This is a genomic window from Cytobacillus sp. SAFR-174 (assembly GCF_051964675.1).
Lineage (GTDB): Bacteria > Bacillota > Bacilli > Bacillales > Cytobacillaceae > Cytobacillus.
In genome coordinates this window covers 386448-444040 of sequence record NZ_JBQCMZ010000001.1, presented here as the reverse complement: position 1 = coordinate 444040, position 57593 = coordinate 386448, and the positions used below count along the sequence as shown (strand labels likewise).

Annotated in this window: 55 protein-coding genes, 1 tRNA gene and 2 pseudogenes (1 of these 58 only partly in view); 14 read left to right on the top strand and 44 right to left on the bottom strand. The window is 40.4% G+C overall.

The window, feature by feature from the left end; genetic code table 11:
- Positions 1-134: 134 nt before the first annotated feature.
- From ACTHRG_RS02190 to ACTHRG_RS02175, 4 genes are all read right to left on the bottom strand, one after another.
- Complete coding sequence (locus tag ACTHRG_RS02190) at positions 135-368, bottom strand: hypothetical protein (RefSeq protein WP_440230472.1); 234 nt, start codon at positions 366-368, stop codon at positions 135-137.
- Positions 369-654: 286 nt separating this feature from the next.
- Positions 655-1548, bottom strand: a complete 894-nt coding sequence (locus ACTHRG_RS02185; protein ID WP_440230471.1) for a hypothetical protein — start codon at positions 1546-1548, stop codon at positions 655-657.
- 359 nt (positions 1549-1907) lie between these two features.
- Complete coding sequence (locus ACTHRG_RS02180) at positions 1908-2150, bottom strand: hypothetical protein (RefSeq protein ID WP_440230470.1); 243 nt, start codon at positions 2148-2150, stop codon at positions 1908-1910.
- Between the two features lie 28 nt (positions 2151-2178).
- Positions 2179-3489, bottom strand: a complete 1311-nt coding sequence (locus ACTHRG_RS02175; protein ID WP_440230469.1) for a hypothetical protein — start codon at positions 3487-3489, stop codon at positions 2179-2181.
- A 158-nt stretch (positions 3490-3647) separates the two neighbouring features.
- Between ACTHRG_RS02175 and ACTHRG_RS02170 the strand changes: the two genes are divergently transcribed.
- Positions 3648-3896, top strand: a complete 249-nt coding sequence (locus ACTHRG_RS02170) for a hypothetical protein (RefSeq protein WP_440230468.1) — start codon at positions 3648-3650, stop codon at positions 3894-3896.
- Positions 3893-4294, top strand: coding sequence for a hypothetical protein (locus tag ACTHRG_RS02165; protein ID WP_440230467.1), 402 nt, complete (start codon positions 3893-3895; stop codon positions 4292-4294). The genes ACTHRG_RS02170 and ACTHRG_RS02165 overlap by 4 nt, the downstream gene beginning before the upstream one ends.
- A 285-nt stretch (positions 4295-4579) precedes the next feature.
- Here ACTHRG_RS02165 and ACTHRG_RS02160 read toward each other — a convergent pair whose 3' ends face one another.
- A complete protein-coding gene (locus tag ACTHRG_RS02160; protein ID WP_440230466.1) occupies positions 4580-6526 on the bottom strand; it encodes a DEAD/DEAH box helicase in 1947 nt (648 codons plus the stop codon).
- 301 nt (positions 6527-6827) lie between these two features.
- Between ACTHRG_RS02160 and ACTHRG_RS02155 the strand changes: the two genes are divergently transcribed.
- Both ACTHRG_RS02155 and ACTHRG_RS02150 read left to right on the top strand, forming a co-directional pair.
- Complete coding sequence (locus ACTHRG_RS02155; RefSeq protein ID WP_342026095.1) at positions 6828-7739, top strand: HamA C-terminal domain-containing protein; 912 nt, start codon at positions 6828-6830, stop codon at positions 7737-7739.
- Positions 7729-10302 (top strand): DEAD/DEAH box helicase, encoded by a 2574-nt coding sequence (locus ACTHRG_RS02150; RefSeq protein WP_440230465.1) that lies wholly within the window; start codon positions 7729-7731, stop codon positions 10300-10302. Before ACTHRG_RS02155 ends, ACTHRG_RS02150 begins: the two co-directional genes overlap by 11 nt.
- 359 nt (positions 10303-10661) lie before the next feature.
- Here the strand turns inward: ACTHRG_RS02150 and ACTHRG_RS02145 are convergent, their stop codons facing one another.
- Together ACTHRG_RS02145 and ACTHRG_RS02140 are read right to left on the bottom strand one after the other, a co-directional pair.
- Entirely contained in the window at positions 10662-11633 is a 972-nt protein-coding gene (locus tag ACTHRG_RS02145) for a tyrosine-type recombinase/integrase (protein ID WP_440230464.1), read from the bottom strand.
- Between the two features lie 142 nt (positions 11634-11775).
- A tRNA-Sec gene (locus tag ACTHRG_RS02140) sits at positions 11776-11872 on the bottom strand.
- 124 nt (positions 11873-11996) lie between these two features.
- Here ACTHRG_RS02140 and ACTHRG_RS02135 point away from each other — a divergent pair.
- Both ACTHRG_RS02135 and ACTHRG_RS02130 read left to right on the top strand, forming a co-directional pair.
- Positions 11997-12422, top strand: coding sequence for a DUF2621 domain-containing protein (locus ACTHRG_RS02135; protein WP_048008916.1), 426 nt, complete (start codon positions 11997-11999; stop codon positions 12420-12422).
- A 112-nt stretch (positions 12423-12534) separates the two neighbouring features.
- Positions 12535-13029: a DinB family protein gene (locus ACTHRG_RS02130; RefSeq protein ID WP_440230463.1), complete on the top strand. Its 495-nt coding sequence runs from the start codon at positions 12535-12537 to the stop codon at positions 13027-13029.
- Positions 13030-13078: 49 nt separating this feature from the next.
- Here the strand turns inward: ACTHRG_RS02130 and ACTHRG_RS02125 are convergent, their stop codons facing one another.
- The 3 genes from ACTHRG_RS02125 to ACTHRG_RS02115 all read right to left on the bottom strand — a co-directional run bounded on the left by ACTHRG_RS02125 (position 13079) and on the right by ACTHRG_RS02115 (position 15065).
- Positions 13079-13567: a CcdC family protein gene (locus ACTHRG_RS02125; RefSeq protein ID WP_076255948.1), complete on the bottom strand. Its 489-nt coding sequence runs from the start codon at positions 13565-13567 to the stop codon at positions 13079-13081.
- Positions 13568-13718: 151 nt separating this feature from the next.
- Positions 13719-14078: a response regulator gene (locus tag ACTHRG_RS02120; protein ID WP_440230462.1), complete on the bottom strand. Its 360-nt coding sequence runs from the start codon at positions 14076-14078 to the stop codon at positions 13719-13721.
- A gap of 279 nt (positions 14079-14357) precedes the next feature.
- Entirely contained in the window at positions 14358-15065 is a 708-nt protein-coding gene (locus tag ACTHRG_RS02115) for a cytochrome c biogenesis CcdA family protein (RefSeq protein WP_076255944.1), read from the bottom strand.
- Positions 15066-15380: 315 nt separating this feature from the next.
- On the opposite strand from ACTHRG_RS02115, the gene ACTHRG_RS02110 reads away from it, so the two are divergent.
- On the top strand, positions 15381-15551 hold the full coding sequence (locus tag ACTHRG_RS02110) for an aspartyl-phosphate phosphatase Spo0E family protein (protein ID WP_076256226.1): 171 nt from the start codon (positions 15381-15383) through the stop codon (positions 15549-15551).
- Positions 15552-15594: 43 nt separating this feature from the next.
- Here ACTHRG_RS02110 and ACTHRG_RS02105 read toward each other — a convergent pair whose 3' ends face one another.
- The 9 genes from ACTHRG_RS02105 to yneA all read right to left on the bottom strand — a co-directional run bounded on the left by ACTHRG_RS02105 (position 15595) and on the right by yneA (position 24452).
- On the bottom strand, positions 15595-17388 hold the full coding sequence (locus ACTHRG_RS02105; RefSeq protein ID WP_440230461.1) for an ABC transporter ATP-binding protein: 1794 nt from the start codon (positions 17386-17388) through the stop codon (positions 15595-15597).
- Positions 17389-17392: 4 nt separating this feature from the next.
- Complete coding sequence (locus ACTHRG_RS02100) at positions 17393-19141, bottom strand: ABC transporter transmembrane domain-containing protein (protein WP_440230460.1); 1749 nt, start codon at positions 19139-19141, stop codon at positions 17393-17395.
- A 100-nt stretch (positions 19142-19241) separates the two neighbouring features.
- Positions 19242-19682 (bottom strand): DUF6376 family protein, encoded by a 441-nt coding sequence (locus ACTHRG_RS02095; RefSeq protein ID WP_440230459.1) that lies wholly within the window; start codon positions 19680-19682, stop codon positions 19242-19244.
- 135 nt (positions 19683-19817) lie between these two features.
- The gene (locus tag ACTHRG_RS02090; RefSeq protein ID WP_009330559.1) at positions 19818-20033 is read right to left on the bottom strand and encodes a YneF family protein; all 216 of its coding nucleotides are present in this window, start codon (positions 20031-20033) and stop codon (positions 19818-19820) included.
- Between the two features lie 86 nt (positions 20034-20119).
- On the bottom strand, positions 20120-20557 hold the full coding sequence (sirA, locus tag ACTHRG_RS02085) for a sporulation inhibitor of replication protein SirA (protein ID WP_048008923.1): 438 nt from the start codon (positions 20555-20557) through the stop codon (positions 20120-20122).
- A 298-nt stretch (positions 20558-20855) separates the two neighbouring features.
- The gene (gene tkt, locus ACTHRG_RS02080; protein ID WP_440230458.1) at positions 20856-22862 is read right to left on the bottom strand and encodes a transketolase; all 2007 of its coding nucleotides are present in this window, start codon (positions 22860-22862) and stop codon (positions 20856-20858) included.
- A 222-nt stretch (positions 22863-23084) separates the two neighbouring features.
- On the bottom strand, positions 23085-23318 hold the full coding sequence (locus ACTHRG_RS02075; protein ID WP_076255932.1) for a DUF896 domain-containing protein: 234 nt from the start codon (positions 23316-23318) through the stop codon (positions 23085-23087).
- Between the two features lie 144 nt (positions 23319-23462).
- Positions 23463-24110, bottom strand: a complete 648-nt coding sequence (locus ACTHRG_RS02070; protein ID WP_440230457.1) for a YneB family resolvase-like protein — start codon at positions 24108-24110, stop codon at positions 23463-23465.
- Positions 24111-24119: 9 nt separating this feature from the next.
- Positions 24120-24452, bottom strand: coding sequence for a cell division suppressor protein YneA (yneA, locus tag ACTHRG_RS02065; RefSeq protein WP_076255928.1), 333 nt, complete (start codon positions 24450-24452; stop codon positions 24120-24122).
- Positions 24453-24608: 156 nt separating this feature from the next.
- Here yneA and lexA point away from each other — a divergent pair, with 156 nt between their 5' ends.
- Both lexA and ACTHRG_RS02055 read left to right on the top strand, forming a co-directional pair.
- Positions 24609-25232, top strand: coding sequence for a transcriptional repressor LexA (lexA, locus tag ACTHRG_RS02060; RefSeq protein ID WP_076255926.1), 624 nt, complete (start codon positions 24609-24611; stop codon positions 25230-25232).
- A gap of 283 nt (positions 25233-25515) precedes the next feature.
- Positions 25516-25800, top strand: coding sequence for a DUF4257 domain-containing protein (locus tag ACTHRG_RS02055; protein ID WP_009330566.1), 285 nt, complete (start codon positions 25516-25518; stop codon positions 25798-25800).
- Positions 25801-25913: 113 nt separating this feature from the next.
- On the opposite strand, the gene glnA is transcribed toward ACTHRG_RS02055, so the two are convergent.
- The 4 genes from glnA to hflX form a co-directional block, all read right to left on the bottom strand.
- A complete protein-coding gene (glnA, locus tag ACTHRG_RS02050; RefSeq protein WP_048008929.1) occupies positions 25914-27248 on the bottom strand; it encodes a type I glutamate--ammonia ligase in 1335 nt (444 codons plus the stop codon).
- A gap of 101 nt (positions 27249-27349) precedes the next feature.
- Positions 27350-27757, bottom strand: a complete 408-nt coding sequence (locus tag ACTHRG_RS02045; protein WP_076255925.1) for a MerR family transcriptional regulator — start codon at positions 27755-27757, stop codon at positions 27350-27352.
- A gap of 187 nt (positions 27758-27944) precedes the next feature.
- Positions 27945-29216, bottom strand: a complete 1272-nt coding sequence (locus ACTHRG_RS02040) for an aminotransferase class I/II-fold pyridoxal phosphate-dependent enzyme (protein ID WP_440230456.1) — start codon at positions 29214-29216, stop codon at positions 27945-27947.
- 13 nt (positions 29217-29229) lie between these two features.
- Positions 29230-30504, bottom strand: a complete 1275-nt coding sequence (gene hflX, locus ACTHRG_RS02035) for a GTPase HflX (RefSeq protein ID WP_440230455.1) — start codon at positions 30502-30504, stop codon at positions 29230-29232.
- Positions 30505-30715: 211 nt separating this feature from the next.
- Between hflX and ACTHRG_RS02030 the strand changes: the two genes are divergently transcribed.
- Positions 30716-31330 (top strand): trimeric intracellular cation channel family protein, encoded by a 615-nt coding sequence (locus ACTHRG_RS02030; RefSeq protein ID WP_440230454.1) that lies wholly within the window; start codon positions 30716-30718, stop codon positions 31328-31330.
- 82 nt (positions 31331-31412) lie between these two features.
- On the opposite strand, the pseudogene ACTHRG_RS02025 reads toward ACTHRG_RS02030, so the two are convergent.
- The 4 genes and pseudogenes from ACTHRG_RS02025 to miaA all read right to left on the bottom strand — a co-directional run bounded on the left by ACTHRG_RS02025 (position 31413) and on the right by miaA (position 34277).
- Positions 31413-31645, bottom strand: a pseudogene (locus ACTHRG_RS02025) (glutaredoxin family protein).
- A gap of 74 nt (positions 31646-31719) precedes the next feature.
- Complete coding sequence (gene spoVK, locus ACTHRG_RS02020; protein WP_440230453.1) at positions 31720-32670, bottom strand: stage V sporulation protein K; 951 nt, start codon at positions 32668-32670, stop codon at positions 31720-31722.
- A 383-nt stretch (positions 32671-33053) separates the two neighbouring features.
- Complete coding sequence (gene hfq, locus ACTHRG_RS02015) at positions 33054-33287, bottom strand: RNA chaperone Hfq (protein ID WP_035330690.1); 234 nt, start codon at positions 33285-33287, stop codon at positions 33054-33056.
- Positions 33288-33314: 27 nt separating this feature from the next.
- Positions 33315-34277, bottom strand: a complete 963-nt coding sequence (gene miaA / locus ACTHRG_RS02010) for a tRNA (adenosine(37)-N6)-dimethylallyltransferase MiaA (RefSeq protein WP_440230452.1) — start codon at positions 34275-34277, stop codon at positions 33315-33317.
- Between the two features lie 274 nt (positions 34278-34551).
- Here miaA and mreBH point away from each other — a divergent pair, with 274 nt between their 5' ends.
- Positions 34552-35559: a rod-share determining protein MreBH gene (mreBH, locus tag ACTHRG_RS02005; protein WP_440230451.1), complete on the top strand. Its 1008-nt coding sequence runs from the start codon at positions 34552-34554 to the stop codon at positions 35557-35559.
- 173 nt (positions 35560-35732) lie between these two features.
- Here mreBH and mutL read toward each other — a convergent pair whose 3' ends face one another.
- The 6 genes and pseudogenes from mutL to ACTHRG_RS01975 all read right to left on the bottom strand — a co-directional run bounded on the left by mutL (position 35733) and on the right by ACTHRG_RS01975 (position 43198).
- Entirely contained in the window at positions 35733-37655 is a 1923-nt protein-coding gene (gene mutL, locus ACTHRG_RS02000; protein ID WP_440230450.1) for a DNA mismatch repair endonuclease MutL, read from the bottom strand.
- An 18-nt stretch (positions 37656-37673) separates the two neighbouring features.
- A complete protein-coding gene (mutS, locus tag ACTHRG_RS01995; RefSeq protein ID WP_440230449.1) occupies positions 37674-40274 on the bottom strand; it encodes a DNA mismatch repair protein MutS in 2601 nt (866 codons plus the stop codon).
- Between the two features lie 440 nt (positions 40275-40714).
- Positions 40715-41332: a PH domain-containing protein gene (locus ACTHRG_RS01990; protein ID WP_440230448.1), complete on the bottom strand. Its 618-nt coding sequence runs from the start codon at positions 41330-41332 to the stop codon at positions 40715-40717.
- 115 nt (positions 41333-41447) lie between these two features.
- Complete coding sequence (locus tag ACTHRG_RS01985; protein ID WP_440230474.1) at positions 41448-41837, bottom strand: VOC family protein; 390 nt, start codon at positions 41835-41837, stop codon at positions 41448-41450.
- Positions 41838-42182: 345 nt separating this feature from the next.
- Positions 42183-42497: pseudogene (locus tag ACTHRG_RS01980) on the bottom strand (VOC family protein); the annotation flags it as partial.
- Positions 42498-42652: 155 nt separating this feature from the next.
- The gene (locus tag ACTHRG_RS01975) at positions 42653-43198 is read right to left on the bottom strand and encodes an outer spore coat protein CotE (RefSeq protein ID WP_048008951.1); all 546 of its coding nucleotides are present in this window, start codon (positions 43196-43198) and stop codon (positions 42653-42655) included.
- Positions 43199-43504: 306 nt separating this feature from the next.
- On the opposite strand from ACTHRG_RS01975, the gene ACTHRG_RS01970 reads away from it, so the two are divergent.
- The 3 genes from ACTHRG_RS01970 to ACTHRG_RS01960 all read left to right on the top strand — a co-directional run bounded on the left by ACTHRG_RS01970 (position 43505) and on the right by ACTHRG_RS01960 (position 44635).
- Entirely contained in the window at positions 43505-43879 is a 375-nt protein-coding gene (locus tag ACTHRG_RS01970; RefSeq protein WP_440230447.1) for a hypothetical protein, read from the top strand.
- A gap of 43 nt (positions 43880-43922) precedes the next feature.
- Positions 43923-44219: a hypothetical protein gene (locus tag ACTHRG_RS01965; protein WP_335691380.1), complete on the top strand. Its 297-nt coding sequence runs from the start codon at positions 43923-43925 to the stop codon at positions 44217-44219.
- A 65-nt stretch (positions 44220-44284) separates the two neighbouring features.
- Positions 44285-44635 (top strand): hypothetical protein, encoded by a 351-nt coding sequence (locus tag ACTHRG_RS01960; RefSeq protein ID WP_076255900.1) that lies wholly within the window; start codon positions 44285-44287, stop codon positions 44633-44635.
- 102 nt (positions 44636-44737) lie between these two features.
- Here the strand turns inward: ACTHRG_RS01960 and ACTHRG_RS01955 are convergent, their stop codons facing one another.
- The 11 genes from ACTHRG_RS01955 to pgsA all read right to left on the bottom strand — a co-directional run.
- A complete protein-coding gene (locus ACTHRG_RS01955; RefSeq protein WP_048008955.1) occupies positions 44738-45163 on the bottom strand; it encodes a RicAFT regulatory complex protein RicA family protein in 426 nt (141 codons plus the stop codon).
- A complete protein-coding gene (gene miaB, locus ACTHRG_RS01950; RefSeq protein ID WP_440230446.1) occupies positions 45163-46713 on the bottom strand; it encodes a tRNA (N6-isopentenyl adenosine(37)-C2)-methylthiotransferase MiaB in 1551 nt (516 codons plus the stop codon). Before miaB ends, ACTHRG_RS01955 begins: the two co-directional genes overlap by 1 nt.
- A 294-nt stretch (positions 46714-47007) precedes the next feature.
- Positions 47008-47874, bottom strand: coding sequence for a 2-oxoacid:ferredoxin oxidoreductase subunit beta (locus ACTHRG_RS01945; protein WP_076255897.1), 867 nt, complete (start codon positions 47872-47874; stop codon positions 47008-47010).
- On the bottom strand, positions 47875-49611 hold the full coding sequence (locus ACTHRG_RS01940; protein WP_076255895.1) for a 2-oxoacid:acceptor oxidoreductase subunit alpha: 1737 nt from the start codon (positions 49609-49611) through the stop codon (positions 47875-47877).
- Positions 49612-49910: 299 nt separating this feature from the next.
- Complete coding sequence (locus ACTHRG_RS01935; protein ID WP_440230445.1) at positions 49911-50861, bottom strand: dipeptidase; 951 nt, start codon at positions 50859-50861, stop codon at positions 49911-49913.
- Positions 50862-50991: 130 nt separating this feature from the next.
- Positions 50992-51252 carry a stage V sporulation protein SpoVS gene (spoVS, locus tag ACTHRG_RS01930; protein ID WP_009330666.1) on the bottom strand — a complete coding sequence of 87 codons (261 nt, stop codon included), beginning with the start codon at positions 51250-51252 and terminating at the stop codon, positions 50992-50994.
- Between the two features lie 331 nt (positions 51253-51583).
- Positions 51584-52381: a TIGR00282 family metallophosphoesterase gene (locus ACTHRG_RS01925; RefSeq protein ID WP_440230444.1), complete on the bottom strand. Its 798-nt coding sequence runs from the start codon at positions 52379-52381 to the stop codon at positions 51584-51586.
- Between the two features lie 129 nt (positions 52382-52510).
- On the bottom strand, positions 52511-54076 hold the full coding sequence (gene rny / locus ACTHRG_RS01920; RefSeq protein WP_386850996.1) for a ribonuclease Y: 1566 nt from the start codon (positions 54074-54076) through the stop codon (positions 52511-52513).
- Between the two features lie 365 nt (positions 54077-54441).
- A complete protein-coding gene (gene recA / locus ACTHRG_RS01915; protein ID WP_076255890.1) occupies positions 54442-55482 on the bottom strand; it encodes a recombinase RecA in 1041 nt (346 codons plus the stop codon).
- A gap of 272 nt (positions 55483-55754) precedes the next feature.
- Positions 55755-57005 (bottom strand): competence/damage-inducible protein A, encoded by a 1251-nt coding sequence (locus ACTHRG_RS01910; protein ID WP_440230443.1) that lies wholly within the window; start codon positions 57003-57005, stop codon positions 55755-55757.
- Between the two features lie 28 nt (positions 57006-57033).
- On the bottom strand, positions 57034-57593 hold the 3' portion of the coding sequence (pgsA, locus tag ACTHRG_RS01905) for a CDP-diacylglycerol--glycerol-3-phosphate 3-phosphatidyltransferase (RefSeq protein WP_076255887.1). The gene runs 19 nt beyond the window's last position; the window shows 560 of its 579 coding nt (coding positions 20-579); its start codon lies beyond the right edge, outside the window; it ends in the stop codon at positions 57034-57036.

The following is a 57593-nucleotide window of genomic DNA, read 5'->3' as shown; positions in this document are numbered from 1 at the left end:
TTAGACATAATAAATACTCCCCCATAAGCAGCCAGATTTTTATTTTTTAATCTGTCTACCTAAAGGGGAGCATATCAGAGGTAGGATGGGTTTTTCTTTTTTTATTAAATTCAAAGGTGTTGCACTAACAGATCTTACAACGAGTCACTAGTACCGTCAATGTTAAATAGCTGTTGAACTTTTCTTATTTTCACCTTATCTGAACAATCTTTTTTTAAAACCTTTTGAACCTGTTGAGTCCAATACTTAGTGCAATCTTCAAAGGCTTCTCCTCTGCTCTTAAAGTAAACCTCCTCCTTAATAAGCTCTATAGCATCTTTTAAATGTTCTACTCCCGAACGAGTATAAAGATAAACATTATTATCCAAGTCACTTATCTCCTTTGCACATTTGATTCTCGGGAATATTCAGGCTATTGTTATGGTTGTTAATCTCTTTCGATTTTTTTCTTTGAAACTCTAAAGCGTGCTGTCTAAGATAAGACTTTACTGCCCCAACATCTTTACATGACCATTTAAATAAAGTTCCATATATGTCTGCTTTCCCATGTATTTTAATCTGTTTATTCTCAATATATTCATATTGCAATTTTAGTTTAAGTTGAAGTGTTCATGGAATTCCTGCCTTAATTAGTGTTTATGCATAATCCACTATCTATGATTTTATTATTTCATTCCTTAGCTTTTTCCAGGCTTCTTCTGGAGTCAAAGGTGGATTAATAGAATAATAAACTTGTTCACATTGATGAATAAAAATCTCCTCTAACTTTTCGTTGTCCAATGGATTCTTCTCTGTTCTTAATATTTTTATACGCTTGATAATCGCAGGAGCAACAAATGAATTTCCTTTATCTTTGGGATTAAAGGGTTTAAAGTTTTCTTTTACTTCGAATTCATACCTTCCGTTGATTTTGCCTGCATTATTAGGACCATTAATATCTATATATAAAACTTCTAGATATGTTCGGAGAGATAAATCAAACTTTTTTAATCTATATAAGTGTTCTGCCATTCTTAAAGTTGTGTTTCTGTATAAACCCCACTGCTGATTGTTATAGTGGTCAATTCTATTGTTCATCATTAGATGCCAATTAACATCACTGTCACTTGGCACTGTCCCCCATGCGTTAAACAGTTGCTGTTTCATCTCTTCAAAACGTTTCTTGTCCTTTATCAACTCTTCATAAGTACCAGCAATTTTCGCCCAAGCTATATCAATCTTTTCAGCCTTCTCCTCTGTTACTAATACTCTTACTTTTTTTGCATCATCAACGTGAGGTAACGTTCTTACGTACATATCATTTTTACAAGAAGGGCAATTCCGCTTTCGAGAAGGAGGCTTTTCTAGTTCATAACCACAATAAGGACACTTACCTTCTTCTAATTTTAATATTCCTTCTTCCATATAGAATCTATTTTGACTTAATACACGTTCTTCTCCCGCAGTAGAACCATTACTCATAGTTGCAAAGCCTTGTTCATCTCTCCTAGTTAACGAGGAATTTTTATCAGATACTAAAAACCCTTTTATTTTTTGAAAAAAGCCCATATAGATATGACTCCTTTAATATTGATATTACTTAACATCTCCATCAACAGGGTGGCTACAAACTTTTCATATCGTTGTTGCTGCAAATGAGCAGATGTGTGCACACATTGGTGTATGGGGAAGCTTGATGTCAGTCAGAAAGCAGGACAGGTGGCAAAACTGAATAAAATTTGAATTCTATCCAGTTTTAACTTTCAAGTGTTAATTAACAGTTGACACTAAAACCCTTGAGAAAGTCCAATCTGTATATTAATGACTGGATTTTCTCAAAGGTTCTATTCATGAGTAATACGTAATATTGAAATGCATTCTTCCTTTAACAACGTACCAAAAGTTGTTTCCATTGTAACTTCTATTTGTTATTGACACTCTAGAGCTTCAAACATATTAACAATTCGATTTAGCTTCATTTCAATTTTAAATTGTTTATCTGCTATAAACTCCACGTCAAATTTTAATAACTGTAACTTATCTTTATTGGAACGTGGATATTGTTTGATTTGGTTAACTTTATTCTCCAATTGTTCTATCTTGCAAATTACTTCCTTGTTTGAATCTTGTATTTCATTCAATAATGACTGCAATGATTCATCAAGTTTCACGCAAACAGCCCCTTTGATAGCTTCTTTATTATTCATCACCAATATAGCGTTTCATTTCCATACAAACCTCTCGAACCCACCCTTGAATTATCTTCCGATTATTACTTGCACTACTGTTTTTCTCTTCCACAATAGCAATATATATCCACCCTCTTTCTTCCGCAATGTTTGCTTTTGTAAAATCTTTCTCCTTACTATGGTAAGGGCCATTATATTCTATTGCAAATTTATACCATTTGTTTTTTCTCCGATTACATATGATTACAGGAATATCAACTTCTTTTTGTAAGAGTAAGCCTACGTTATTCACCCCTACAACAAAATCGTAAACATTACTATCGAAATATTCATAAGAATATTTATCAAGCAATTCCCTTGCATAATTCTCATTAATTGTACTATCCGATAAATGTCTATAGCGACTATTTAAACGTGTAATCTTACCCGTCCTTATTGATTTTTCATAATCCTGATTTCCATTTTCCATCTTTTTTACAATTGCATCTTTAATATTAATATTAAAGCCGAGATTCCTTAATCGTGATTGTATTGTAGAGTAAGGCAAATTGAAAATTACCATGAGTTCTTTGGGAACTAGCTTATCTATGAAAATCAAATGATAAAAAGTTTTTATATAGTCATCTTTTGTTCTAAAACCAAGTTTAATGTAACTGTTTTTTTTAATCTTTACTCTATTTAATGATTCAATTAACATTGGATGTTCGGATTCTTTTAGTTTCAAAGCATTTGTTTTTGCTTTTTTAAATACTGCTTGTAATTTAGACTTTTCTCTTTCATATTCTTTAGTATTTTCATCAAAGTTATTTGAATAATGCCAGCAGAAATTATATAAGTGAATGTGCAATGGATTTACTTGAATACCCATAATATGTGCTATTTCACTTTTCTCAAGTTTTTCTACAAACCTAAAGTAATACAAGACTCCTATAAAATCGTATACTGTCTCGTACCATTTTTCGATTTGATACTTTCTCTTTGGTGATACTTCATTAGATAAACTCTTAATAAATTTTGGTATATTTTCTTTTGGAATGTTAAAATAATCCAAACTCTTCTTAATGATTAGTTGTTGGTCAGAGAAATAAAAATTAATTTGGTCATTAACAATTTCGTAAATTCTACAATCTGGATTCCACTTTGCTTCATATTCCTCAAGCCAGTAAAGAATATCTTCACAAGAAATCCCTTGAAAATAATTAAATAAGTCTTCCTCTTCAATTGCACTTTCAACATTAATAAATTCAAGCATGTCCTTTTCTAATTCTTCATCAATTTCACTAGCTAAAACCTCAAATAAAAGTGCTCTTTTTTGATTCATATTCCATTCCTCCTTTTTTATTAAAAAGGATTACCAGAAAAGAATAACGTTATACTAGCCAAAACTAATATTGTGTCCAAATGCCAAATAAAGTATTCCTTATTTCTTAAAGTTTTTTATAATTTTAGTAGCAATTAATTATTATTAAGGAGGTCAATATGCTTAGATATGGATGGTTAGGTTATATATGCAGTGTCTTCGAAGATATGCTACGTACAATAAGTGAACTACAAGATATCACAGAAAACACTATACAAATTGAAAAGAAAAGCTTTGAAGAATTCTTAGAAAGAGAAGCAGGGAAATTTGATGAGGAAACCAAGCAACAATTCTACGAGCATTACCAAGATGAATACCTTAAATATAGGGACGACTTCCCAACCATTTTAAGGCAGCACAATTTATGACCTGCTTTTTCTCACTTGAAAACTTTTTACATGAATTATGTTTTTACTTTGAAAAAAAAACAGAATATGAGCTTAAAAAAGCTAAAGACAAAGGATTAAAGAAATATACAAACTATCTTAAACAGTTTGTATTAGATAAAAACTTTTTCGGAACAGAACTATGGGAGCGGATAACGTTCTTTAACGACTTGATAAATACATTAGCCCATGCAGATGGTCGATTGGATTTATCATCTAATAAAGACCTGGCTGATAAGTTAGAAAAGAAAGAAAATATTCTTGTTACTGATAGAAATGAAATTAGGCTAACAGAGAACTTCTTAGAAGAAGTAACTTCAACATTACATACTTTTTTATTTCTTCTTTATAAACAACTTGAGTCATATGGAAAAAGATAACAACTATTATTTTTTTATGCACTGAACAAGTTCAGTGCTTGCTGACGCGGACACGCTGCGCTTTGTCCTTGTCCCTTTTCGAAAGCAAGGCTTTCGAAAAGCTGAAGTATAACTGGAAAAAGTGTTAACTTCTTTACCTCTATACAAAAGATATTTATATAAATTCATTCTCTTTGCAAAGGTGGCGATAAAAAGTGTGTTTTTGGGAAAAACACACTTTTTTTGCCACATTATATACTAAGTGGGTAATTTTTTCTCTTATAAAAAGAATTGTTACCCACCTTATTAAATTACTGAGTAGACTTGCCGATGAGTATCTTCAGTGAGACTGAAGGACCTCCAAGCTTTACCATTCTGCTTCTTATCTAATGAAATATCTATTCCGTAACTGTTGAAGATTTCATTAAGCTTTTCACTTTTATAGCCATCGTCCCAATTCTTTTTTATGAAGTTTTTAAAGCTATCCCCTTTGATTATTTGCCCAGCTGTATAAGAATTATTATTAAAATAATCTCCTTGCTTCTCTAAAAAAGAACGTGTTTTCTTAGCAAACTCTTCGCACTTTGATATAAAATTATATTTATCTCCTACGATGTCATATCTTAATGATTCTTTCGGAATGTCTAATGCTTCTTGTAGTTTTGCCCCCCATCCAATTAGATGCGTATATAAAACTACATGGTTTAAAGATGTAGCTTTTATTTTTCTCAAATTTGTTCTATGAATTATCTGCAACATATCAGCTAGTAAATTCTTTTCAAACAATTCTTGTATTTGTACATCTTTAAACCACCCAGTATTATCTTGCTCTTGCCTTTTGTTATTCTGCTCTAGATTACATTCAACACCAAATAATCCGACTGCCATTATTTTGTAAAATTGTGGATTTCTAATCGGAATATTCATGAGAGCAATCGCATTATAATCACTCAGTTCTTCCTTCCCTCTTGTATTTAAAAGGTTGATTGGTAAAGTATCTTCACCAATATTTTGTGATTCATAAAACTCTTGCTGTTCTGGACTAATTACCCCATTATTTATATAGTTTTTAACATCACTTTTACTAGAAAGTGGAAATACTTTTGTATCAAGTTTTTCTTTCAACTCTCTGAAATCACTTGCAATCTTCCCATGTATGTCATAGTCTTTATTTTCTCTTGATTCTTTAGATGTATTTATATCCTTTATGTGGATTTTTATCCTCTGAGAGTAGTTGTAAAAATTAGTAACTTCTTTTATAACATAAGTCTTCTCATAAATTACTTTATTCCACTTTGCTGTCCCATCTAGAATCAATATGTTCCCTCTTTTATGATATTGTATTAACCGAGAACAAATAATACTTACCCCTTTAGAATGTCTATCAATTGCCCCAACCCCATCCCAATTAAGCAATTTTTTAAACCACTTATATTTTCTTGTTGATTCAAAGTCGCTTTCATCAATATTAATTTTGTCCAATATTTGTTCAAAGCGTTCTTGCATCTTAGAATCTTTAATACCTTCTATAAGAGGTTTTGTATAAGTTCTGCTTTCTTCACTATCAAGCATTTCATAAGTCATTAACATCATAATCATTGTACGCCCGAATTGTATTTCTGATGGTGTTAGTTTGCTTGCTTCCGCCATCTTATCAAACCAATCGACACTATTATCCTTGCTCGATATATCAAAGACGCTCTCATCAAAAAGTATAGGCATTTCATCAACAATTACTAGCCTTTCAATGTCTTTATGAAAAGGCTCCGTTCCTTCATGAAATATGCGAAAGTCATTCCAATTCCCATAGCCAAGAGTTAAATCACGAAAACGTTGTTGAGTAATACATACAAATTGAAATTTTGTTAGAGTGTGGACTACTTCATTTATGTTCTCAGTTTGTACATACTCTATAAGATTGTACTTGCGTTTTCCAGCACCATATTTGTGCAAGGAATCGTATATACGTTTCATTAAGCTTTTCTCATTGAAAACTAACAATAATGGTACAGAAGATTTATGGTCTGCTAAATACTTTAACAATACCTCTATAGCTGTCGTTTTCCCGCTCCCCATAACAGCATCACAAACCCACGCTAGTGCTTTTTGACGATCTTTTACTGCTTCAACTCCTTCTGAAACAAAATTAAAAAGAACCTCTAGTACACCATAAAACGCCCCACTATGTATATTTTCAAAATGGTCTTTATCAAGGTAATATTCAATTTTATCCTTTATTTCTATTAATTCCATTACTAATCACCCAGTAATATTCTACCATGAAAATAGGAATATCTTGACTACTTTTTTCATTTGGTAGAAAACACGAAGAATTTAAAAGTGCTTCCCCATAATCGTATAAAGTAGTACAGACCTTTCTATAAGTAACTATTCTCCCCTATTTCCTCTCCCTAAAAGTCACAGATTCTGAAAAAAACATAGTACTGTTAAAAAAACAAATAATATTCTGTTATGGAGTCTTTTTTCCAGAACTGTTAAACAGTATGGTATAATTAACCATATGTGGAAACAAACTAAAAAGGGTGATTATAGATTGCTAGAAACAAATATAGGTGAGAAATTCCTAGGTCTTTTTTATCACGATATAAAAGACCATGAATTAGTAGGGTGTAATTCACGCGTAAATCTCCATGTGTTAAGAATAGCAAATAATAAATTTGATTATTCTAATCTTGTTTACGAACTTTATGACAGTATTATTACTTATTGTTTATCTCCAAGGGAGCTTGAAGAATTGGCAGGAACTCCGGGTGGTAAAAAATTTTTCCTTGCTGTAAATAAGTTAAAAGAGCATGAAAACAACGATGGAGAGCTAGGAGAAATTCTTTTATACTGTTTACTCGAATCTCATTTAAAAGCTCCAAAGATTATGACGAAAATGGAATTAAAGACTTCGTCCTCAGACTATGTTAAAGGTGCGGATGGAATCCATCTCCTGCAATTAAATGATAGTGACTTTCACTTAATTTTTGGTGAATCAAAACTAAATAAGAAGTTCCAAAGAGGTCTTTACGAGGCCTTTAAATCTATTGATGAATATATTAAGAGACCAAAAAACAATATAAACGATGAGGTACTATTAATTAATTCACATCTTATAAAAGAAGCTATAACGGATGAGCAATATAAATATTTAAAAAAAATAATTATCCCCAGTGCACAAGATGATGAACTTAATACAGACCGTGCATTTGGTATTTTTATTGGATTTGACCTTGAGCTAGAGGATGCTGATTGGTTATTGCCTAATAAAACATTTAGACAAAAAGTAAGGAAGTTAATAGTTGAAACGGTGGAGAAAGAATATCAATACATTGAGAACAAGGTTAAAGAGAAAGGTTTACATGGTTATACTTTTTATATTTTTGCTTTACCTTTTTTTGAATTAGATATTACAAGAAAAAAAGTTATAGAGAACTTGAAAGGAGCTTCTAATGATTTTTAATAGATTATCGGAAGATGTATTAGTTGATGAATACTTTATATCCTTATTTAAAAAACTTAGCGAAGGTTATGGGAAGAATTTATTAATAGGCACTGAAGTATTATTTTCTAATAAAGAACTTAAGGACCTATTAAGATTTAGTGATATCCTTTCTAATTCAACAATTACATCTAATAGAAATCTTGCATATAAAATAGTTTCATTACTTCAGTATATGTTTAAGGATAATCCTATTTATCAAAATTATTCCACCGCAATTCTTGCAAAGTTAGGAAACTTTCCAGCTCTAAACCTTTTAAATTTCAAAGTTGAATTGCCTTATGACAGGAGAATAGAAGCAAATACAAAAAAAATTATTCAAAGAGTTGATGGACTAAATGGTCCTATATTTACAGACTCTCAATATGCACTTTTTAAACGCTTAAAAAATTCTAATTATTTTAGCTTTGCTGGCCCAACATCAATGGGAAAATCATTTCTAATAAAAGCTTTTATTAAAAATATTATTAATGAAGAAATGAAACAAAACATTGTAATATTAGTACCTACTCGTGCACTTATCAATCAATTTGTTACAGATTTAAACAAAGAAGTTGGGCAAGAACTAAGAAAAAACAATTATAATATACACTCCAATTTCGACACTTCTTTTCTTAACCCTAGAAATAAATATATATTTGTTTTAACTCCAGAACGCTTATTAGGTTTACTCTCTGAAGTAGAAAAACCTAATCTGGGTATTCTGTTTGTAGATGAAGCACACAAGCTATCAGCTGAAAAAGATTATAGGAGTATCACTTTGTATTTAGCTATTGAAAAGGCAATAAAATACTTCAAGAATTTAAGAGTTTATTTTTCATCTCCTAATGTTTCTAATCCAGAAATTTTCCTGGAGCTATTTAATATAGAAAATAATTCGATTTACAAAACAAATGAAACACCAGTTGGCCAGAACCTTTTCTACATTGACCTATTAAGTAAAAGATGTAAATACTTTTCAGAGCTTGATGTTATTGATATATCAATTGAGAATATTGATTATTTTACCAATAGCCTTCAAACCATTTATAAGTTAGGTTCTGACAATGCAAATATTATATATTGTAACTCAACAGATACTACAGTAAATTTAGCAAGAGACTTTATAGGATTAGTAGATAGAACTTTTATAAATTCTTTGTCTAAAGCCCACCTATCGGAGTTAAATGATGCAATTAATACAATTAGTGAAATAATACATCCTCATTATTTTTTAATAGACTGTTTAAATCATGGCATTGGCTTTCATTTCGGAAGACTTCCGCATATTGTAAGGGTAAAAATTGAAAAGTTATTTAAAAAAGGAATTATTAAGTATTTATTTTGTACATCAACACTCTTAGAAGGAGTAAATCTGCCAGCTAAAAATATTTTTATACTTAAAAATAAGAAGGGTAATTCAAAAATGTCTAAAATAGACTTCTGGAATCTTGCAGGAAGGGCTGGAAGGTTAAACTTTGAGTTAACCGGGAATATTTTTTGTATACGAGACGGGATGAGAGACTGGTCCAACACAGACCTATTTGTTGATAGAGATAGTATTAAGCTTGAAACAAGTATAGATAATAAACTTGATAATAGGTTAAGAAAAATAGAACAAATATTTAATGATAATGGAGTTGATAAGGTTAATAACAAGGAAGACCAGATAATTAACTATTTAGCAAATATAATTTTAATAGATAGAATTGATAGAGAAAAAAGTTATGAAAGCCCACTAATAAAGAAGCTAATAGATAAAGAACAATATGAAATCTTGAGTAAAGCAGACGATTTAAAAGATAAAATTGCAGTGCCAATAGAAATTGTACAACAGAATTATTCTATCATGGTTAGTCAACAAGATACGGTATATAACTTAGTTAGTAATTCTTTTAAAAGGAATAAAAGCCCCCATTTCCCAAATACAGTTAATTACAAGAACTGTTTAGCTGTCTTAAATGTTTTTTATGAAGCTTATGAGTGGGAAAAATATGAAAAATCACTTGAAAATAAAGAAAAGCTAAAGTATATAGCCCAACTTATGAATAATTGGATTAATGGAGCAAGCTTAAAAACTTTAATTGTAAATACGTTAAAATATAAGGATGAAAACAATAAAGATATTTATTATTCTTTTAAAGGAAACAGGATTAAAGAAAAGTTCAATATTAATAATACGTTGCATGTAAACCACGAAATAAATGTGCTATTAGCAGATATTGAAAAGATTCTTCAATTTACGTTAGAGAAATATTTTAGTAGTTACTTTAGTATCCTTGAATTTATTTTTAAAGAGGATGCCGGCCCAAATTGGTCAAGTTTTTTAGAATATGGAACAAAAAATCCAATAATTATATTATTACAAAACATGGGTTTCTCACGACAAACCGCAATGTTTATATACAATGAATGTTCAGAATGCCTAAGTGTAGAAGAGAATAAATTAATTGGACTTGATAAAGGTAAACTTACTAATCTGGTTGGACAAGATTCATTGTACTATGATGAGATATTAACTATCTTAGCTCTAAATGAAAAATAAACAAGAGATATCTTCTTGTTTATTTTTCATTTTCTAATCTCCGCTTATTGACTTAAATTATAAACAATATTACAAATAAATTGTTTTGACCAACCAACCGGGAGAATGGCTCAGCAGTGAGAGTGCAACACTGACAATAGCATTTCACTTATATGATCTTTCCTTCTTATCCTCCACCTTATCGTTTTCAATTGAAAAAACTCAGTAAAACATCAACCTTTTTTTCAATGAATCTGATTCGTATCGTAATAAGTAATACAAGCTTTTCTGTGAGTAACAGTTCTCCCCCAACGCGATTTTTTTAGTTTATATTTACCTGTAAAATAGCCCCCCTTATACAAAAAGGGAGGCTAACATCTTCATTTAAAAACATTATTCAATGGAGAATAAATATTATGTTGCTTTTTAACGTCTGAATTGGTCATCTGAATGTATTTTCTAACCATAGACATATCTGTATGACCAAGTATCTTTTGGAGGCTAAAAGGGTCCCCCCCATTTAAGATATAGAATAACGCACCCGTATGTCTGAAGGTATGCGGTGAAACTCTTTTGTTAATTCTTGCAATTTGACCATACTCAGCTAGATTCTTCCGTACTGTATTGTCTGATAAGTTTGTACCTTCATAGGTTAAAAATAATATTTCAGAGCCAAAGTCCTCAGTAATGGCTAGGTACTCCTTTAGTAACTTAACCGTCTTAGTTGATATTGGGACCACTCTAGCCTTTTTTGATTTTGTATCAAGAGACTCTAATGTTATTAGCCCTGACCTTATATCAACGTTTTTTCTTTTAATGTTTGCCAGCTCTGAACACCTAACTAGTGTATCTAAAAGCACAAAAATAATGACTTTATCACGAAACCCTTTGTATGTTTTATCATCAATCACTGAAATTAACTTTTTAACTTCTTCTGGAGTAAATGACTCCAAAGTGTCCTCAATCGTTTTGACAGGTTTAAATTGCTCATGAATAGCGTCTTTTATATAGTTTTGCATAAAGCAATAGCGTAAAAATGCTCTTATTGTTCTTATCCTAACATTAACAGTCACCGGATTTAATTGCTTTTCATCTAACATGTATGCAATGTAACCTTTAAAAATCGAAGTTTTAAATTGTGTGTTTACTAGCTCAGATTGTAGATAATCCATTAAATAACCAAAGTGAGTGTAATAATCATCTAATGTCCTAGAGGCAAGCCCTTCAATTTTCTTATCTGAAATGAAGTATTCAAATAAAGTTGTAATTGGAATTTCATTTAACTTAACTTTACCTGAGTTATTACCAATATCTTTTTTAAAATACATTCTCTTTACTTGTTTTTTTGACATAAAAAAACCTCCTACGTATTTGTAGAAGGCTATAGACAAATTTATCTAACGGTCTCAACAAACGGTCTACAACGGTCTTATGTAAAAATAGCAATTAAACCGTTGGACTTATAATTTACCTTAGATAATAAAAAACCTTATTTGGCGGGACCGCCTGGGAATCGAACCCAGCTGACCTGGCACGCAGGTCACAAGCGGTTTTGAAGACCGTGGAGGGCACCAGCACCCCAATCAGCCCCGTAAAGACTCTTCCTATTATAAGGCCAAATGGTGCTGCTTTCAAGACTTATGCCTCCTTTCTTGTCGTTTCGCGGGACAAGGCTTATAATAAGGACAGGAAAATATGTGTGTAGGTGAAGGAAAATGCTAGAAGGCTGGTTTATGTATTTTATATTGTTCTGGGTTGTCATTCTGATTTCGTTCTTTGCGATTGGCGGTTTTTTTATGTTCCGCAAGTTTTTAAAGCGCATGCCGAAAGAAGATGGCAAATCAGATTTGGATTGGGAAGAGCATTATGTCAATGAAACGCGGCATCTATGGCAGCAGAGGGAAAAAGATCTGCTGGAGGATCTCGTAAGTCCGGTGCCTGAACTGTTCAGGGATGTAGCAAGAATGAAGATTGCCGGTAAAATTGGGGAGCTTGCTGTAAATGAAAAGGCAGATCAAATTGATCAGGATCTTCTGATTCGAGGCTATATTCTAGCCACGCCGAAACGGGACCACAAATTTCTGCGCAAGAAATTGACAGAAAAACAGATAAGTATCACCCCCTATGAACATTTATTCTAAGCCATTTCGGAACGCCGAAATGGTTTTTTATTTTTTCCGACTTTAAGAAGGATACTCACCACCTTTATTGAATAGGAATGGAGAGTAACTCTATCCATAAAGGAGTAATCCCATGACCACAAAAGAAGTCTTATTAAAACAGCTATCCGCCTGCCTCGACCAGCCCAATTGGTTTGTCCCGTTATCTGCTGCTATCGGAGGATTATCAGCAAAAGAAGCATCCTACAAGTCAGGAACCGGTAATTCCATCTGGCAGATCGTCACCCACCTTACCTTCTGGAATGACCGCTATCTAACCAGATTCAAAGAATTGCCGCTCGCCCAAACCCATATCGCCAATGACGAAACTTTCAGCACCAATGAATCCGTTACTGAAGAGGATTGGCAATCTGCCATAAAAGCTCTTCAAAACGTATTAACTGAGTGGATCAAAGCCCTGGAAGAATGCAGTGAAGAAAAGCTTCTCACCTCCGCCTATAAGGAACCGATCGAATCCTGGTCGTCTGTCATTTCAAACTTAACCATCCACGACGCCTATCACATTGGCCAAATCGTAGAAATCCGGAAAATGTATGGACTATGGGACCCCAAAGATGGAGTCCATTAAATAACAATGCAAAAGCCGCCGAGCGCAATACCCGGCGGCTTTCAATCTATTAAGTTGTTTTGGGATTCCCCGATCCGTTCAGCTCGTGATGAAGCTTCCGATAATTCATATACATGGCAATTCTCCACGGTACAATCATCGAAAATGCGAGAATCCAGAACATGCCGCTCAGCTGACCATAGTCGATTGTTGAGCTAAGAGCTATTTTTCCAATGATGCGGATTATAAGCAACCCTATTAATATAAAAGCAAATGCTTTGGAGCGCTTCAGATAAATTTCGCTGTCCCTGATTTCAAAGGAAGATGTTTTAATTAAAAGGATGGAAAACAGCAATCCAACTGTGGCCGCTTCCAGGATCTCCAATGGAGTAACACGAAAATAAGGAACGGTAAACATAAGAGCACCTGTGCTCATAAAAATCGGCGGCAAGATGATTTTCTTGGCCGAAGCCGGCTTTTTTGCAGCCTTCATGCGGATGAACATCGCGAAGATTGCCATAAATACGGCACCGATTGATGAAATTAATACAAAGTCCATTCGATTTCATCCTCTATTTCATTTGATTACTAACCATATTATATCTTAATAGGCTTGAATGGGGTACTCAGAAGGATAAAGTTCATCAAAAAAAGCCACTCCAGCTGATACCCGGACACATCCGTATGTCCAGGGTACCACGAGTCAGCTCTTAACTTAATACCCGATTTACCGCTTCTAATACACGGCCTTCATCAAATGGTTTTATAATAAAATCCTTCGCGCCTGCTTCAATGGATTCAACCACTACCTTCTGCTGGCCCATAGCTGAACACATGATAACTTTTGCATTAGGGTTGTCCCTCTTAATTTCCCGGACAGCCTCGAGCCCGCTCATTTCAGGCATCGTGATATCCATCATCACCAGATCTGGCTTCAGATTTACGAATAGGTCCACGGCTTCCTTTCCGTTTTCCCCTTCTCCCACAATGTCATGGTCGGCTTTTTTCAGAATGCTGCTCAGCGTAACTCTCATAAACTTCGCATCATCAACTATTAAAATTCTCGCCACCGCTGTTTCCCCCTTGTAGTGCATTGGAAGCTATATCTCTATTATACTACATATATAGTAAAAAATACCCATAATAACAATTATTAAACATCTGGCAGAAAAAAATCATTCCTTTAGAGAGATACATTAATCCACTCCGAAAGAACACATATTTCAATATATCGAACTATCAGATAAATTTCAATTGAAAGATTATGACAAATTTCGACCACCAGTCATAGCCCTTTTTCCTTATAACATAAAAAGGGGCACATTCCCAAAATGAATGTGCCCTTGTTTTTAGAAACCTGTAAATCCGCCAAATAACGGTGAAAGGAAAATAATGATTTTTGTCATCCAGTCAAAGAATAAAACTACGCCCATGATCATCATCAATACACCGCCGATTTTCATAATCTTGGCGCTGTTTCGCCTGATCCATTGCATTTTCCCGATGAAGAAGGAAAGAACAAAGAATGGAATAGCAAAGCCAAGAATATAGGCAATCATGTAAACCATTGCGGAATTAGGATTTGTGACTGCTAATGACCAGACCGCCCCTAGTATTGGACCTGTACATGGGGTCCAGCCTGCAGCAAATGCCATTCCGATCAGAACAGATCCCAGAAGGCCTGATGGACGATTCTTAAATTCAAACCGCCTTTCTTTCATAAGAAATTCAGGCTTAATAATGCCTACAATTAATAATCCAAAGATAAATACAAAGATGGCGCCAATTTGCCTGATTAAATCCTGGTACTGCTGAAAGAATTGGCCAAGCAAGGTTGTTCCAAACCCAATGGCGATAAAAATGGCCGAAAATCCGATCAGGAAAAATAGTGTATGAACCATGCTCCTTCTCTGCATCATCGCATTTTCTTCTTTAATTTCCCCTACAGACATTCCGGTGATATACGATAAAAAAGCCGGATATAATGGCAGGCAGCAAGGTGAAACAAAGCTTAAAAACCCTGCCCCTAATGCAATAAATACATTCAAATCTGTCATATTCACAACTCCTGATACTCATTCTTTCCATTTCATTCTAACAAATCCCATCTTGAAAAGATAATGGATAGTATGTGAACATTTTGTGTCACCAGCTGCTACTAAAATTCATATTAGTTTTCAACCTGAAACATGTAATTTTAATGTAAATGTTACTAAAGTTTAAAACAAGTTTCTTTTGAATTTATTACCATAATTCGATATACTAGTATAGATCTTAACAAATTCTGTTATTATCTTTCAGCTTTTGACATGGATTCAAATTGGCAGAGTATAGCCTACATATAAGAAATGATCAGAGAGGAATTATTGGCCGTGTGTAAACAGGAACTGCTTACATTAATCGAACAAAAAAGAACAGAGTTAATTCAAGTGGCCATGAAAAGCGGCTTAAGCTCTGCCGCAGCAATCCGATACAGCCAGGAATTGGATGCCCTATTAAATGAATATAACCGAAGCTTCATAAAAAAAGTGCGGACACATTAAAAAACAGCCATGCAGCAAATGCAGGCTGTTTTTTGTTACTCCATTAACCTGCTGCATCCTCCACTTTTTCAGCAGATCCATTCTGCAACAGGTACATTTTATGATACAATCCCCGCTTTGCCAGCAATTCCTGATGAGTTCCTCTTTCTACTATTTCCCCCTGATGAAGAACAAGAATCAATTCTGCATCCTGTATCGTAGACAATCGATGTGCAATCGCGATCGTCGTGCGGCCCTTTCTCATTTTTTCCAGTGCTGTCTGAATGGCTTCCTCTGTTTCAGTATCTATATTAGCTGTTGCTTCATCCAGCACAAGAATTTTAGGATTGGCAGCAATCGTTCTTGCAAAAGCAATGAGCTGTCTTTGCCCGCTTGAAAACGTCGATCCCCGCTCAACTACCGGATGATCATAACCGTATTCCAGCTTGTCTATGAATGTATGAGCCTGAACAAACTGAGCCGCAGCTTCAATCTCGGCATCTGTCATACTTTCATTATGCAGCCTGATGTTATCCTTAATTGTCCCGTAAAAAAGGAAAGGATCCTGAAGGACGAGCCCCATCTTCTTGCGCAATTCTTCCGCTGGATAAGACTTAATGCTTTTTCCGTCAATGAAAATATCGCCGCGCTCATATTCATAGAAACGCATCATTAAATTAATGATTGAGCTCTTGCCGCTGCCGGTATGGCCAACAAGAGCAACGGTTTCTCCCGGCTTGGCTGTAAAAGAAATATTTTTCAATACATCCCGCTTGCCGTCATAGGAGAAGCTGATGTTCCTGAATTCAATCTCTCCCTCCTGGATTCCATCAGACAGTTTATCCTCCTGTGCAGGAGCAAGTTCCTTTTCGTCCAGCAATGCAAACGCTCTAGAAGCGGCAATGATTGCCTGCTGATACATGGAAAGCCTCATCATGATCTGATTCACGGGCTCAAAAAAGCGGTCCAGATAGCTGATAAAGGCATACAGCACACCGATTTCGATGGGACTGTTAAAAGAAGAAATCCCAAAGAAGCTCAATATAATAATAAGTGCCAGAACATACACGAGGTCAATGGCCGGCCTTAACAGCAGCCCATCCATTTTAATATTGCGGATACCTGCCTTATAATGCTGCTCATTGATATCGCCAAATTCCTTACGCAGCCTTTTTTCCTGTCTGAATACCTGGATGATCGACATTCCCTGCAGTGATTCACTCAGTTTTGCATTCAGCTCACTAAGCCTTTCCCTTAGGTCCTTATAGAAAACAGAGCTGTATTTTCGGTAAGTCCGGATAATCATAAAGAGAATCGGGAGAATTACCAGACAAAACAGGGCAAGCTTCACATTCAGGATAAACATCGCCACAAAGATCCCTGTCAGAAGGAAGGCACCCTGAATAAAGGTAACCAGGACACTGACAAACATATCTTTAATTGCCTCTGTATCATTGGTAACCCGGGAAACAATACTTCCCGCCGGCGTTTTATCAAAGTATTTCAAGCCCAGTGACTGTACCTTTGAAAAGACATCCACACGCAGCTGCTGAATGATTTTCAAAGCGATTTCCTGAAATTTCAGCAGCTGAAAATAGGATACCAGCACATTCATGATCTGAATGCCCAAATAGGCTGCACCAAGGGCAAATAACGGCTCGAAAACCAGGTTCCTTGGTGTTAAATAATCATCGATAAAAATTTTGACAAGAATCGGACCCAGTATGTCTCCAATCGTTGTTAACAGAAGCAGACTGAAGGCAAGTGTAATTGTTTTCTTATGCGGTTTTGTATAGGAAAGCAGCCGGAAAAGGACCTTTCGCTGCTCTTTTTCCTTCATAATCGGTGTCTTTTCCATTGACTTATCCCCCATGCTCTACAAGCTCTTCCAGCTGCTGCCGCAGATACATATTCTTATACCAGCCGTCTTCAGCCATTAGTTCATCATGTGTTCCCCTCTGAACAATTCTTCCTTCATCCAGCACCAATATGAGATTCGCATGCTGAATGGCACTCAGCCGGTGAGCAGTAATAATCGTTGTCTTGCCAGCCCGCTCGGCCCGCAATGAAGTAAGAATCGCTTCCTCGGTTTTGGCATCAACAGCAGAAAGGGAGTCATCCAACATCAATACTTCCGGATTCATCATAAGTGCTCGTGCAATGGAAATACGCTGCTTTTGCCCTCCGGAAAGGGAGACCCCTCTCTCGCCTGCAACAGTCTTATAACCTTCCGTAAATTCAAGAATATCTTCATGGATATTGGCCAGTTTCGCAGCCGCATAAATATCTTCAAGGTCTGCATCCGGCCTCGTGAAAGCTATATTTTCAGCAACTGTTGCCGAGAACAGGAAGTGCTCCTGCGGGACATAGCCGATCGCTTCCCTAAGCTTTCCGACTTTATAGCGGCTGATAGGATGTCCTGCAAAAAGAATTTCCCCTTTATAGCCTTCAAACTCCCTGAACAATAGCTTCAGCAGTGTGGTTTTGCCCGCACCCGTTTTACCTGCTATGCCGAGAGTCTCTCCTCTTTCCAGCCTAAAATGAATATCCTTAAGCAGCATTTCCTGTTCACCCGCATAGGCGAACTCCTCAATCCTGTACTCAATATCGCCGCTTGGAACTTCATTGATGCCAGTCTCATCATCTTTTATATCGATTTCTTCTGCAAGAAGAGCTGAAATCCGATCGTAAGAGGCGCGGCCTCTCTCGACAATGTTAAACAGCCAGCCAAATGCCAGCATTGGCCAAATCAGGAGACCCAGGTAAGTTGTAAATGATACCAGCTGCCCGATTGTCAGTTCTCCTGCGATAACATATCTTGATCCAAATGCAATAGACAGGAAGAAAGAAATACCTACAATAATGCTGATCGTCGGATCAAACAAAGAATCAACCTTTGCAACAGAGATGTTCTTTTGCACTACATCTTCAGACTGCCTCCGGAAATCTTCTATATCTTCTTTTTCCTGGCCGAATGTTTTAATCACTTTAATTCCTGAGACACTTTCCTGAGTTTTGTCATTCAGTGAAGAAAAAGCCTCCTGTGCTTTGTGGAACCGTTTATGAAGAAGTGTTCCATACCAGCTTGTGAGAAGTGCCATGAAGGGCATCGGAATCAAACAGATCAGCGTCAGCTTCCAGCTGATTGTTGCTGCCATGGTGATGATTACGAAACCGCCTGTCGCCAGTGAATCGACAAAGGTTAGGACACCCGCTCCTGCCGTCTGCTGAATGGCCTGCAGATCATTGGTCGCATGTGCCATCAAATCCCCTACCCGTTTTTTTTGGTAAAAGGCCTGCGACATATTCGTAAAATGCTGATAAAGCCTGTTACGCAGGAGTTTGGACAGCCTAACGGCAGAACCGAAAATCATAATGCGCCAATAATAGCGGAGCACATACATCATAAGACCAACAACAATCAGAATTCCAACCCACATGATTAATGCTTGTGCAGTCAGCTCACCATTTTTAATCGAGTCGACAACAATCCCAACTACCTTTGGAGGGACCAGCTGCAGCAATGCCACGATTAACAGCAGAAAAATTCCGTTTACATAAGCCTTCTTCTCCTGTTTAAAAAACCACATTAAATCCAAAAAGACCTTCATACCCCATCCTCCGAAATCCATAATAGCTTAAATAGTTTATCAAATATTGAGAAAATAAGGAAGATTTTTTCCCCAACAAAAAAGCACCCGGATGGATGCTTCATTGCCCTAATGCTTCTATGCGGTTTATCAGGCTTGTTGCCTCATTAATCGTAGTGAACAGCTCTGAATTCTCCAGCTGATCCAGTGCAAGGCTGCCGTTCTCCAATACTTTATTGATTTCAGCAAGAAGCGCTTCATTCTGGGTCACAAGCTCCTGGTGGACATCTTCTGCCAGCTTCGGGATGTCCTGAAGAGCGATAAATCCCTCAACTTCCTGCTTAAGTGTCATCAATCTGTCTTCAAGTTCCTGCTTTAATGCCGGGTCCGCTGCCGCCTCCTGAATCAGTTGCGGCGCCTCTTCGGCAAAGTCGCTTAATGTATTAATATGCTCAGTCGCTTCATTAACATAGCCAATGGAGTTATTCACTTCTCCCAAGACGGAACAGCCGCTTAATATCATGGAAACGGTAAGGAGCCCTATTAGAATTACTTTTTTCATTTTGCTCGTTCCTTTCACGATTTGTCATAGTATATATACGGTCTTTTTCAAAGAAGGTTTCATTTTGGATATAAAAAAACCACCTTCCTGTTATTGTAACAGAAAAGTGGCTTCCGATGGGATGCTTGTCCCTGATTACTTGCCAGTCTGCTTGTTCATGGCATTCATCATTTGGTTGATCTTCTTTTGAGATGGCTTCATGCCCATTTGCATCATCATCATTTTAAGCATTTGTTCATTAATTGGCGGATTTTTCTCAAGGTAGCTCATCATATATTTTCGAGCAATGAAAAATCCTAGTGCTACACCGGCAAGAAGCGCCAGTACACCAACTAGAATGTACATACCCATACTAACTTCCTCCTTCATGTTGTCTATCATACAGTGTACTAGACCAAAGGTTATTATACAATATTTGCTTCAGTTTTTCTCTTATTTTAGACGAACTTTCTCTCTTTTATCGGTTTTAGCCACCCATAGCGTTTATGCTGGAGGTCAACAGCCAGAAAGGAAGACTCGCTTTTTCGCAGCACTTCGAAAAAAACTGTCTCTGCCTCATAGCTGCCGGCCGCTTCTAAAACCAGGCTCCGTTCAAAAACTTCAAGCTTCGCCCTGCTTCTCTTACTCATCTCTATATAGTATGCACTTTTTTCTATGATAAAGTCTTTTTTTCTCTGGAGCTGCTGGTGGATATACTGATGCACTTTTAAACCCGGGATCGGCTTAGTCACAAAATCAATTTGCTTCGATAGAATAGCCTTCATTTCACCTGACGAACGCTCATACTCTTCAAACAGCTGAAAAAACATCCGCTCTCTGCCAAAATAATGGGACGCAAATTCATCTTCTATTAAATACAATTGATAAGCTCTCATCTGGCCCCTCCTTCCGGGACAATCCATTTCTTTCAATTATAAGTAAACGAATTCAAAGAATCTGTCTGAAGATGTTAAAAACTTTCACTAATTTTGTCGAAAGCGAAGAATTCAGTTGATTATGAGGGTTCTTGGTGGAAGAAGATCTGCTGTTGGACACTTTTACAAATATTCACTATTGCATATTCCCCGATTTGATTAATGGTAATCTTGTTTTTCGATGACGGCTGAAAATACTCATTGTCTTTAATGGTATAAAAAAAGGAAGAGCCTCTCAGCTCTCCCTTCCCGGATATCATTATCCCTGCAGCAATGCTTTCACGCGTGCTACAACGTTGTCTACTGTGAATCCGTATTCTTCCATAATTTTTTCACCTGGTGCAGATGCTCCGAAGGTATCGATGGCAAGAACATCGCCTTCGTCTCCTGCATAGCGGTGCCAGCCAAGTGAAGATCCCATTTCAATAGCAAGACGTTTCTTGACTGTCTTAGGAATTACGCTTTCTTTGTACTCTTTTGATTGAGCTTCAAAGCGGTCCCAGGCAGGCATGCTTACTACAGATGCATGGATGCCTTCACCTTCAAGCGCTTTTTGAGCTTCAACTGCGAGGCTGACTTCAGATCCTGCAGCAAGCAATAATACATCCGCATTGCTGTTAGAAGCTGGAGATACAACATATCCGCCTTTTTGAACGCCTTCGTATGCCGTTGAATCCGTTCCTTTTAATGTAGGCAGGTTTTGACGAGTCAATACTAATGCAGTTGGCTTGTTTGTTGATTCGATTGCTGTTTTCCAGGCAGCTGCTGTTTCGTTTCCGTCAGCAGGGCGGACAACAGATAGGTTTGGCATTGCACGCAATGCAGCAAGCTGTTCTACAGGCTCATGCGTTGGGCCGTCTTCACCGACAGCGATACTGTCATGTGTGAATACATACGTAACAGGCAGATTCATAAGAGCAGCCAGACGGATTGACGGGCGAAGGTAATCAGAGAACACGAAGAATGTTCCGCCGAAGACTTTTAATCCGCCGTGAAGCGCCATTCCATTCAATGCAGCACCCATTGCAAACTCACGCACACCGAACCAGATGTTCCGGCCATCAAATGATTCAGCCGTAAAGTCACCCGACCCTTTGATCATTGTTTTGTTGGAGCCTGCAAGGTCTGCAGATCCGCCAAAGAATGAAGGCAGATTCTGAGCGATAGCATTTAGCACTTCTCCTGAAGAAGCACGGCTGGCAAGGCTCTTTCCTTCTTCATAAACAGGGATGTCTTTATCCCAGCCTTCAATAAGCTCACCATTGATCGCCTTCTCCAGCTGTTTCCCTAACTCAGGATGAGATTCCTTGTATTTAGCAAAAAGGTCTTCCCATTCCTGCTGCTTTTTCGAACCGTTTTCAACAACTTGCTGCTTAAAGTGATCATATACTTCCTGTGGCACATGGAAGTCTTCTTCGAACGTCCATTTATAAGCCTCTTTTGTTAATTTCAATTCATCAGCACCAAGAGGAGCGCCGTGAACATCAGATTTGCCTGATTTGTTTGGAGAACCATAGCCGATGACTGTTTTCACTTCAATCATTGTCGGGCGGCTTTCATCCTGTTTCGCTTCTTCAATTGCATTTGCGATTTCGTGAAGATCATTGCCGTCTTCTACACGGATGTACTGCCAGCCGTATGACTTGAAGCGCTGTTCAACACTTTCAGAGAAAGACTTATCAAGGTCTCCATCAAGTGAGATATCATTTGAATCATAAAGAACAACCAATCTGCCAAGCTTCAAGTGGCCGGCAAGGGAAGCAGCTTCAGCCGAAACGCCTTCCATAAGGTCTCCGTCACCGCAGATGCTGTATGTATAATGATCAACAACATTGAAGTTGTCTTTATTGTATGTTGCAGCCAGGTGGCGTTCAGCCATAGCCATACCGACAGCCATAGCAATACCTTGTCCTAATGGACCTGTTGTTGCGTCAACACCTGGAGTATGGCCGAATTCAGGGTGACCAGGCGTCTTGCTTCCCCACTGTCTGAACTCTTTAATGTCATTCATGGAAACATCATAGCCGGAAAGATGAAGAAGGCTGTATAAAAGCATAGAGCCATGTCCGGCAGAAAGAACAAAACGGTCACGATTGAACCATTCAGGGTTTTTCGGATTGTGGTTCATGAAGCGTGTCCAAAGTGTATAAGCCATTGGAGCAGCTCCCATTGGCATGCCCGGATGGCCGGAGTTCGCCTTTTCAATGGCGTCAATTGATAAAGTACGAATAGAACTGATGGATAGTTCATCTGTGTGATTAAACATTCAATACATCCTTTCGAGTAGTAATTCTTCACTCTTAATATTATCGGGTGTCCCTTTTTTTCACAACCAATAGGGTCAGGTAAAGGACAAAAAAAGCCGGTTTGTTACTATATTGACACAAAAAGATCCGGCATATGTAAAAAAAGCGGAGATAGGTCAGTATTGCCATCTCCTCTATTAAAAGAAGGAATACAGCGCTGTGTATCCCTTGCAATTATACTATTAGTGAAGGCGGTTTTTATTTTGGAATTCTTTCAGTTTTTTCGGTGTTACATCGTTCCCTTTCGGGTCAACGATTGTAACGCCCTTCAGCGTGTTTAACATGCCAGAGCGGAAAGTCTCCAAATACTCTTTGCGCAAAGACGTCTGTTCTTTCGCTTCTGATTCTGTTAGTCCGGATTCCTTGGCCTTCTTTGCCAGTTCATTAATTCGGGCAAGTTTTTGTTTAGGCAGCATTTATTAAAACTCCTTTATATCAAAAGTTAACCTTTGAACAATTCTGATGGAAGTTTTTATTATACAGCAGCTTCAGATATGGAACAATACTGAAACTCAAATGCCATCATACTAAAAATGAGCACCTTTTACAAGAAAAGTGCTCTACTCAGAAAGCGAATCAATATGTTCTTTGTACCTTCTATGGACGGTTGCTTTGGAAATATTATAGCCAAACCCCCTAAGCGTCGCAGCAATTTCAGCAAACGTTAACTCGTTTTTCCTCAGCCGGACAATTTCCTCTATCGGGACCTCTATTCTTTCCCTGCCGCCATTTGCACCCTGATTACTTAGGTTTTTCTCGGGCCTGTATCCTTTATCAACAGCTCGCTGCATGCCGCGTCTGATTTTGATGTTATGCAGCTTTCTCTGATACTCCTCAACCATTCCTACAATGCTCAGCACCATCGAATCTGATTCCGAAAGCTCCAGTTTGCCGTTATTTGAGATGCTGTATAACTGGACTTCCTCTTTAAAGATGCAATGGAGAATCGCAATCTTCGCATTTCCCCTCCCCAGCCTGGTTTCATCCTGGATGAGAACAACATTAATATCCTTTTTTTTAATTAAGTCTAAAAGTTCCAATATACCGTCTCTTTCAAGATCGTATCCGCTGGCCTGTTCGCGGATGACCTTGGCTACTTGAAAGTCATGCTTTTCTGCCAGGTTCAAAAGCTCTTCTTCCTGTCTTGAAAGGGACGTTTCCTGAGTATCCTTTGTTGTACTAACTCTGCAGTAAATTATTGCTTTCATAACTTCTCCTTATTCGTTAAGGTCTGAACTGGCAAGCTCTTTATATGGCTGGTCATCCAGGGCTTTTACTGGAATGACAATTTCATCACCCGGAAAAATCCTTCCTGCCGCTATCCCATTATTTTGTTCTACCCAATTTATAAATTGATCTGTTGACAGAGAATGCTCAGAAGAAAAATTTTCAGCAATCTTCCATAATGAATCACCTTCTGCAACAGTGACTTTCACAAACTTTTCTGTATCAGGTGTTTCAATGAGCACGAGTAATATAAACGATGCTGCCAAGCTTAAAACGAAGAGAATAATAGCATAGGAATATGATTTCCACAATTTGTTCAGCATAATAAACCACCTTAAAAGAATGTATGTTCGTATTTGTTGATCTCATTATATACCGAACATTTGTTTTGCGTCAATATAAATTCGAACTTATGTTTGTATCATATGGTAATTGATGCTATAATTGAGACAATTAAAACACATACGAGGTGCGTAAAGATGGTGAAAATATCAAAAAGACAGCAAGATATATTAGAGTTTATAAAAGAAGAAGTTAAATTGAGAGGATATCCCCCTTCTGTAAGGGAAATCGGTGAAGCAGTCGGCCTGGCTTCAAGTTCGACCGTTCACGGTCATCTGGCCAGACTTGAAAGCAAAGGGCTGATCCGCAGGGACCCTACAAAACCTCGTGCTATTGAAATTTTAGATTTGGACGAGGCTTCTAACATTCCCAAGGTCAGTGCAGTTAATGTCCCAATCGTCGGTAAAGTAACTGCAGGGCAGCCGATAACGGCAATTGAAAATGTTGAAGAATACTTCCCTCTTCCGGAAAGAATGGCACCGGCTGACGAGCATGTATTCATGCTTGAAATCATGGGAGAAAGTATGATTGAAGCAGGAATCCTTGATGGAGATTATGTAATTGTCAAACAGCAGAGCACTGCAAATAATGGGGATATAGTAGTTGCGATGACAGAGGAAGATGAAGCGACTGTCAAGAGATTCTTTAAAGAAAAAGACTTTATCCGTCTGCAGCCGGAAAACTCCACAATGGAACCAATAATACTTCGAAATGTTTCTATTCTTGGCAAGGTTATAGGCGTATACCGTCACATGCATTAATAGATTATTAAGAAGCAGGCATCTCTGCCTGCTTTTTGTTTTTTCCAATTTTAAGAAGGTTATCAGTTCCTATTACCTGGTGCTATCACCTAAATCCTACGAAAGTAACTGATACTTTTATTCAAACATAAGGTTACAGTCATGAATGACTAATTTATTATTCAGAAAATTCGGTATTTTTATGCATGTTATTTTATATTCACTTTCAATATAATGGTAATACACCGAGAATCAACCTAAGGTCGCTTGTCCAAAATCTCGACTTTAGGAGTGTGAAGAAAAAATGTTTTTGAACATTACCTTCGCTTTGTTGATTGGTGGGCTGGTCGGTGTCGTTGGACATATTCGAAAAGAAGGCAAAATGGTTAAACCCAGAAGGACAAAAAAATTCATCTATCTGGGGGTCTTTGAAGAGGTAATCATGGGGGCTTTAGCGGCTGTTTTTTTGGTCGTATCTTCAGATCCTGACTCTGCCTTAAAAGTAGTTCTACTGGCAGTAATTGCAGGATTTGGAGGAGATGCACTGCTGACATGTCTCGATTTCTTAAAAATAAGACACAAAGAATAGAGAGATGCAGAGAGATAGAAATTGGTTAAAACCTCGTTCATTTAAAAACGGGGTTTTTGCATTTTCCATAATGACAACCCCTGACTTTATCAGCCAGGGGTTGTCATATTTTCTTAGTACATGCTCAGGTACTGCTCGCGCTCCCATGGATGCACTTGCGTACGGAACATATCCCACTCGATTTCTTTCGCTTCAATGAAATGTTCAAAAATGTGATCGCCAAGAGCAGAAACAATTACCTCATCTCTCTTTAGCTCTTCAAGGGCCGCTGCCAAAGTAGGAGGCAGATCTTTGATTCCTTCTTCCTCACGCTCTTCTTTTGTCATTACATAGATATTGCGGTCCACTGGAGCAGGAGGAGTCATTTTATTTTTGATTCCGTCCAGGCCAGCTTTTAATAATACAGCCATAGCAAGGTATGGGTTCGCAGCAGGGTCTACGCTCCGCACCTCAACACGTGTACTTACTCCGCGGGAAGCAGGGATACGGATGAGAGGTGAACGGTTTTGAGCAGACCAGGCAACATAGCAAGGTGCTTCATAGCCCGGTACCAGACGCTTGTATGAGTTAACGATAGGGTTTGTCACAGCTGTAAATGCAGTTGCATGATTCACGATACCAGCAATAAAGTGGCGGGCGTCATCACTTAGCTGAAGATCGCCGGTTTCATTGAAGAATGCATTTTTCCCATCCTTGAATAGTGAAACGTTGCAGTGCATTCCAGATCCGCTGACACCGAATAATGGCTTAGGCATAAATGTCGCATGCAAGCCGTGCTTGCGTGCAATGGTTTTAACAACTAGCTTGAACGTCTGAATCTGGTCACAAGCTGTTAAAGCATCCGCATATTTGAAGTCAATTTCGTGCTGGCCAGGTGCAACCTCATGGTGGGAAGCTTCAATTTCAAAGCCCATTTCTTCGAGCTCAAGTACGATATCACGGCGGCAGTTTTCGCCAAGATCAGTCGGAGCAAGGTCGAAGTATCCGCCATTGTCGTTTAGTTCCAGAGTCGGCTCTCCTGCATGGTCAAGCTTGAAAAGGAAGAATTCCGGTTCAGGCCCTAAGTTAAAATCAGTGTAGCCAAGGTCTTCCATTTCTTTAAGGATGCGTTTTAGGTTGCTTCGCGGATCGCCAAGGAATGGAGTTCCATCCGGATTATAGATATCACAAATCAGACGAGCCACTTTGCCTTTTTCTGCAGTCCAAGGAAACACTACCCAAGTATCAAGGTCTGGATATAGATTCATGTCTGACTCTTCAATTCGCACGAAACCTTCGATTGAAGATCCATCAAACATCATTTTGTTATCAAGCGCTTTTTCAAGCTGGCTGATTGGAATTTCCACATTCTTAATTGTTCCAAGGATATCCGTAAACTGTAAACGGACAAATTTCACATTTTCCTCTTCTGCAATACGTTTAATATCTTCTTTAGTAAACTTAGCCACTGGTAGTTCCTCCCTTAAATTTACATGTGTAATTTATTTTTTGCTCTGTTAATGCGCGCCCGGAAATCCAAGACATTATCAACGAGCTAAAAACGGCTTTCTTAATGGAAAAAGCGGTGGATGTTACCCTGACGGGATGAAGAGCGATTAAAACGGCCCGCCTGCACAATTTCCTTGCGCAGAAGCTTCCGGATTTCTTCATCCGATAGATCGCGTCTCCCTTTTTCAGCTTGTTTATTCATGGTTTCAGTTAGCGCTTGCTGTTCTTTAACGAAAAATAGCTGCTTGATCCCGGCCATGTTCACACCTTGATCAATTAAATCTTTGATTTCCAGAAGGACATCGATGTCGTTTAAGGAAAAAAGCCTTCTGTTTCCGTCAGTTCTAGCTGGAGATATCAATTGGTGTTCTTCATAATAGCGAATCTGCCTTGCAGTCAGGTCAGTCAGCTGCATGACAGTACCAATTGGGAAAAGCGGCATGGAACGTCGAATTTCGCTTCCAGTCAACTATTTCTCCCCCATTTCAATTACTTCTTGAGTTTATTATATGTAATGTTAGAAAATCTGTCAATAGAATGTTAGGTTTTATAACATGATTTTTTCAAAAAATTTTTGCCTTTCATATTTTCATATAATTCTCAGTAAAGCAAAAGAAAGGGACAACTAACTATGTAGCTGTCCCTCTTATATTTACCTAATTTATTTGGACTAAACCCTTTTCCAGCAATTGGTTCAATGCTATGCATACAGCCATTTTTACATGCGAATAGGTAAGGCCGCCCTGCACATAGGCAACGTACGGAGGCCTTATTGGACCGTCTGCGGTCAGCTCAATGCTGGCACCCTGTATAAAAGTACCCGCTGCCATGATGACATCATCTTCATATCCCGGCATATAAGCTGGGTAGGCGGTTACGTGGGAATTAACAGGTGATGCAAATTGAATCGCCTGGCAGAACCTCACCATTTTTTCTTTATCATCGAATTGAACAGATTGAATTAAATCAGTTCTTTTACTATTCCATTTTGGATTGGAGTTCATTCCAAGCCGCTCAAGCAGTGCTGCTGTAAAAACAGCCCCTTTCAATGCCTGGCCGACAACGTGTGAAGCAAGGAAAAAGCCCTGATACATTTCCTGAAGGCTGTACAGGGACGCACCTGCTTCTGCACCAATTCCCGGGGAAGTCATTCTGTAGGAACAGGCTTCCACCCATTCTTTCTTCCCGACAATATAGCCGCCAGTCTTGGCGATCCCGCCGCCAGGATTCTTGATTAGCGACCCTGCCATCAAATCTGCCCCAACATGGCAAGGCTCCCTGTCCTCTACAAACTCCCCGTAACAATTGTCAACAAAAACAATTGCATCCGGCTTAATTTCTTTTACAAACTGAATCATTTCATCTATTTGTTCAATTGTGAAGGATGGTCTTGTTGCGTATCCTTTAGAACGCTGAATGCCAATCATTTTCGTGTTCGGCTTGATTGCTTTTTCAACCGCAGAGTAATTGATGCTCCCATCTTCATTCAGCGGGATGCTATTGTACCCAATGTCGAACTCTTTCAGCGAGCCGTTGCCTGTTCCGCGGATTCCAACGATTTCTTCCAATGTGTCATACGGCTTTCCTGTTATGTACAGCAATTCATCACCCGGCCGCAATACGCCAAAGAGTGCAATGGAAATGGCATGGGTGCCGGAAATAATCTGAGGACGCACTAATCCTGCTTCCCCGCCGAATACTTCTGCATATATTTCCTCCAATGTATCCCTGCCGATATCATCGTAACCGTAACCGGTTGATGGAATGAAATGAGAATCGCTGACTTTGAAATTTTGAAAGCTCTTTAATACACGGAATTGATTCTCATCAATCCGCTCATCAATGTTCTTTAATACTTCTGAAATTTGCTGCTCCACTTCTTTTACAATCGGCTGCAGCTTTTCTCCTTGTGATAACTGTTGAAACATGATGTTCTCCTAACTATACGGTATATTTCGTTAAAGGTCCTGAGATTTGATGGTCTTCGAGGTAATAGCCCTTGCAGACATAGAGTTCTTTGTCTTCATTAAAAGTCAATTCCCTCAGGATGGTTTCATTCTTAAGCTGTGACAGCAGTTTCCCTTCTGTCGACGGCACCTCAACATGGTAAGGCTTCATCATCCCCAGGATCATCTGCTCGATCTTCCGTTTCAGCTCATTGCGGTCATCTTCTTCAAAGGCACTGATTTGAATTGTTTCTGTCCTGGCGGTCGGGACAAAATCAGGATGCTTCAGATCACTCTTATTATATACCGTCAGCTGCGGTATTTTATCATTTTCCAAATCTTCTATTAGTTTATTGACTGTCTGTTCATGCTGGTAATAATCCGGATTGGACATATCGACTACATGAAGAAGGAGATCTGCTTCCTTTACTTCTTCCAGGGTGGATCGGAAGGCCGCAATCAGCGTAGTCGGCAAATCCTGAATAAATCCGACTGTATCTGTCACAAGTGTAATGAATCCGCTTGGCAAAATCAGCTTGCGGGTCATTGGGTCAAGTGTGGCGAACAGCTGGTTTTCTTCATAAGAATCTGCTTCAGACAGCCTGTTAAAAATCGTGGACTTCCCTGCGTTTGTATAGCCGACAAGCGCAATTTGGAAAGCTTTGTTTTTCTTCCTCCGTTCACGATATCTGTCCCGGTGCTGCACAATGACCGAAAGCTGGGTCTTAATATCATCAATGCGGCGGCGGATATGCCGGCGGTCTGACTCAAGCTTTGTCTCACCCGGTCCCCTTGTGCCAATTCCCGCTCCAAGTCTTGAAAGCTGGACGCCCTGGCCTGACAGGCGCGGCAGCAGATACTGCAATTGAGCCAGCTCAACCTGCAGTTTCCCTTCTTTAGAGCGTGCTCTCTGAGCAAAGATATCTAATATCAGCTGTGTGCGGTCAATGATTCGTGCATCCAAATCTGCAGATAGGTTTCGAACCTGGCTTGGTGAAAGCTCATCGTTAAAAATGATAATATCTGCTTCCATTTCTTCCTGAAGAGCAGCCAATTCTTCCACTTTTCCTTTTCCTATATATGTAGACGGATGAACACGTTCCCTTTTTTGTGTCACCGAAGCTAATACTTTCCCGTTGGCGGTTTCCGTTAAGGATTCCAATTCTTCCATTGAATATTCAAACCGCTGATCATCATCTTCAGTATGGCAACCGACAAGAATAACCTTTTCATAATCTGGCTTGTGTTCCAACCAGCATCCCTCTTTCATATTCTTATTTTAATTGATCATAACAAAAAACCTGGTCAAATACTAATCTCACCGCTAATCATAGGCTTTTGTACATTACGTTTAAATGTGTAAAAAAGGTTGAATTTCTTTTTTTCCGTGTTAAAATCATATTGTTTGGAAAGAATTTACGTTTGTAATTAACTTGGACAATAATAGATTTAGAGATTTGCATCATGAGGAGAAATGGCATATGACATGGGAAGTTTTAAGTATGATTGGCACTATTGCATTCGCTGTCAGCGGTGCAATTGTAGCCATGGAAGAAGAATATGATATTTTGGGTGTTTATATCCTCGGGATTGTTACTGCTTTTGGCGGCGGGGCCATCCGAAACTTGCTAATAGGTGTTCCAGTCTCTGCCCTTTGGGAACAGGGGTTATTTTTTCAGATTGCCCTTTTATCCATCACAGCAGTAATGCTGTTCCCGAACAACCTGCTCAAACACTGGCAAAAGTGGGGAAATTTCACTGACGCAATCGGATTATCCGCATTTGCCATCCAAGGAGCATTGTACGCAACGGAAATGAATCATCCTTTAAGCGCTGTAATTGTGGCAGCAGTATTGACAGGAAGCGGCGGTGGAATAGTCCGCGACCTTCTTGCAAGAAGAAAACCGCTTGTATTACGTTCTGAAATTTATGCTGTCTGGGCTATCCTTTGCGGCTTCGCAGTCGGATTCGGAATCGCATCAGCACCGTTTGAACTTTATGCTTTGTTTATCATTATTACCGCTTTGAGGGTATTATCTTACACATATAATTGGAAGCTTCCCGTTAAGAGGCTTGGGACAAAAGCATCGGCTTAAGCTGGTGCTTTTATTATTGTTATTGCAAACATTTTTATCTTACTAAAAAGACCTGCTCATTCCACGAGCAGGCCTCTCTATATTATTGATTTACATTCGCCATAATCGTATTCGGATCAAAGCCTATAACCCATTTTCCATTCACATTGATTTGAGGCACTCCCATTTGGCCTGTGGTTTCAACCAGTTTTTGTGCTTCTCTCTGGTCATTCTGGACATTAACCTCTTTATACTCCAGCCCCTGCTGATCAAGGAATTTCTCACCATCGTACAGTACGGACAAGTATTCGTAGTATAAACTGTAATTTCATTCATTATATACATTCCTCCTCCAGTAAAAAGACAATGCCAATGTTCATTGACACTGTCTATTTTATTACAATATCCCCTTAATCAGCTTCTTCAAACACCAAATCATTGCTCCTGATGGTCATCAGATCATGTTTGTCATAGCTGTTTTGCATTAACAGGCGCATGGCCTGTGCCCTGATTGATTTTTCAAGAATGTTTCGGATGTAGCGCCCGTTCGAAAAGCTGTTGGGGCTGAGATTGGTTTTTACAAAATGCAAGTGCTCCCTCAGCTTCTTTTCGGATTCGTGACTTAAAGTATACTCCCTTTCCTTTAGCATCATCTGCCCAATTTCCATCAGCTGCTCTATCGAGTAATCAGGGAAGTCAACAACAAGAGGAAAACGGGAATGAAGACCCGGATTCAGCGTCAGGAAATGATTCATTTCTCTGGAATAGCCTGCCAAAATCAGGATAAACTCATGCTGTCGGTCCTCCATATGCTTGACAAGGGTGTCAATGGCTTCCTTGCCGAAGTCTTTTTCTCCGCCTCTGCCTAATGAGTATGCTTCGTCGATGAACAGAATCCCGCCTATCGCTTTTTTGACCAGGTCCCTTGTCTTTTGGGCGGTATGGCCAATGTATTCACCGACAAGGTCTGCCCGCTCTGCTTCAATCAGATGTCCTTTTGACAGCACATTCATTTTTTGAAAAAGCTTGCCTATTAATCGGGCAACCGTAGTTTTACCTGTGCCGGGGTTGCCTTTGAACATCATATGCAATGCCTGCTTTCCAGCTTTGAGACCGGCTTCTTCCCGTTTTTTATTCACATAAATCCAGGCATAAATCTCCTTGATCATTTTCTTCATTTCTTCCATTCCCACAAGAGCGCCAAGTTCTTCTTCAATTTCTTTGAGAGCTGTATGCTCAGCCGGAATGGCTTTTGGAGCCGCTTGGGATTCTGGAAGCTCTTTTGTGTATGTTTTACGCTTTTGTGAATTGAGCACGATGCTGATCTGTCCGTTATTTTTCAGGCGAATCGGCTGGTCCAAAAGCTATCACCTCACATTCTTAGCACAGTATACGCATAGAAGTAATCGTTGTGACAAAAGCCTATATGATCCCCGAGAATACGGTTGTTAGGCTAAAATGCGACAAGGTCCCGCCATTTTCAACAAGAATCAATGCAGGAGTGTCGGTTCATGCGGTTTCCCAAGAAATAACGGGTTTTTCTCCGCTTAGAGGGTGCGGATAACTGGCTGCATACTGCCAATTCATGGGGAACAAGCCACAATCGGCTCCCCCCTCATATCCACATTAAATTCTCATATCTATATGTATTCAGCCATCATCCATTTCATTAAAAATATTTGTCTTTACATAAGAAAATAGCCCGCTTCAGTCAAAGCGGGCTTTTCTTCCTGACAGTTATATTTTATTGCTGGTTTTCTAAATCCAGTTGAACATTGCGCTGAGGGACGAATGTTGAAATCGCATGCTTGTAAACAAGCTGCTGCTTTCCTTCTGATTCAAATAGTACAGTAAAATTATCAAAGCCTTTAATACAGCCTCTAATTTGGAATCCGTTTAATAAGAACACGGTACAATTTGTATTATCCTTTCGTAGCTGGTTAAGAACCTGATCTTGAATATTGATTGCTGATTTCATTATTATCCTCCTCTTTTATCTCTATCATTATGTATTCGATTTTATTTTCAGCTTTCCTTCAATATGAGCAGAAATTTCAGCGAATTTTTTTTCAAACTCATGAGGATCGACTGAATCGGACATATCAAACCATTCCACATTCATCTTGTTTCGAAACCATGTCAGCTGCCTTTTTGCATATCTTCTTGAATTTTGCTTCAGAAATTCTACAGCATCCTCCAATGAAACACGCCCATTAAAGTATTCATACAGCTCTTTATACCCGATGGCCTGAATGGACTGGCAATCCATTAATCCATGATCATAAAGGGATTGCACCTCTTTAAGCAAACCCTCCTGCATCATGATGTCGACTCTCTGATTGATGCGGTCATATAAGGTTTCCCGATCCATAGTTAAGCCAATCAGCGCCATATCATAAAGAAGTTCAGGGTTTTGTTTTTCCTGATACTGGGACATCGTTTTACCTGTGCAATGGTAAATTTCCAACGCCCTGATTACTCTTCGAGTGTTATTGGGATGAATTTTTTCTGCGCTTTCAGGGTCAATCTCCAGAAGTTCCTCATATAGAACATTGTGCCCTTCCCTTTCGGCGCGTTCCTCCAAGGTTTTTCTAAATCCTTCATCTGAAGGCGCATCTGAAAATTGGTAATCATAAATAACAGATTGAATATACAATCCCGTACCACCAACAATCATTGGAAGTTTGCCTCTAGAAGTGATCTCTGTGATTTTACTTCGGACGAGTTCCTGAAATTCTGCTGCTGAAAAGGGCTCTTCAGGATTTTTGATGTCAATTAGATGATGCGGAATCCCTTCCATTTCTTCTTCTTTAATTTTTGCCGTGCCAATATCCATTCTTTTATAAATTTGCATGGAATCTCCGCTGATGATTTCGGCATTAAATCTTTTTGCCAGAAGAATGCTTAATTTTGTTTTCCCAACAGCTGTAGGGCCAATCAGCACTGCAAGTTTTTGTTTTTCACTCATCTGTTCACTGCCTTTACTGCCATTCTAATTTTATCCTACCATATAGCAGGAAAATTTTTCAGGTATCATCTTACCATTCTTTTCATAAAAACAGAACATTTATGCATTATGAACAACTTTCCAGTTTCCTATTCGACAAGTTTCCTAAAATTTTCTTATAAAATTACATTTTATTAACGATTCCATAACAAACAAAGGCTTACCCCCAAAATCGTGTTAATTTATTAGAAGGTTATATTGTTACAATATAAATTTGAAATTGGGTGAAGAAATCATGTTAAATACATCTGAAATTGGAATAGACTTAGGAACTGCTAATATACTTGTATACAGCAAAACAAAAGGAATTATCCTTAATGAACCTTCCGTAGTAGCAATTGATACAGAAACGAAAAAAGTGTTAGCTGTCGGTAAAGAAGCAAAAGAAATGATCGGGAAAACACCAGGCCGCATCGTTGCCATCCGTCCTCTTAAAGACGGGGTTATTGCTGACTATGACACAACAACTGAAATGCTTCGCCAGGTAATGCGAAAAGCATCGAAAAAAGTCGGATTCGCTATCAGAAAGCCGAATGTCGTTGTATGTACACCATCTGGTTCGACAAGTGTTGAAAGAAGAGCCATTCATGATGCTGTCCGCAATGCGGGTGCTAAGAAGGTACATCTGATCGAAGAGCCTGTGGCTGCAGCAATTGGTTCAGGCATGCCTGTCGATGAGCCTGTCGCGAACGTAGTCGTTGATATTGGCGGCGGTTCAACAGAAGTAGCCATCATCTCCTTTGGCGGAGTTGTTGCCTGCAATTCAATCCGCATTGGCGGGGACAGACTTGACGATGATATCATTCAATATGTACGTAAAGAATACAACGTCCTTATTGGTGAAAGAACAGCCGAGCGTATTAAAATGGAAATCGGCTACGCGCTGATTGACCATGAAGAACTGACAATGGAAGTGCGCGGCCGCGACCTTGTTACCGGCCTTCCTAAGACTATTACACTGTCTTCCTATGAAATCCGCGATGCAATCAAAGAATCATTGCTTCATATTCTTGAAGCAATCCGAGCAACCCTAGAGGACAGCCCGGCCGAACTTAGCGGAGACATCGTAGACCGCGGTGTAATCCTTTCCGGCGGCGGTGCCCTTTTAAACGGCATGCAGGAGTGGCTTTCACATGAGATTGTTGTGCCTGTTCACCTTGCCCCAAGCCCGCTTGAATCTGTAGCGGTGGGAACAGGAAAAGCCCTGAAATTTATTGATAAGCTGCATACGGCAGTAAGATAACCTATATGAAAAGCATTCATTTTGCAAAATGGATGCTTTTTTTTGGATTTTTAGCCACTTATGATTTCTTGTGAGGAAGGAAGAAAAATAGGGGCTCAACACCATTTAGTTTACATAACAATATTATTGTTTAGAAGAAAACGCCGAACCATCTGGTTCAGCGTCATTTCTTTTTACATTACCCTCTTAAACATTTTCTCCATTTCATAAGTGGAATAATGAATAATGATTGGCCGTCCATGCGGGCATGTGAAGGGATCGGAGGACCTCCGCAATTCATCAAGCAGGGCCTGAATTTCATCATTGCGCAGATGCTGATTCGCTTTAATGGAAGCTTTACAGCTCATCATGATGGCTGCTTCCTCACGCAGTTTTTTAATATCGACTCTCTTCATCGCTAGGAGCTGTTCAATCATATCCTCGATGATTTCCTGTTCCTCGCCTTTTGGAAGCCATTGAGGATGGGAACGGACGATAAAGCTGTTATGTCCGAACGGTTCCAGAAATACCCCCACTTTTTCAAGCTCCGCTTTATATTCTTCGATTTTGATATAATCATCTGTTGAGTATTCAAAGGTAAGCGGAATGAGCATCTCCTGCAATTCGCTTTCAACCTGGCCGACCTTCTCCCTGAAATACTCGTACTTAATCCGCTCCTGTGCAGCGTGCTGATCAATTATATAAAGGCCCCGGTCATTCTGGGCAAAAATATACGTCCCATGCATTTGCCCAATCGGATAAAGCGGGGGCACACGCGATGGCTCCTCTACCGTGGCAGTCTCTGCGAAAAATTGTTCCATTCCTGCAGCTCTCGGCTCTTCGGACTGGAATATGTGCGGATCCGCTTGAGCCAATTCTTCTGATGAATGGTTAAAATCCATGAAAGGTGCATCCTGCAAGCCAGGAGCTTTTGCTGCTTGCGGCTGGGCAGGATGACTTTGCGAACTTTGCAGAACAGCTCTGTCCGGATACTGCCGAACAGCCTCTTCCCTCGTTTCACGTACAAAAGAAGGCACCTGCTCGCGCTGCTCCGGCAAATGATCCAGATCAAGAGCTGTCTGTTCCGACTTAGGCTTTAGGCTTTTCGGCTGTGTAAACCCGGAAGGAATCAGTTCCTCTTTTTTAAATGCTGCTTTTAATGCACCAGATACCAGATGATTTAATTCCTGTTCCTTACTTAAGCGCACCTCCATTTTCGACGGATGGACGTTCACATCGACTAGGAGCGGATCCATCTCAATGTTCAGGAGCACAATCGGATAGCGGCCGATTGGCAGCAATGTATGATACCCCTCCTGAATGGCTTTGGCCAATGAGTAATTCTTGATAAAGCGGCCGTTGATCATGGTGGAAATGTAGTTTCTTGACGCCCTTGTAATTTCCGGCAGTGCTGCATAGCCGCTGATTTTAAAATCGAGTGAGCTCGCTTCAATCTGAACCATCTTTTTCACGATATTGAGCCCATAAATAGCTGCAAGCACCTGCCGGACATCCCCGTTTCCATTCGTCTGCAGGAGCTTCCGCTCATTATGGATCAGGCGGATGGCGACCTCCGGATGGGCAAGTGCCAGCCTGTTAACCACATCTGTAATATTGCCAAGCTCTGTGTGGATTGTTTTCATATATTTGAGCCGTGCCGGGGTGTTGAAAAATAAATCCGTTACAGTGAGGTCAGTCCCTTTTCTCCCGGGTGCCTTTTCAATCACGTCCACTTTTCCGCCTTCGATAACAACGCGCGTGCCCGCATCGCCAGTGGAAGTTTTCATCTCAATTCTGGAAACAGACGCAATACTGGGCAAGGCCTCGCCGCGGAATCCGAGCGTGCGGATGCGGAAAAGGTCATTTTCGTCCTTTATTTTACTGGTAGCATGGCGATGAAAGGCATTCAGGACATCATCTTCCTCAATGCCATCCCCATTATCGATGATGCGGATTTTAGCCAGGCCGGCTTCTTCCACTTCAATTTCAATAATCGTGCTTCCGGCATCAATCGAGTTCTCCATCAATTCCTTTACCACTGATGCAGGCCGCTCCACCACCTCTCCGGCAGCAATCTTATTTGAAAGCGAATCATCCAGCTGAATGATTTTCCCCATCTCATCACCCCCTGTTTATTAATTCTTCAATTTCCTATGCAGCTCATATAATGTATTTAATGCCTGCATTGGCGTCATATCCAGGATATCGAGTGCTCTGACTTTATCAATGACCTTCTTTTCTTTAGAGCCTATTGAAGGTTTCTTCACGTCTTCAGGTTCCTCAAAGAAGGATAACTGCGCAGCAGGCTCTGCAATTTTTTCTGCAGCAGGAATCTCTTTTTTCATTGGATGAGGGTCGTTCAATTCCAGCCCTGTTAAAATTTCATTTGCCCTGACAATCAGTTCATTCGGCAGCTCAGCAAGCTGGGCAACATGGATTCCGTAACTCTTATCTGCTGCTCCTTCTTTAATTTTATGAAGAAACACAACCCGTCCATTTTGCTCGACAGCGCTGACATGGATGTTTTTCACTTTTGGCAGTTCTTCTTCAAGCACGGTCAATTCATGATAGTGGGTGGAAAACAATGTCTTCGCACCAATCCGGTTGTGTATATATTCAATGATTGCCTGCGCCAATGCCATTCCATCATAGGTGGAAGTTCCGCGCCCGATTTCATCAAATAAAATTAAGCTATTTTGCGTGGCATTCACAATCGCATTTCTCGCTTCAAGCATCTCGACCATGAACGTACTCTGGCCGGATATAAGGTCATCAGCGGCGCCGATTCTCGTAAATACCTGGTCGAAAATAGGAAGCACTGCTTCTTCAGCAGGCACATAGCATCCGATTTGCGCTAAAATCGCAGTCAGTGCGATTTGACGCATATACGTACTTTTACCGGACATATTTGGCCCGGTAATCAGCAGCATTTCCCTGTCCGCATCCATATAACAGTCATTAGGCACATATTCCTGTGCGTTCAGCACCTTTTCAACGACTGGATGGCGGCCGTCTTTGATATATACCCGTCTTTCATTTGAAAAATTTGGCTTTGTATAATGTCTCTGTTCGCTGACAGCGGCAAAGCACTGAAGAACATCCAGCTCACTAACCGTTTTCGCCAGCTTTTGCAATCTCGGAATATATTCTTTTACATATTCGCGGACATTCGTAAATAATCCATACTCGAGCTCCACACACTTTTCCTGCGCTTCCAGTATGAGTGCTTCTTTTTCCTTCAATTCGGGCGTAATAAATCGTTCCGCATTGGTAAGGGTTTGCTTGCGCTCATATTGTCCTTCCTGAAGAAGGTGCAGATTGGCGCGAGTGACTTCGATATAATAGCCAAACACACGATTAAAGCCAATTTTTAAAGATTTAATGCCCGTTTTTTCACGTTCCTGCTTCTCCAGCTGGGCAATCCAGGTCTTCCCGTTTCTGCTGGCATCGCGATATTTATCAAGCTCTTCATGATAGCCGTCCTGAATAATGTTTCCATCCTTCAAAGACAGCGGCGGATTTTCCATTATGGCGCTTTCCAAAGTATCCGTGACTTCTTCGCAGGCATCCAGGCGCTCAGCGAGCCTCACTGCTTCCTCATTCGGCAGATTTGAGACCATTTCTTTTAAAATAGGTATCTGCTGAAGAGATTTCTTGAGCTGTACAAGGTCGCGGGCATTTACATTTCCAAAAGCGACTCTTCCTGCAAGTCGTTCCAGATCATAGACTTCCTTCAGCTTTTCCCGGATTTCTTCCCGTTCAAAGTATGAGCCTATCAGCGTTTCAACCAAAGAATGGCGGCGCTTAATTTCCTGTTCATCAATAAGCGGCCGGTCGATCCATTGCTTTAATAGGCGTCCTCCCATGGCTGTCTTTGTTTCATCGAGGAGCCACAATAGCGATCCCTTCTTGCCTTTGCTGCGGATGGTCTCTGTCAGCTCAAGATTCTTTTTCGAGAAATAATCGATTTTCATATATTGATTTACTTGATAAGTCGCCACTTTTTGAAGGTGATCCAGACTTCTCTTCTGCGTGCGGTACAGGTAATTAATTAATCTGGAAGATGTTCTCCTTAGCTTGTCCTGATTTAAATCACCCAGAAGTCCTTCAAAGGAGTCCCGGACTTCGCAATCATCCTCGAATGAAATCGCCATGACAGCTCGTTCTTTCATTCTCCTCTGCCAATCCCCATCAAAGTCGGAAGAGATGACTACTTCCTTTGCTCCTGACATGGACAGCTCGTTCAAAACCTCCTCTAACCCGTTGCTTAACATCGTTACCTTCGTCTCACCTGTGGATAAATCATTGGTGGCAAATCCAAAGGTTTCATCTTCAAAAGCAGAAATTGATGCAATGTAGTTGTTTTCTTTTTCCTGAAGACCTTTGCCTTCCATCATTGTTCCAGGCGTGATAAGCTGAACGACTTCCCGCTTCACAACGCCTTTTGCCTGTTTTGGGTCTTCCGTTTGCTCGCAGATTGCTACTTTGTATCCTTTTTCAATCAATTGTTCAATATAAACCGGTGCTGAATGATATGGCACTCCGCACATGGGAATCCGTTCTTCCGTGCCTCCCTCGCGGCTCGTTAATGTGATTTCAAGCTCCTGTGATGCTTTAAGGGCATCATCAAAAAACATTTCGTAAAAGTCGCCAAGGCGAAAAAATAAAAAGGCATCCTGATATTCTGCCTTTACCCGTAAATATTGCTGTATCATAGGCGTGTAAGCTGTTGCCATAACTTCCTCCAACAATCCATAATCTTTTATTTTTTATAGTTTTGTTTTAGAGAATTCCTCTAAAAACGTCTTTATCATTATATCATAGATTTTCAGGTGACTCAGATGTGCAATATTTGCCTTGGCTATTTCTTAATAGGTTTTGATGCATAGAAACAAAACCCGTTGATTTCCGCTCCAGGCACTTGCTTTCCGCGGGGAGGAACGGGAGCCTCCTCGGCTGCGCCTATGGTGTCTCCCGCTCCCTCTCCTCCCGCAGGACATTGAATAAGCTTCCTCGGATAAACACCGCACGAAGGAAATGCGTCAGCATTTTCGAGGATCAAGTGCCCACAGCGAAGATCAACTCAGAGGCTAAACATTTTTTGCGTTTAGTGACCAACAAAAACAATCTTGCCACAATAAAACAGCAGCTCCCCAATGGAGAGCTGCCAGGATTCTTAGTTATTGATGTATTTTTCAAACACATAGCCGAAGTCTTTCACATTGTATTTCTTGCGGCTGTTCATCAGCCAGTTGAAGGCTGTTTCATTTAATACGCGGAAATTGTCCACTACGTTGGCATCCTGGTTGGATACTGAACGGCCAAGGGTGCTTGATGCCAAGCTTAGGCTCTTTTCAGCATATTCCATGGAAACTTCATTTTCGCGGCAGATTTCGGAAATGCGAATCAGGGCTTTATATAAATCTTTCAATTCTTCAATATGCTTTTTATGTACGTCGATTGAGAAGGCCTGAGATCCGATCACGAATTTGATTTCCACATCCAAATCAACTGTACCGGCTGTTTCCAGCATAACGTTTGAGATGGTGTATTCGCGGTAGCTGTAGCGCTTTAAAGAGCGTTTTTTGCTGACTGCACTGGTACCATCCAGATGAATAAGCGCCTTATTTGTAAAGCAATATTCATCGGATTTGGACTTGATCAGGAAATAGATTTTCTCATTATCTTCATGCAGGACATAATCATCTGCATCGACTTTGTCATAATCAGCCGGGTGAATGACACTTCCCACATCACTTAATCCCAGCACATCAGAAGCAACTTTTTTAAACATAAAACCTCATCCTTTCTGAATTCAGTTTACTACTTTGCTATTTTAACATATACAGGAAAACGATGGCTTTATCATTTTTAAAATTACACTGAAAGATCCCTGAAAACCGATAGCCTCATATACCCGGGGTATTCATTAATACAATCGGCCATCCATCGGGATCTTCAAACGTTAATCCGCCTCTGCCCCAGTATGGGTTTTCCGGTTCTGCTTCCAGATATGCAAGAGCAGTAAGCCTGTCGGCAATGTTATCCCTCTCCAGACGGTCTCCCACATAAAAAACTAAGAGATGCTCTTTAGTAGGCTGCGGAAGCTCCATTTTCCCCTTGGATTGAGTAAATTCCAGATGATACTGGCTGTCAGGCAGACCAAACATAATCCCATCATAGCCTTCATGGTTCCAAAATTCGCCGACTCTCTTCAGACCCAGTCCTTCTTCGTAAAAGGCAATAAGCTTATCAAGCTGATTTGTCGGACGTGCAATGCGAAATTGTACAGCCGGGATGCTCCCTTCCCATTCTTTTCTCACAATCAGTTCGTATGGATATTCCTGATGCTTAAACCTGGCATCCCTTTGTCCTGATGCGTATATTTTAACAGGAGAAATAACGGCAGCCCTTTCAGTTGGATACCAATTCCGCCCCTCCTTCACCAGGACAAAAACGCCCTTGCTGTCCCCGTAAAAGGCAAACGTCTCACTCGAATCCATTTGTTCATTTTTCAGGTACTGATCTAATTCCTGCTCCATTGCTGTAACATCATTAACAGGCAAACCAACCTCTCCGACATCGTGCCATCGGATCCCCTTCTTTCTAGTTCCCTCTAAAGGACGCTCCAGCATTTCCAGAATATTTCCGTCCGGATCGATAAAATATGCCTGCTTGCCCTTCCAGAACATGCTATACTCGCCTTTCTGATTTGGAACCAGCACACTTTCAGCCCCTAATTTCTGATACATATGATCAAAGTATTCGGCATTTGTCCGGAAACACACATGATAATAAGGAATCGCATCATCTTTTTCAAAAAGAACTTTTGTTGTGCCGGCCATTATCGTAAAATAACTCTCAGTCTCTGTCAGCAGCTCCATCTCCAGCACTTTTGTGTAAAATTCTTTCATTCTGTGCACATCATGACACTTTAAATTCACTTGAAATATTTTCATCCTCGCCTCTCCCCTTTGCATCTGATAATTCCATTCTAAGTAAATGCTATTCAAAAGGATTCAGACTAAAGATGGAAGCTGCAGTCGTTATTTCGCTTGATTTTAGAGGAGAGTATAAAAAGAAAAACTAGGAAGTAAAACCTCCTAGTTTGTCATTACTCTTCTTCAGTTCCCACAAGAAAATCCGGATTTAAATCCTCGAATTCTTCATCTTCCACGTCAAGTCCCCAAGCGTCATCATCACATTCGCACTTGTCTGGGTAGACAGCTACACACACTTTTGTTTCGCCGATTACCTCGACCATGAATTCTCTTTCCACTGTGACGATGATTTTGTTGCCGTTTGGAGAAATGACAGCTTCACAGCAGCTCGGCTGCTGCAGTACACGGGCGATGATATCATGATCATCCAAACAGTCCGGATCACGGTACTTCAACTTAATGACATCTTTATACTCAACCCGTTCGGTAACAACTTCGGTTTTTGTATTATTGTTAAAAGAGTACCAAACGTTAATGTCATAATGGCCGCAGATTTCCACTGTTTTTCCAGCTTTTTTCGCCTCGTACGTATGGTTTATGATCCAGCAGCCAAGTATGCTTGACGGATGGTGTGACGGGCAGATCGTATGATTGGACTGTGTGAATTTACGTCCTTTCGCAACGACCGCTTTCGTTATAATCTCTCTGTAATCTCCCATTGCGAGCGAACCCTCCTCATTCATTTTCAATTCATCCTATGCGGGATATTAGACTAGTGTGCGATAATTTTTATGAATGTTAGGCAAAAGTATTGGCATGATTTATAGTATGCCGGAAGCGGGCGAATGTTCCGGTCTTAACAAATCCTGACGGAGATTAAATATGTATAATGGCTGCCATAAGTAAGCGGCTTTACCCGCAAGTAGGTAAGTAATTGAAAAATGCACGTTTGTCCTATTACACCTGCGGAGACAGCTTGGCTAATGAATCAATATAATAAACTATCGATAAGGAGGTGAACAGGAATGGCAGACAAGGAGAACTCCAGCTATAAAGTTTCAATCAATGGAAAAGAGCTGACAGGGGAAGAAGCAAAACAATACGCAGAACAAATGGTTGCCAAATTTACCGAATCATTGGGCGGAATTTATACAAAAGGATTAGAAAAAATTCAGTCTGAAGAGTTAAAAGGAAATCTAATGGAAACTCTTAAGCCATTGAAAAACTTGGAAGGACTCTTCGCAAAAAATTCCTCCGGGATCGGGAATATGATTCCAGCATTAAAAAATCTGCTGCCTGTTGTGGAAACATCCGAGGATTATAAACAGGTGAAATTATCTGTAAACGGTAAAAAACTTTTGGATTTAGATCTTACCGACATGATGAAGAAAGATTCATAATCTGGACATCAGCCACTTCAATCAATTGAAGGAGGTGAAAACCATGCTATCAAGATGCTATGACGATTACGAAAATGACAATAGTGTATTGCCAAGCGGAGGAGCAGTAAATGGAGCAGACAGCGGCAACGAAGCTGAAGCTTTTACTTTCGCTGCACAGGCCAACCTTCCGCAAACAAATCTGAACGGGCAATTGCCGATTTCAGGAGGCGGATTTGCTGTCAATGCTGCACTAATCAACATTCCGATTCTTTCAGCTCAATACAATATTGCAAATGGAGGAGACTCCACAGCTATTTCTGTAAACACTACAACTCAGCAGCAAAGCAATAAAGCGTAATATAAAAATAAAGCCATTTTTCTATGCAGAGTCTTAAAATGTCCAAAAAGAAGGGAGGGAGTACCATGCTAAGTCAAAATATACAAAAGCTGGATCTGGATCCGGAAGTCCTCAAGCAGCTGGGTATTCCAAAGGAGTTTATTGATATGGCTGCAGAAGCAGGAATACCGTCCATCAATAACCATGCTGCCGGCGGAAAGGGCGGACGGGCTATTAATCTCACATATGTAGATAATTACTCGACATTGCTCCTTGTATATACTTTCCTTCTTAACTTTTTGGACAAAAAGTCTGATGATGCAGGAACTAAAATGCTAAATCAATCCTTGCTGTCGACATTAAATGCTGCGATTATTGAACAGCAGGAGTATAGAAAAGAATTTTTAAAGGCAGTAGAACTATTGCGAAACCAATAAATGGCCCCCCCACAACCCATGGCCAATACCAATTCCTCCCTTAAATATAGAGCGTAAAAAACACCCTGCACTAACTGGTGCAGGGTGTTTCAGTTTCTGTAATTAATGTGAACAGCTGCTGTTCTTGATCTTTGATCCCGTTTCGCCGCTCAGCAAATCTCCGCCCGTAGTAGTAATGACTTCGTCTGTTACTGTGTTGGAAATCGTATTTGCCACAATTTGGAGCAATTCATTAACATCCACCTGGGATTGCTTGAATTCCTGTACAACAGGAATTTCATCCAGCTGCTGCTCCAATTTGGCTATTTTTTCTTCCGTCTTCTTTAATGCTTCAGCTTTTCCATAATGCTGAAGATTAACAGCCTGCTTTTGCAGACCTTTGATGGCTGTGATGGTTGCACTAACTTTTTCATTATCATTAATCTGTGCTTCTGCACGTTTGAAAAAATCCACTTCTTCTGTCTCTGCAATCATGCGTGCCAAATCCTTTGCACGTTCAACAATTTCATTCTTTGTGTATTTAGCCATTACAGATTCACCTCTACCGCGTCTAGTTCTTCAACCATTTCTCCGTTTAAGGACCATGTCTTTGCATCCGTTACTTTTACTTTTACAATCTTGCCGATTGCTGTTTTCGGCCCCTTAAAGTTTACAAGCTTGTTCTTTCTTGTGTATCCTGCAAGAATTTCAGGATTGTTCTTGCTTTCACCTTCCACAAGAACTTCGACAGTCTGGCCTTGATATTGTTTCATTGCCTCTGCCGATAATTCATTTACTACTGCATTCAGACGCTGAAGGCGCTCTTTCTTTACTTCCATCGGTACATTATCCACCATTTTGGCAGCTGGTGTACCTTCGCGAGGTGAGTATATGAACGTATAAGCAGCTTCGAAGCCTACCTCCCTGTATAGGGAAATTGTTTCTTCAAATTGCTCTTCTGTTTCATTAGGATAGCCAACAATGATATCAGTTGTGAAAGTTGCTCCTGGAATAGCCGCTTTAATCTTGCGAACCAGCTCCAAGTATTGTTCTCTTGTATATTTACGTGCCATGATTTTCAGGACATCCGTAGAACCCGATTGAACCGGAAGGTGTATGTGTTCTACCAGATTTCCGCCTTTCGCAAGCACTTCAATCAGATGATCATCAAAGTCGCGCGGATGGCTGGTTGTAAAACGTACGCGTGGAATATCGATTTTGCGCATTTCATCCATCAAATCGCCAAGGCCATATTTCATATCCTCAAAATCTTTTCCGTATGCGTTTACGTTTTGCCCAAGGAGGGTAATTTCCTGATAGCCCTGTGCCGCTAACTGGCGAACTTCCTGAATGATGTCCTCAGGACGTCTGCTCCGCTCTTTTCCGCGTGTATAAGGAACAATGCAGTAAGTGCAGAATTTATCACAGCCGTACATAATGTTAACCCATGCTTTAATATTGCCGCGGCGCACTTTTGGAAGGTTTTCAATTACATCCCCTTCCTTAGACCATACTTCAATAACCATTTCCTTTGACATATAGGCTTCTTGAAGAATGTTAGGAAGACGGTGTATGTTGTGTGTTCCAAAAATCATATCTACCTGGTTATATGTTTTAAGAATCTTGTTAACAACCGATTCCTCCTGGGACATACATCCGCAGACCCCAATCAGAAGATCCGGTTTTTCTTTTTTTAGATGTTTAAGATGGCCCAGTTCTCCAAACACTTTATTCTCGGCATTTTCCCGGATTGCACATGTATTAAGCAAAATGACATTTGCATCTTCCACTGAGTCTGTAGGCTCATAGCCAAGACCAAGGAAAATGCCGGCCATTACTTCGGTATCATGCTCGTTCATCTGGCAGCCGTATGTGCGGATATAGAATTTGCGGCCATTTCCCATGCCATGAAACTCTTCAGGGATGTTAAAATCTTTATGATATTTCACTTCTTCTTTACCGCGTTTTTTTGCTTCCTTTAAGGAAGGTGCAGTGTAAACAGTTTCAAAGTATTTGCTGTAATCTTTTACGGATTTTTTGTCCGAAGGATTTGCTGTTTGCACTTGCTGGCTTTCTAAACGTTGTTTTTCGTTCATCATTTATCCCCTTTCTCTTTCTCCTGAGAAGCATCTATCATTAAAACTCATTTTTCAGCTAATATCATGCTGCGCAATATACATGTGCACATTATTATAGTATAAGGCTTTCTGATAGTTAAAACAATAGAAAACCGCACTCAGCCTCTTATCAGCAGCTATTACCTGTATGTACGTTCAGGGATATTTTTAATCCTGCACAATCACTAATACTAGACTAAATTTAGTATTTTGTGAGTGATAAGTGTCACATTGGATTTAAAAAAAGAAGCCCGGGTGCCCCGAGCTTCTGGTCTATTACATAAATTCAGCTGCAAGTTTATCAAAGTGAGCTTGATCAAGTTGAAGATCCGCTTGGGATAATGGAGTTTCAGAGTAACCTGAAAGCAGCTCCTGATATGACTTTCGCTCAGTGTCCTGATAGATTAGGCCAGTTACAAGACCGCTGTGCTTCATAAGAGTCTGCATAGCCATTTCGCGGCTTGAATGATCATAGCCTTCCACATCGCTAAGCTTTGTCAGGTTTTCTTTAAACCAGTCATATGTGTTTACTTTGTTGTATGTAACACATGGGCTGAACACATTAATTAAAGAGAAGCCATCATGCTTGATTCCTGCTTCGATTAACGCAGTCAGATCTTTAAGGTCGGTTGAGAAGCTCTGCGCCACGAAGGTCGCACCAGCTGTTAATGCCATTTCCATTGGAGAAATCGCCTGTTCAATTGAACCTTGCGGAGTGGACTTAGTTTTGAAGCCGGCCGCAGAACGAGGTGAAGTCTGTCCTTTTGTTAAACCATAAATTTGGTTATCCATTACGATATAAGTGATGTTCACATTACGGCGGATCGCATGGATCGTATGCCCCATACCGATCGCAAATCCATCTCCGTCACCACCGGAGGCGATAACTGTTAAATCGCGGTTAGCCATTTTAACACCCTGGGCGATCGGAAGTGAACGTCCATGAATGCCGTGGAAACCAAATGAATTGATATAACCGGAAATACGTCCGGAACAGCCGATGCCCGATACGACAGCTAAGTTCTCAGGCTCTAAACCAACGTTCGCTGCCGCACGCTGAATCGCAGCCTGCACGGAGAAGTCTCCACAGCCCGGGCACCAGTTTGGTTTTACATTATTTCGAAAGTCTTTAAATGTGGCCATTTAGAACAACTCCTTGCATTTTGTGTGAATTTCATGCGGCAAGAATGGATTTCCGTCGTACTTTAATAGCTTATATACTTTCTCAGCATGTCCGACGTTCATCTTCATGATGTTGGCTAATTGTCCTGTAGCATTGTTTTCAACTACGGCGATTTTCTTAGCTGTTTTTACAAGCGGCAATAATTCATCAGATGGGAAAGGATGAATCAGGCGAACTTGTGCATGATTTACTTTAATTCCATCCTGTTCAAGCCTGCTCATAGCTTCCTCAATTGCGCCTCTAGTAGAGTTGAAGCCAACGATCAGCAAGTCCGCTTCTTCATGTGGAGCATTCTTGTGAACAGGTGTATTGAATTTAATATTTTCAACCTTGCGGAAACGCTTATCCATTTGAGCGTTGCGGTTGGCAGCTGATTCTGAAGGTTTTCCAGTTTCATCATGCTCAACACCTGTCACATGGTGGATTCCGTTCTTCATGCCAGGAATTACACGTGGAGAAACTCCATCTTCTGTAACCTCAAAGCGCTTAAAGTAACCTTTGTTTTCGATTTCAGGAAGTTCTTCTGTAACAAGTTTTCCGCGGCGGATTTCAACTTTACTGAAATCAAGCGGCTCCACTGTCTGTTTTCCAAGAGAAAGCTGCAAATCTGATAGGATTATAACCGGGCACTGGTATTCCTCTGCCAGGTTGAAAGCTTCAGCAGTATCATAGAATGCTTCCTGTACAGTGCTTGGAGCAAGGACGATTTTTGGAATCTCGCCATGAGTTCCGTAAATCATTGCCATTAAATCAGACTGCTCCTGTTTTGTTGGAAGTCCTGTGGAAGGTCCTCCACGCTGTGTATCCACGATAACCAGAGGTGTTTCAGTTATCCCTGAAAGGCCGATTGCTTCCATCTTAAGGGAAAGCCCTGGACCAGCAGATGCTGTAAGTGAGCGGACACCAGCGTAGTTTGCACCGATTGCCATTGTAACCGCGGCAATTTCATCTTCCGTCTGGATAACAGATCCGCCAAGCGCAGGAAGCTTTTTAATCAGGTATTCCATGATTTCGGATGCAGGTGTGATTGGGTATGCGGCCATAAAGCGGCAGCCGCCTGCAAGTGCACCAAGAGCGATTGCATCGTTTCCGATCATAAATAAACGCTTCAGACCGTCAGCTTTTTCAAGCTCCATTAATTCCACATCATCGCTAAGCTTTTCTTTCATGAAATCAAAGCCTGCCTGAATGGCTTCCATGTTCTTATCGACAACCTGCTGTCCTTTTCGTCCAAAAATTTCTTGAACTACTTCTTCAAATACTTTAATATCTAGATTTAGAACTGCACATGTCGCACCGACAGCAACCATGTTTTTCATCAGGGATGTTCCCAGCTCTGTAGCAATCTCTGTAAAAGGCACTGCAAACAAAACTGCATTCGTATCTTCTGGCTGTTTAGGATCAAATTTCGCATCTGCAATCATGATCCCTTTATCGTGAAGTTCTTTGTAGTTTAAATCGATTGTTTCCTGGTCGAAAGCTACCAAAATATCTAAATCGTCTGATATAGAACGGATTTGTGACGTGCTGACGCGAATCTTGTTGTTCGTGTGCCCGCCTTTAATTCGTGATGAAAAGTGGCGGTAACCGTACAGGTAGTAGCCTAAACGATTTAGCGCAATGGAAAAAATCTCTCCGGTACTTTCAATACCTTCCCCTTGCTGTCCTCCAACTTTCCATGAAAGTTGATTGATCATCTCTTACACCCCTTTAGATACGTTAAGAAATTATGTAAAAACGCTTTATTTATATCAGTGTAGTACTTGTCCAGTCACTCCGCCATTTCAACATGCATTTTAGGCTATATTCTGGAAGATGGATGGGTACTAAACGCTTTCAATTCTAGACCTATGTGTCTAAAAAAGCAACCCTTTCCGTATATTTATCGATTAAAAGATGAATATTTTTTTATTTTTTGAAAAATGCTAAAAAGATTATTTAATTGTGGATTTTTGAGGTTCCTCACATACCTTGATATATCGTTTTTTCAACATTTTCACCTTGGAAACCTGCTATAAAAATTACGAAATAAAAATTTTTCAGCTTGTATATCAGAATAATATTTTAACAGTTCATTTATCAGGTTATCGTATTTTCTTGCATCCTCCAAATCTGTAACTTTCCCATCTGTACCATCAAAATCCGAACCAAATCCGACGTGATTCTCTCCCCCAAGTGAACATACATATTCCAGGTGCCTGAGAACATCAGTAATTGCCGCTGTTTGTTTGCCTGCTAAAAATTCAGTCACAAATGTAATGCCCATCACACTGTCCCTGTCAATCAGCGCTTCAATCTGTTCGTTCGTTAAATTGCGCGGATGCGGGCACATAGTATAGCAGTTTGAATGAGTGGCAATAGGATAGTCGGCCCATTCCATCACATCCCAGAAGCCCCGTTCAGAAAGATGGGAAACATCACACCATGCTTTACTGGCATTTAATTCATGTACCACCCCTTTGCCAAAAGAAGATAGGCCTGACCCTCTCTCCTCAAGCACTCCATCAGCTGCACAGTTGGCATAATTCCAGGTTAACCCCACTGAAGATACTCCCAGCCTGAGAAGCGTCTTCAATTTAAGCAGATCGCAGCCAACCGCGTCGCAGCCCTCCAGGGTCAGCATCGCTCCTGTTTCATCATCTTTCAGCCTGTTGATGTCCCGGGTGCTTCTAATGAGCTTTAATTTAGGATTGGGTTTAAGCACTTTCTCGTAAAAGAGATTGACCATATACAGGGCTGCGTTGAACTTCATTTCCGGATGGACGGATTCCGGAACATATATGGCAAAGCACTGAACCTTTAGGTCTGATGCCTGAAGCGCTTCCAGATTCACCTGAAGACTGCCTGAATTTTGAAAGTCAATCCTTCTGTCCATAAACATTTTATATAGAACATCACAATGTGCATCAAATATTTTCAAGCGTTCTTCCTCCCTCTTTTTCTCCATAGGATTATCTTATTAAAAAAAGAACCTGTTTGCCTATGACGCAAACAGGTTTTATTGTTTTTGTGAGAATCTATATTTTACTGACTTATGCATATGACAAAGGATGATTTCCCATTCTGAAGCTTTTGGGCTAACGCGGCTCCACAATCAGCTTAATGGCAGTCCGTTCTTCGCCGTCGATCAGGATATCCGTGAATGCAGGGATACAAATTAAATCCACTCCGCTAGGCGCTACGAATCCTCTTGCGATCGCTACTGCCTTAACAGCCTGGTTCAATGCACCCGCACCAATTGCCTGGATTTCCGCATTTCCTCTTTCGCGAAGAACTCCAGCAAGCGCACCAGCTACAGAATTAGGATTAGATTTTGCTGAAACTTTTAATATTTCCATTCCTAGCTCCTCCTCGTTTTACCCCTCCTGTATGCCTTGCTCAAAGCGCAGATTTAACCTTCTGTAATGGCCGAATGCCTTCAGTCAGGCCATTTCTTTCCGTTCATACACCAACCGCTTTGATGGAATTTAGCACCAGGTCTATATATCATTCCATTGCTACTATATTCAGATTGGAATTCACATATTCCGGCTTGGACAAAAAAAGCAGGGTTTCACGCTGATTTTCTTCAGGATTTCTTTCTTGTTCAATGAAAACGCACCTGAAGTCTTGTTTCTGCTAATACAAAAAGACTGCAATCCGGCCATCCGGATGCAGTCTTTTATCAGTTTATGAGTAAAAAGGATGGTCATCATTAATTAGGATCCGGTCAATTTTTTTGGCCAATCCTGTTCTAGGGTTTAGTTCAATGACCGCTGCGCTTAACTGGTTCCTGCCTTCTTTCGGAACTTCAAATCGAACCGGGAGCCCTGAGATAAACCTTTTGATCACTGCTTCTTTTTCCACACCAAGGATACCGTCATAAGGGCCTGTCATCCCGACATCAGACATAAAGGCCGTACCGCCAGGCAAAATGCGGTTATCGGCTGTCTGCACGTGGGTGTGCGTACCTACGACTGCTGATACTTTTCCATCCAAGTACCAGCCCATAGCCTGCTTTTCGCTTGTTGCTTCTGCATGGAAATCAACAAAAATAAATGGAGTCCTTTCCCGGGCTTCTTTTATCAGTTCATCTGCCTTTTGGAAAGGGCAGTCACTTGTATTCATAAAAGTCCTGCCCTGAAGGCTGATAACTGCTACTTCCTCAGTATTAAACTTCAAAAAAACCATGCCTTTTCCAGGATTGTTAGAAGGAAAATTAGCCGGACGAACCATATATTTCGCGCGGTCAATAAATTCAAAAATTTCCCGGTTATCCCATGTATGATTCCCGAGTGTCACCGCCTGTGCACCAGCCTCAAGAAATCCCCGATAAATCTTTTCCGTAATTCCTTTCCCTCCTGCTGCATTTTCCCCATTAATAATCGTGATATGCGGCCGGTATTTTTCTTTAAGCTTTGGTACATATTCAGTGATCATATCCCGCCCCTGGGATCCCACCACATCTCCGACAAACAATATATTCATGTCATATCCCTTTCTGTTTTTAAAGATATATGTATGCTTTTTCAGTCCTTTTTATTAGTGTAACACAGTTTCCTGCCCCAATTTAAAGCACACCCTGAAAAAGAAATAAAGCGATGCATGTGCATCGCTTTATTTTGCATATTCAACGGCCCTTGTTTCACGGATAACCGTGACCTTGATGTGGCCTGGATAATCAAGTTCTTCTTCAATCTTCTTACGGATATCCCTTGCCAAACGATGAGCTTCAAGGTCATCAATTTGTTCAGGCTTAACCATAATGCGGATTTCGCGTCCAGCTTGAATGGCGAATGATTTTTCAACACCATCATAGGATTCAGAAATCTCTTCAAGCTTTTCAAGACGGCGAATATAGTTCTCAAGCGTCTCTCTTCTTGCTCCAGGTCTTGCTGCTGATAAAGCATCAGCTGCAGCGACAAGTACGGCAATGATTGATGTTGGCTCTGTGTCACCATGGTGGGAAGCGATACTGTTTATAACAACAGGATGCTCCTTATACTTAGTGGCAAGCTCCACACCGATTTCAACATGGCTTCCTTCCACCTCATGATCGATTGCTTTACCAATATCATGAAGCAATCCTGCCCGGCGTGCCAATGTTTCGTCCTGTCCCAATTCGGCAGCCAGCAATCCTGATAGCTGAGCCACTTCCATTGAATGCTTTAACACATTCTGGCCGTAGCTTGTACGGAATTTTAATCGGCCAAGAATTTTGATTAAATCTGGATGCAGGCCGTGAACACCAACCTCAAAAGTGGTTTGTTCTCCGATTTCGCGGATGTGTTCATCCACTTCACGGCGGGCCTTATCAACCATTTCCTCAATCCGAGCTGGATGGATGCGGCCGTCCTGAACCAATTTGTCTAAAGCTAAGCGTGCAGTCTCACGGCGAATTGGATCAAAACCGGATAAAATAACCGCTTCCGGCGTATCATCGATAATGAGATCAATTCCGGTCAGAGTTTCCAGAGTACGGATATTACGGCCTTCACGGCCAATAATGCGCCCTTTCATCTCATCATTTGGCAGGTTGACAACTGATACAGTAGTTTCTGCTACATGATCAGCTGCACATCTTTGGATAGCCAGTGACAGGATTTCCTTCGCTTTCTTATCCGCGTCCTCTTTTGCTCTGGTTTCGCTCTCTTTTACCATAATGGCGACATCGTGAGCCACTTCCTGCTCCGTGCGCTCTAAAATGATGGACTTTGCCTCTTCACGAGTCAAGCCTGAGATGCGTTCCAGCTCAGCTTGCTGCTCTTTAATCATCACTTCCACTTTGCTTTCCATCTCTTCAATATGCTGTTGTCTTTTGCTAAGAGAATCGTCCCTCTTTTCTAAAAGCGCTTCACGTTTATCTAACGTTTCATCTTTGCGATCAAGGTTCTCTTCTTTTTGCATTAAGCGATTTTCTTGTTTTTGCAGTTCATTTCTTCGATCACGAACTTCACCTTCCGCATCTGTGCGGAGCTTGTGAATTTCATCTTTCGCTTCAAGCAGGGCTTCCTTCTTCGTAGCCTCAGCTTCTCGCTTTGCGTCTTCCAAAATCTGCTCAGCAGCATCTTTAGCTCCTGCAATTTTAGCTTCGGCAATTGATTTGCGAACAAAATAGCCAACAAAAGCACCGACGATTAGGCCAAGCAAAATGGAGATGATTGCTGTTACTAGATCCATCATTTCACCTCCTCTTGCTATGAACTTGTTTGTGTTACGTTTTTTAAAGTGTTGGCATGTACATTGTCCAATTCAATATACAGCACTAAGGCTTTTAAACGTTTCAATCTTCAAAAAGCACTGGGCATCCATCAGACGGCTGGCAGTTTATTAACGTATGAAAAGCCAATGGAGCCTGCAGCCAGACAAAGTCTGACTCAATAAGAATTTCTTTACATATAAAATGTAAAATATACATTTTTAATTGTAAAGCTGTGGAATTTTATTGTCAAGGGGTTGTCTTAAAGGCTTTTCTTAATATTTCGATTGGTTTGAACACTTTTGAAGAAAAAAAGCAAAGCCACTCAGGACTTTGCTTTTCCTTAGTATTAATCGATCAGCTCGAATTCTTCCTGCTCTTCGTCTCCGCTGGCTACTTTTTCTTCATCAAGTCCATAATGTTCGCGGATTTGTTTTTGGATAGTCAGGCGGATTTCAGGGTTTTCCTTTAGGAATACTTTGGCGTTTTCACGGCCTTGCCCCAGGCGCTCCTCGTTGAATGAGTACCATGAACCGCTCTTTTGGACAATATCCAGCTCAGAGCCAAGATCGATGATTTCACCTTCCTTGGAGATTCCTTCACCATACATGATGTCAACTTCCGCCACTCGGAATGGAGGAGCGACTTTATTTTTGACAACTTTAATCTTTGTCTTATTACCGACCATTTCATTACCTTGTTTAAGAGTTTCTGCACGGCGCACTTCAAGGCGGATGGAAGAGTAGAACTTCAACGCGCGTCCCCCTGGAGTCGTCTCAGGGTTTCCAAACATAATTCCGATTTTTTCACGGATTTGGTTTATGAAAATCGCGATTGTCTTTGATTTGTTGATTGCGCCTGATAGCTTACGAAGTGCCTGTGACATAAGGCGGGCCTGCAGACCCACATGGGAGTCACCCATTTCTCCTTCAATTTCAGCCTTGGGAACAAGGGCTGCCACAGAGTCAACTACAAGAATATCAATAGCACCGCTTCGAACAAGGGCTTCTGCAATTTCAAGCGCCTGCTCCCCGGTATCCGGCTGGGAAAGAAGAAGCTCGTCAATATTAACACCAAGTTTTTGTGCATAAACAGGGTCTAAAGCGTGTTCGGCATCGATAAACGCTGCTTGTCCTCCGCTTGCCTGAACTTCTGCAATAGCGTGCAGGGCTACTGTTGTTTTACCTGAGCTCTCCGGGCCATAGACTTCAATAATACGTCCTCTTGGATAGCCGCCTACCCCAAGAGCTGAATCGAGTGCAAGAGATCCGCTTGGTACAGTGGAAATTCTGCGGTCAGTCTGTTCCCCGAGCTTCATGATAGAACCTTTACCAAATTGCTTTTCTATTTGTTTTAACGCCATTTCAAGAGCTGCTTGACGATCACTCACTAATAGTTCCTCCTTTTATATAGACGAATCTGTCTTTTGATTAGATTCGTTTTGTCTCATCTCAAAACCTAACTCTACTATAAACCTTTTCAATGCATTTGTCGAGCAAAAAGTCGAACATCCATTCGATTTTTTTCTCTTGCACATTATGCCCGAAAATATCAGGAGTGCCGGGGAAAGTGAGGTTTTTCAGGGGTCAATCAGTAGTTGAAATCGCATTTCGGCAAGAAGTCTGTCTTTTGTTTTGGCTACTAAAAACTCAGAACACATTTTCAGGCGTTCTGAGTTTCTTTTAAGGCTTTAATAAGGAAATGGCAGCCGTATTTTACTGTACGAACCCGATTGGCTGCCCTGGTTCCTCCAAGGTTCAGCTTTTCGGTCTGGACCGGCCTTCCTTTAATCCAGATGCCTATATATACTGTTCCGACAGGGTTGCCTTCCAATTCATCCGGGCCGGCAACACCTGTGAAGCTGATTCCGATATCGGCATTTGTAAGGCTTGCGACATTCTCAGCAAGCTCGGCGGCACACTGTGCACTGACGACCCCGTCGTTATCAATCGTTTCTTTGCGGACTTTTAATACTTCAGCCTTAACTTCGTTTGTGTAGCAGACCACTCCGCCCTTTAAAAGTCCGCCGGCTCCCGGAATGGATGTAAACACCTCCTGGAACATGCCGCCTGTTAAGCTCTCCGCTGCGGAAATAGTCATGCTGCTCTCCTTAATCAGCTTGGTTAGCTCATACATCAGGGAAGTATCATCATAGCCGTAGAAGTATTCGCCGACACGATCGAGGATTTTATTTTCCGCTTCATCAATCAGCATCATGGCCGTGTTAGGCTGACTATGCTTTGCTGTGAGCCTCAGAGTAACTTCCCCATCAGATGCAAGCGGGGCAATGGTTGGATTGCTCTGAGCATCGATAATATCTTCAATCTCCGTTTCCAGCATGGCTTCTCCAATCCCGAAGAAGTGCAGCACCCGGGAAACAATCACATCATCGGTGCCCAGCTTGGATTGCAGGGCAGGAAAGGCATGTTTGAGGAACATCGGCTCCATCTCGTTTGGCGGTCCCGGAAGAAGCATGAAAACATGCCGGCCATTATCGGCAATCATTCCGGGTGCCATTCCATGCTCGTTAGGAAGCACCTGTGCATCCTCAAGAACCAGGGCCTGTTTTTTATTATTCTCAGTCATCTCTCTGTTGGTGCGTTTAAAATAAAGCTGTATAGATTCCAGCGCCTGTTCGTCCATGACGAGCTCTTTGCCAAGATGGCGGGCAATCGTTTCTTTTGTTAAATCATCCTTGGTCGGTCCCAGGCCGCCCGTGAAGACGATCAGGTCAGAACGGCTTTCGGCTATTTTAATCACCGATCTCAGGCGCTCTGGGTTATCTCCAACCACTGTATGGTAAAAAACGTTAATGCCCAGTTCAGCAAGCTGCCGGGAAAGAAAGCGGGCATTTGTATTAACGATTTGTCCAAGTAAAAGCTCAGACCCGACAGCAATAATTTCAGCATTCATTCAAAAGCCCCCTTCCAGGTAAAGTAATTTATTTTGAGTGTATGAAGGCCTGCTTGTTTTTAGCAAAGTAGTCCCAGCCGGACCAGATTGTAAAGAACATCGCAACCCACAGGGCAATCAGATCAAAGCGGATTGAAACCATTTCAAAAATAATATTATGTAAAAGCAGTGCAGAAATGGCCACAATTTGGGCCCATGTTTTAATTTTGCCAAGCTGATTAGCTGCGACTACTTCTCCTTCCCCTGCCAGAACAAGCCTTAAACCTGTTACAGCAAATTCCCGGCTGATTATAATAATGACAATCCATGATGGAGCAAGGTTAAGATCAACCAGCACAATTAATGCTGCAGAGACGAGAAGCTTGTCTGCAAGCGGATCAAGAAACTTGCCCAGGTTTGTAACCAGATTGTATTTGCGGGCAAAGTAGCCGTCGACCCAATCGGTAACCGAAGCAATAATAAAAATAAGAGCTCCAATCAGATGGGTAACGGGCATTTCAGCTCCTAACAACTCTATGTTTCCCCATGAAAAAGGGACGAGCATGATGAGCAGAAATATTGGTATCAAAAAGATACGGGAGACTGTAA

Excerpts from the sequence above, each read along its gene's own strand:
- ACTHRG_RS02075 (WP_076255932.1), bottom strand. The coding sequence starts at position 23,318 with ATGCTGCCTAAACAAAAACTTGCCCGAATTAATGAACTGGCAAAGAAG.
- ACTHRG_RS02030 (WP_440230454.1), top strand. The coding sequence starts at position 30,716 with ATGACATGGGAAGTTTTAAGTATGATTGGCACTATTGCATTCGCTGTC.
- ACTHRG_RS02100 (WP_440230460.1), bottom strand. The coding sequence starts at position 19,141 with ATGAAGGTCTTTTTGGATTTAATGTGGTTTTTTAAACAGGAGAAGAAG.
- ACTHRG_RS01955 (WP_048008955.1), bottom strand. The coding sequence starts at position 45,163 with ATGGCTAAATACACAAAGAATGAAATTGTTGAACGTGCAAAGGATTTG.
- ACTHRG_RS01940 (WP_076255895.1), bottom strand. The coding sequence starts at position 49,611 with ATGATCAATCAACTTTCATGGAAAGTTGGAGGACAGCAAGGGGAAGGT.
- miaB (WP_440230446.1), bottom strand. The coding sequence starts at position 46,713 with ATGATGAACGAAAAACAACGTTTAGAAAGCCAGCAAGTGCAAACAGCA.
- ACTHRG_RS02150 (WP_440230465.1), top strand. The coding sequence starts at position 7,729 with ATGATTTTTAATAGATTATCGGAAGATGTATTAGTTGATGAATACTTT.
- ACTHRG_RS02070 (WP_440230457.1), bottom strand. The coding sequence starts at position 24,110 with ATGAAAGCAATAATTTACTGCAGAGTTAGTACAACAAAGGATACTCAG.
- hfq (WP_035330690.1), bottom strand. The coding sequence starts at position 33,287 with ATGAAATCAGCAATCAATATTCAAGATCAGGTTCTTAACCAGCTACGA.
- ACTHRG_RS01970 (WP_440230447.1), top strand. The coding sequence starts at position 43,505 with ATGGCAGACAAGGAGAACTCCAGCTATAAAGTTTCAATCAATGGAAAA.
- ACTHRG_RS01990 (WP_440230448.1), bottom strand. The coding sequence starts at position 41,332 with ATGTTTAAAAAAGTTGCTTCTGATGTGCTGGGATTAAGTGATGTGGGA.
- lexA (WP_076255926.1), top strand. The coding sequence starts at position 24,609 with ATGGTGAAAATATCAAAAAGACAGCAAGATATATTAGAGTTTATAAAA.
- ACTHRG_RS02135 (WP_048008916.1), top strand. The coding sequence starts at position 11,997 with ATGCTAGAAGGCTGGTTTATGTATTTTATATTGTTCTGGGTTGTCATT.
- ACTHRG_RS02040 (WP_440230456.1), bottom strand. The coding sequence starts at position 29,216 with ATGTTTCAACAGTTATCACAAGGAGAAAAGCTGCAGCCGATTGTAAAA.
- ACTHRG_RS02170 (WP_440230468.1), top strand. The coding sequence starts at position 3,648 with ATGCTTAGATATGGATGGTTAGGTTATATATGCAGTGTCTTCGAAGAT.
- ACTHRG_RS01935 (WP_440230445.1), bottom strand. The coding sequence starts at position 50,861 with ATGGAGAAAAAGAGGGAGGAAGAACGCTTGAAAATATTTGATGCACAT.
- mreBH (WP_440230451.1), top strand. The coding sequence starts at position 34,552 with ATGTTAAATACATCTGAAATTGGAATAGACTTAGGAACTGCTAATATA.
- ACTHRG_RS02185 (WP_440230471.1), bottom strand. The coding sequence starts at position 1,548 with ATGGGCTTTTTTCAAAAAATAAAAGGGTTTTTAGTATCTGATAAAAAT.
- mutS (WP_440230449.1), bottom strand. The coding sequence starts at position 40,274 with ATGGCAACAGCTTACACGCCTATGATACAGCAATATTTACGGGTAAAG.
- ACTHRG_RS02175 (WP_440230469.1), bottom strand. The coding sequence starts at position 3,489 with ATGAATCAAAAAAGAGCACTTTTATTTGAGGTTTTAGCTAGTGAAATT.
- rny (WP_386850996.1), bottom strand. The coding sequence starts at position 54,076 with ATGATGGATCTAGTAACAGCAATCATCTCCATTTTGCTTGGCCTAATC.
- spoVS (WP_009330666.1), bottom strand. The coding sequence starts at position 51,252 with ATGGAAATATTAAAAGTTTCAGCAAAATCTAATCCTAATTCTGTAGCT.
- ACTHRG_RS01975 (WP_048008951.1), bottom strand. The coding sequence starts at position 43,198 with ATGGGAGATTACAGAGAGATTATAACGAAAGCGGTCGTTGCGAAAGGA.
- ACTHRG_RS02095 (WP_440230459.1), bottom strand. The coding sequence starts at position 19,682 with ATGAAAAAAGTAATTCTAATAGGGCTCCTTACCGTTTCCATGATATTA.
- ACTHRG_RS02055 (WP_009330566.1), top strand. The coding sequence starts at position 25,516 with ATGTTTTTGAACATTACCTTCGCTTTGTTGATTGGTGGGCTGGTCGGT.
- hflX (WP_440230455.1), bottom strand. The coding sequence starts at position 30,504 with ATGAAAGAGGGATGCTGGTTGGAACACAAGCCAGATTATGAAAAGGTT.
- ACTHRG_RS01965 (WP_335691380.1), top strand. The coding sequence starts at position 43,923 with ATGCTATCAAGATGCTATGACGATTACGAAAATGACAATAGTGTATTG.
- ACTHRG_RS01910 (WP_440230443.1), bottom strand. The coding sequence starts at position 57,005 with ATGAATGCTGAAATTATTGCTGTCGGGTCTGAGCTTTTACTTGGACAA.
- ACTHRG_RS02105 (WP_440230461.1), bottom strand. The coding sequence starts at position 17,388 with ATGGAAAAGACACCGATTATGAAGGAAAAAGAGCAGCGAAAGGTCCTT.
- ACTHRG_RS02090 (WP_009330559.1), bottom strand. The coding sequence starts at position 20,033 with ATGGGTATGTACATTCTAGTTGGTGTACTGGCGCTTCTTGCCGGTGTA.
- yneA (WP_076255928.1), bottom strand. The coding sequence starts at position 24,452 with ATGCTGAACAAATTGTGGAAATCATATTCCTATGCTATTATTCTCTTC.
- ACTHRG_RS02130 (WP_440230463.1), top strand. The coding sequence starts at position 12,535 with ATGACCACAAAAGAAGTCTTATTAAAACAGCTATCCGCCTGCCTCGAC.
- tkt (WP_440230458.1), bottom strand. The coding sequence starts at position 22,862 with ATGTTTAATCACACAGATGAACTATCCATCAGTTCTATTCGTACTTTA.
- ACTHRG_RS02115 (WP_076255944.1), bottom strand. The coding sequence starts at position 15,065 with ATGACAGATTTGAATGTATTTATTGCATTAGGGGCAGGGTTTTTAAGC.
- sirA (WP_048008923.1), bottom strand. The coding sequence starts at position 20,557 with ATGAGAGCTTATCAATTGTATTTAATAGAAGATGAATTTGCGTCCCAT.
- ACTHRG_RS02145 (WP_440230464.1), bottom strand. The coding sequence starts at position 11,633 with ATGTCAAAAAAACAAGTAAAGAGAATGTATTTTAAAAAAGATATTGGT.
- miaA (WP_440230452.1), bottom strand. The coding sequence starts at position 34,277 with ATGAGTGAAAAACAAAAACTTGCAGTGCTGATTGGCCCTACAGCTGTT.
- ACTHRG_RS02125 (WP_076255948.1), bottom strand. The coding sequence starts at position 13,567 with ATGGACTTTGTATTAATTTCATCAATCGGTGCCGTATTTATGGCAATC.
- ACTHRG_RS01925 (WP_440230444.1), bottom strand. The coding sequence starts at position 52,381 with ATGAATATATTGTTTGTCGGAGATGTGGTGGGATCCCAGGGGCGGGAT.
- ACTHRG_RS02160 (WP_440230466.1), bottom strand. The coding sequence starts at position 6,526 with ATGGAATTAATAGAAATAAAGGATAAAATTGAATATTACCTTGATAAA.
- ACTHRG_RS01945 (WP_076255897.1), bottom strand. The coding sequence starts at position 47,874 with ATGGCCACATTTAAAGACTTTCGAAATAATGTAAAACCAAACTGGTGC.
- mutL (WP_440230450.1), bottom strand. The coding sequence starts at position 37,655 with ATGGGGAAAATCATTCAGCTGGATGATTCGCTTTCAAATAAGATTGCT.
- ACTHRG_RS02165 (WP_440230467.1), top strand. The coding sequence starts at position 3,893 with ATGACCTGCTTTTTCTCACTTGAAAACTTTTTACATGAATTATGTTTT.
- ACTHRG_RS01960 (WP_076255900.1), top strand. The coding sequence starts at position 44,285 with ATGCTAAGTCAAAATATACAAAAGCTGGATCTGGATCCGGAAGTCCTC.